The sequence below is a fragment of the Sphingomonas pokkalii genome, assembly GCF_003096275.1.
In the GTDB taxonomy this organism is placed as follows: Bacteria; Pseudomonadota; Alphaproteobacteria; order Sphingomonadales; family Sphingomonadaceae; genus Sphingomonas; species Sphingomonas pokkalii.
In genome coordinates this window covers 1419855-1477525 of the sequence record NZ_QENQ01000001.1, presented here as the reverse complement: position 1 = coordinate 1477525, position 57671 = coordinate 1419855, and the positions used below count along the sequence as shown (strand labels likewise).

At 68.1% G+C, this 57671-nt stretch carries 42 protein-coding genes, 1 tRNA gene, 2 pseudogenes and 1 riboswitch; of the genes and pseudogenes, 22 read left to right on the top strand and 23 right to left on the bottom strand.

Annotated elements, in window-relative coordinates:
• Nucleotides 1-59 precede the first annotated feature (59 nt).
• Entirely contained in the window at nt 60-2300 is a 2241-nt protein-coding gene (parC, locus tag DD559_RS06680; protein ID WP_116468498.1) for a DNA topoisomerase IV subunit A, read from the bottom strand.
• Between the two features lie 72 nt (nt 2301-2372).
• A complete protein-coding gene (locus DD559_RS06675) occupies nt 2373-3377 on the bottom strand; it encodes a phytanoyl-CoA dioxygenase family protein (RefSeq protein ID WP_116468497.1) in 1005 nt (334 codons plus the stop codon).
• 189 nt (nt 3378-3566) lie between these two features.
• On the opposite strand from DD559_RS06675, the gene DD559_RS06670 reads away from it, so the two are divergent.
• The 4 genes from DD559_RS06670 to purQ all read left to right on the top strand — a co-directional run bounded on the left by DD559_RS06670 (nt 3567) and on the right by purQ (nt 6436).
• Nucleotides 3567-4406: a DUF4349 domain-containing protein gene (locus tag DD559_RS06670; RefSeq protein WP_116470756.1), complete on the top strand. Its 840-nt coding sequence runs from the start codon at nt 3567-3569 to the stop codon at nt 4404-4406.
• 142 nt (nt 4407-4548) lie between these two features.
• Nucleotides 4549-5328, top strand: coding sequence for a phosphoribosylaminoimidazolesuccinocarboxamide synthase (gene purC / locus DD559_RS06665; protein ID WP_116468496.1), 780 nt, complete (start codon nt 4549-4551; stop codon nt 5326-5328).
• 215 nt (nt 5329-5543) lie between these two features.
• Entirely contained in the window at nt 5544-5774 is a 231-nt protein-coding gene (gene purS, locus DD559_RS06660) for a phosphoribosylformylglycinamidine synthase subunit PurS (RefSeq protein WP_116468495.1), read from the top strand.
• On the top strand, nt 5771-6436 hold the full coding sequence (gene purQ / locus DD559_RS06655; RefSeq protein WP_116468494.1) for a phosphoribosylformylglycinamidine synthase subunit PurQ: 666 nt from the start codon (nt 5771-5773) through the stop codon (nt 6434-6436). Before purS ends, purQ begins: the two co-directional genes overlap by 4 nt.
• A 56-nt stretch (nt 6437-6492) precedes the next feature.
• Here the strand turns inward: purQ and DD559_RS06650 are convergent, their stop codons facing one another.
• Together DD559_RS06650 and DD559_RS06645 are read right to left on the bottom strand one after the other, a co-directional pair.
• A complete protein-coding gene (locus tag DD559_RS06650; RefSeq protein ID WP_116468493.1) occupies nt 6493-7305 on the bottom strand; it encodes a sulfite exporter TauE/SafE family protein in 813 nt (270 codons plus the stop codon).
• 77 nt (nt 7306-7382) lie between these two features.
• On the bottom strand, nt 7383-8126 hold the full coding sequence (locus DD559_RS06645) for a queuosine precursor transporter (RefSeq protein ID WP_116468492.1): 744 nt from the start codon (nt 8124-8126) through the stop codon (nt 7383-7385).
• 63 nt (nt 8127-8189) lie between these two features.
• On the opposite strand from DD559_RS06645, the gene DD559_RS06640 reads away from it, so the two are divergent.
• A tRNA-Arg gene (locus DD559_RS06640) sits at nt 8190-8266 on the top strand.
• A 2-nt stretch (nt 8267-8268) separates the two neighbouring features.
• Here DD559_RS06640 and DD559_RS19605 read toward each other — a convergent pair.
• A complete protein-coding gene (locus DD559_RS19605; protein WP_133243789.1) occupies nt 8269-8979 on the bottom strand; it encodes a hypothetical protein in 711 nt (236 codons plus the stop codon).
• 282 nt (nt 8980-9261) lie between these two features.
• On the opposite strand from DD559_RS19605, the pseudogene DD559_RS20365 reads away from it, so the two are divergent.
• Nucleotides 9262-9549, top strand: a pseudogene (locus tag DD559_RS20365) (DUF3800 domain-containing protein); the annotation flags it as partial.
• Nucleotides 9550-9649: 100 nt separating this feature from the next.
• On the opposite strand, the gene DD559_RS20110 reads toward DD559_RS20365, so the two are convergent.
• From DD559_RS20110 to ubiA, 4 genes are all read right to left on the bottom strand, one after another.
• Nucleotides 9650-10102 (bottom strand): hypothetical protein, encoded by a 453-nt coding sequence (locus tag DD559_RS20110; protein WP_240610148.1) that lies wholly within the window; start codon nt 10100-10102, stop codon nt 9650-9652.
• Nucleotides 10103-10409: 307 nt separating this feature from the next.
• Nucleotides 10410-11183 (bottom strand): 3'(2'),5'-bisphosphate nucleotidase CysQ, encoded by a 774-nt coding sequence (locus DD559_RS06625; RefSeq protein WP_116468491.1) that lies wholly within the window; start codon nt 11181-11183, stop codon nt 10410-10412.
• Nucleotides 11176-12522 carry a TldD/PmbA family protein gene (locus DD559_RS06620; RefSeq protein WP_116468490.1) on the bottom strand — a complete coding sequence of 449 codons (1347 nt, stop codon included), beginning with the start codon at nt 12520-12522 and terminating at the stop codon, nt 11176-11178. Before DD559_RS06620 ends, DD559_RS06625 begins: the two co-directional genes overlap by 8 nt.
• A gap of 31 nt (nt 12523-12553) precedes the next feature.
• Complete coding sequence (gene ubiA / locus DD559_RS06615) at nt 12554-13486, bottom strand: 4-hydroxybenzoate octaprenyltransferase (protein WP_116468489.1); 933 nt, start codon at nt 13484-13486, stop codon at nt 12554-12556.
• 112 nt (nt 13487-13598) lie between these two features.
• Here ubiA and DD559_RS06610 point away from each other — a divergent pair, with 112 nt between their 5' ends.
• From DD559_RS06610 to DD559_RS06600, 3 genes are read left to right on the top strand one after another with little or no spacing between them, the layout of a single operon-like run.
• Nucleotides 13599-14207: an EF-hand domain-containing protein gene (locus DD559_RS06610; protein WP_165831024.1), complete on the top strand. Its 609-nt coding sequence runs from the start codon at nt 13599-13601 to the stop codon at nt 14205-14207.
• A gap of 48 nt (nt 14208-14255) precedes the next feature.
• Nucleotides 14256-14996, top strand: a complete 741-nt coding sequence (locus DD559_RS06605; RefSeq protein WP_116468487.1) for a 16S rRNA (uracil(1498)-N(3))-methyltransferase — start codon at nt 14256-14258, stop codon at nt 14994-14996.
• A 58-nt stretch (nt 14997-15054) separates the two neighbouring features.
• Nucleotides 15055-16431, top strand: coding sequence for a glutamate--cysteine ligase (locus tag DD559_RS06600; protein ID WP_116468486.1), 1377 nt, complete (start codon nt 15055-15057; stop codon nt 16429-16431).
• Between the two features lie 141 nt (nt 16432-16572).
• On the opposite strand, the gene DD559_RS19600 is transcribed toward DD559_RS06600, so the two are convergent.
• Together DD559_RS19600 and DD559_RS06595 are read right to left on the bottom strand one after the other, a co-directional pair.
• Complete coding sequence (locus tag DD559_RS19600) at nt 16573-17133, bottom strand: hypothetical protein (RefSeq protein WP_133243788.1); 561 nt, start codon at nt 17131-17133, stop codon at nt 16573-16575.
• Between the two features lie 296 nt (nt 17134-17429).
• Entirely contained in the window at nt 17430-18998 is a 1569-nt protein-coding gene (locus tag DD559_RS06595) for an aldehyde dehydrogenase (NADP(+)) (protein WP_116468485.1), read from the bottom strand.
• Nucleotides 18999-19252: 254 nt separating this feature from the next.
• Here DD559_RS06595 and DD559_RS06590 point away from each other — a divergent pair, with 254 nt between their 5' ends.
• Both DD559_RS06590 and DD559_RS06585 read left to right on the top strand, forming a co-directional pair.
• The gene (locus DD559_RS06590) at nt 19253-20521 is read left to right on the top strand and encodes an MFS transporter (RefSeq protein ID WP_116468484.1); all 1269 of its coding nucleotides are present in this window, start codon (nt 19253-19255) and stop codon (nt 20519-20521) included.
• 116 nt (nt 20522-20637) lie between these two features.
• Nucleotides 20638-21942, top strand: a complete 1305-nt coding sequence (locus DD559_RS06585) for an O-acetylhomoserine aminocarboxypropyltransferase/cysteine synthase family protein (RefSeq protein WP_116468483.1) — start codon at nt 20638-20640, stop codon at nt 21940-21942.
• 24 nt (nt 21943-21966) lie between these two features.
• On the opposite strand, the gene DD559_RS06580 is transcribed toward DD559_RS06585, so the two are convergent.
• Together DD559_RS06580 and DD559_RS06575 are read right to left on the bottom strand one after the other, a co-directional pair.
• Nucleotides 21967-23484 carry a PepSY domain-containing protein gene (locus DD559_RS06580; RefSeq protein ID WP_116468482.1) on the bottom strand — a complete coding sequence of 506 codons (1518 nt, stop codon included), beginning with the start codon at nt 23482-23484 and terminating at the stop codon, nt 21967-21969.
• 2 nt (nt 23485-23486) lie between these two features.
• Entirely contained in the window at nt 23487-25472 is a 1986-nt protein-coding gene (locus tag DD559_RS06575) for a TonB-dependent receptor plug domain-containing protein (RefSeq protein ID WP_116468481.1), read from the bottom strand.
• 178 nt (nt 25473-25650) lie between these two features.
• Nucleotides 25651-25870, bottom strand: a riboswitch (cobalamin riboswitch).
• 1113 nt (nt 25871-26983) lie between these two features.
• Here DD559_RS06575 and DD559_RS06570 point away from each other — a divergent pair.
• From DD559_RS06570 to DD559_RS06555, 4 genes are read left to right on the top strand one after another with little or no spacing between them, the layout of a single operon-like run.
• Nucleotides 26984-29113, top strand: a complete 2130-nt coding sequence (locus DD559_RS06570; protein WP_165831022.1) for a heavy metal translocating P-type ATPase — start codon at nt 26984-26986, stop codon at nt 29111-29113.
• Nucleotides 29114-29126: 13 nt separating this feature from the next.
• Complete coding sequence (asnB, locus tag DD559_RS06565; RefSeq protein WP_165831021.1) at nt 29127-30962, top strand: asparagine synthase (glutamine-hydrolyzing); 1836 nt, start codon at nt 29127-29129, stop codon at nt 30960-30962.
• A 10-nt stretch (nt 30963-30972) separates the two neighbouring features.
• Nucleotides 30973-32346 (top strand): cytochrome P450, encoded by a 1374-nt coding sequence (locus DD559_RS06560; protein ID WP_116468478.1) that lies wholly within the window; start codon nt 30973-30975, stop codon nt 32344-32346.
• Nucleotides 32334-33350: a diiron oxygenase gene (locus tag DD559_RS06555; RefSeq protein ID WP_116468477.1), complete on the top strand. Its 1017-nt coding sequence runs from the start codon at nt 32334-32336 to the stop codon at nt 33348-33350. Before DD559_RS06560 ends, DD559_RS06555 begins: the two co-directional genes overlap by 13 nt.
• Here DD559_RS06555 and DD559_RS06550 read toward each other — a convergent pair.
• Nucleotides 33242-34060: a 4'-phosphopantetheinyl transferase family protein gene (locus DD559_RS06550; RefSeq protein ID WP_116468476.1), complete on the bottom strand. Its 819-nt coding sequence runs from the start codon at nt 34058-34060 to the stop codon at nt 33242-33244. The genes DD559_RS06555 and DD559_RS06550 overlap by 109 nt on opposite strands.
• Between DD559_RS06550 and DD559_RS06545 the strand changes: the two genes are divergently transcribed.
• Nucleotides 34023-34964, top strand: a complete 942-nt coding sequence (locus tag DD559_RS06545; protein ID WP_133243786.1) for an acyltransferase domain-containing protein — start codon at nt 34023-34025, stop codon at nt 34962-34964. The genes DD559_RS06550 and DD559_RS06545 overlap by 38 nt on opposite strands.
• A gap of 37 nt (nt 34965-35001) precedes the next feature.
• Here DD559_RS06545 and DD559_RS06540 read toward each other — a convergent pair whose 3' ends face one another.
• The 4 genes from DD559_RS06540 to DD559_RS06525 are packed head-to-tail and all read right to left on the bottom strand — an operon-like array spanning nt 35002 to nt 48650.
• A complete protein-coding gene (locus DD559_RS06540) occupies nt 35002-35205 on the bottom strand; it encodes an MbtH family NRPS accessory protein (protein WP_206364464.1) in 204 nt (67 codons plus the stop codon).
• On the bottom strand, nt 35198-39037 hold the full coding sequence (locus tag DD559_RS06535) for a non-ribosomal peptide synthetase (RefSeq protein ID WP_116468474.1): 3840 nt from the start codon (nt 39035-39037) through the stop codon (nt 35198-35200). Before DD559_RS06535 ends, DD559_RS06540 begins: the two co-directional genes overlap by 8 nt.
• Nucleotides 39034-46608 carry a non-ribosomal peptide synthetase gene (locus DD559_RS06530; RefSeq protein WP_116468473.1) on the bottom strand — a complete coding sequence of 2525 codons (7575 nt, stop codon included), beginning with the start codon at nt 46606-46608 and terminating at the stop codon, nt 39034-39036. Before DD559_RS06530 ends, DD559_RS06535 begins: the two co-directional genes overlap by 4 nt.
• Complete coding sequence (locus DD559_RS06525; RefSeq protein WP_165831019.1) at nt 46605-48650, bottom strand: non-ribosomal peptide synthetase; 2046 nt, start codon at nt 48648-48650, stop codon at nt 46605-46607. The genes DD559_RS06530 and DD559_RS06525 overlap by 4 nt, the downstream gene beginning before the upstream one ends.
• 273 nt (nt 48651-48923) lie before the next feature.
• Here DD559_RS06525 and DD559_RS06520 point away from each other — a divergent pair, with 273 nt between their 5' ends.
• The 6 genes from DD559_RS06520 to DD559_RS06505 are packed head-to-tail and all read left to right on the top strand — an operon-like array spanning nt 48924 to nt 52910.
• Nucleotides 48924-49433 (top strand): DUF697 domain-containing protein, encoded by a 510-nt coding sequence (locus DD559_RS06520; protein WP_165831017.1) that lies wholly within the window; start codon nt 48924-48926, stop codon nt 49431-49433.
• Between the two features lie 10 nt (nt 49434-49443).
• Nucleotides 49444-49608, top strand: a complete 165-nt coding sequence (locus DD559_RS19765) for a hypothetical protein (protein WP_165831016.1) — start codon at nt 49444-49446, stop codon at nt 49606-49608.
• A 35-nt stretch (nt 49609-49643) separates the two neighbouring features.
• Nucleotides 49644-50228, top strand: a complete 585-nt coding sequence (locus tag DD559_RS06515) for a hypothetical protein (protein WP_116468470.1) — start codon at nt 49644-49646, stop codon at nt 50226-50228.
• Nucleotides 50225-50395 carry a hypothetical protein gene (locus DD559_RS19760; protein ID WP_165831015.1) on the top strand — a complete coding sequence of 57 codons (171 nt, stop codon included), beginning with the start codon at nt 50225-50227 and terminating at the stop codon, nt 50393-50395. The genes DD559_RS06515 and DD559_RS19760 overlap by 4 nt, the downstream gene beginning before the upstream one ends.
• Nucleotides 50392-51942 carry an ATP-binding cassette domain-containing protein gene (locus DD559_RS06510; RefSeq protein ID WP_116468469.1) on the top strand — a complete coding sequence of 517 codons (1551 nt, stop codon included), beginning with the start codon at nt 50392-50394 and terminating at the stop codon, nt 51940-51942. The genes DD559_RS19760 and DD559_RS06510 overlap by 4 nt, the downstream gene beginning before the upstream one ends.
• The gene (locus DD559_RS06505) at nt 51939-52910 is read left to right on the top strand and encodes a prohibitin family protein (RefSeq protein ID WP_116468468.1); all 972 of its coding nucleotides are present in this window, start codon (nt 51939-51941) and stop codon (nt 52908-52910) included. The genes DD559_RS06510 and DD559_RS06505 overlap by 4 nt, the downstream gene beginning before the upstream one ends.
• Before the next feature lie 42 nt (nt 52911-52952).
• On the opposite strand, the gene DD559_RS06500 is transcribed toward DD559_RS06505, so the two are convergent.
• The 5 genes and pseudogenes from DD559_RS06500 to DD559_RS06480 all read right to left on the bottom strand — a co-directional run.
• The gene (locus DD559_RS06500; RefSeq protein WP_116468467.1) at nt 52953-53270 is read right to left on the bottom strand and encodes a DUF3325 family protein; all 318 of its coding nucleotides are present in this window, start codon (nt 53268-53270) and stop codon (nt 52953-52955) included.
• Complete coding sequence (locus DD559_RS06495) at nt 53267-54751, bottom strand: PepSY-associated TM helix domain-containing protein (RefSeq protein ID WP_116468466.1); 1485 nt, start codon at nt 54749-54751, stop codon at nt 53267-53269. The genes DD559_RS06500 and DD559_RS06495 overlap by 4 nt, the downstream gene beginning before the upstream one ends.
• A complete protein-coding gene (locus DD559_RS06490; protein ID WP_116468465.1) occupies nt 54748-55044 on the bottom strand; it encodes a ketohydroxyglutarate aldolase in 297 nt (98 codons plus the stop codon). The genes DD559_RS06495 and DD559_RS06490 overlap by 4 nt, the downstream gene beginning before the upstream one ends.
• Nucleotides 55045-55051: 7 nt before the next feature.
• Nucleotides 55052-57142: a TonB-dependent siderophore receptor gene (locus DD559_RS06485; RefSeq protein ID WP_116468464.1), complete on the bottom strand. Its 2091-nt coding sequence runs from the start codon at nt 57140-57142 to the stop codon at nt 55052-55054.
• Nucleotides 57143-57372: 230 nt separating this feature from the next.
• Nucleotides 57373-57588, bottom strand: a pseudogene (locus tag DD559_RS06480) (integrase core domain-containing protein); the annotation flags it as partial.
• Nucleotides 57589-57671: the final 83 nt, after the last annotated feature.

The following is a 57671-nucleotide window of genomic DNA, read 5'->3' as shown; positions in this document are numbered from 1 at the left end:
ACGTGCAAACAGTTAAAGCGCTCTGAAACGCAGCCGGGATTTATCGCCAAAAGAGAGAATTAGAATCGGTTGTCGCGAGGAAATCCCGTCGGCGGCATTCGGCCCGCCGCACCGCGCGCCGCACGCCACGGCATCACATCGGGTTCGGAGCGGTACCGTTCCTGCTCCCCGCCCATCCGCCAGCGCAGCCCGTCGGCGAACTTGAACGTGATCACGTCGGAGAGGCCGCCGTCGCGGTAGCGCTGGAGCTGCACCCCCTGCCCGCGCGTCATCTCCGCCACCTCGGAAAGCGGGAAGACGAGCATCTTGCGATTGTCGCCGATTGCCGCGACGAAATCGTCCTCCGCGCCGATCGGGCGGACCAGCTTGAGGTGTGCGCCCGGCCGCGGGGTGACCACCTGCTTGCCCTTGCGGGTTTCGGCGATCACTTCCTGGCTGCTCACGATGAAGCCGCGCCCGTCGCTCGCCGCGACGAGCAGCTTGGCCGCCGCGCTGGCCGGCAGCAGATTGACGATGTGGCGTTCCGCCTCCAGATCGATCAGCAGCCGCACCGGCTCGCCGAAACCGCGGCCACCAGGCAGCTTGTCCGCGCCCAGCGTGTAGAAGCGGCCATTGTCGGCGGCGAGCAGCAGCTTGTCCGTCGTCTGGGCGTGGAAGGCGAGGAAGGGGCCGTCGCCTTCCTTGAATTTCAGCGCGTCGCCGCTGACGTCCTCGACATGCCCCTTCATCGCGCGGATCCAGCCGCGCTGCGAGAGGATGACGGTAATCGGCTCGCGCTCGATCATCGCCTCGAGCGGGATCTCGCGCGCCGGCGCCATCTCGACGATCGCGGTACGACGGGCGCCCAGCGGGGTATCGAGACCGTAGCGCGTGATCATCTTGCCCAGCGCGCGCTTCATCCAGGTGCGCTGGCGCGCCTCGGAGCCGAGCAGCGTCTCCAGCTCGGCCTGTTCCTTCTCCAGCTTTTCCTGCTCGCGGCGGAGTTCCATCTCCTCCAGCTTGCGCAGGGAGCGCAGGCGCATGTTGAGGATCGCCTCGGCCTGACGATCGGTCAGGTCGAACTCGGCCATCATGATCGGCTTGGGCTCGTCCTCGGTGCGGATGATCTCGATCACCCGGTCGAGGTTGAGATAGGCGGTGATATAGCCGCGCAGCAGCTCCAGCCGATCGGCGATCTTCTCCAGCCGGTGCTGGGACTTGCGCTGGAGCACCACGAACTGGTGCTCCAGCCACCCGGCCAGCGCCTCGGCCAGGCTCATCACCCGCGGCGTGCGGTTCTTGTCGAGCACATTGAGGTTGAGCGGCACGCGCACTTCGAGGTCGGACAGGCGGTAGAGGCTGTCCATCAGCGTGTCGGCATCGACCGTGCGGCTGCGCGGTTCGAGGACGATGCGGATGTCCTCGGCCGATTCGTCGCGCACGTCGCCGAGGATCGGCAGCTTCTTGTCGTTGACCAGTGCGGCGATGTTCTCGATCAGCTTGCCCTTCTGCACGCCATACGGAATCTCGCTGACGACGAGATGCCAGCCGCCGCCCTTCTCGGTCACCTTCTCGATCTTGGCGCGCACGCGGAAGCTGCCGCGGCCGGTGGCATAGGCCTCGGCGATCGCGGCGGGGCTGTCGACCGCGATGCCGCCGGTCGGGAAGTCCGGACCCTTCACATAGTCGAGAACGTTGGCCTGCGGATTGTCGATCAGCGCGACGGCCGCTTGCATCAGCTCGGCGGCATTGTGCGGCGGGATGCTGGTCGCCATGCCCACCGCGATGCCCGCCGCGCCATTGGCGAGCAGGTTCGGGAACAGGCCCGGAAACAGCTCCGGCTCCTCGTCTTCGCCATTATAGGTCGGGCGGAAATCGACGGCATTCTCGTCGAGCCCGTCCATCAGGTCGATCGCGACCTGGGTCAGCCGCGCCTCGGTGTAGCGGTAAGCGGCGGCGTTATCGCCGTCGATATTGCCGAAATTGCCCTGCCCGTCGACCAGCGGATAGCGCAGCGCGAAGGTCTGGGCGAGGCGGACCATCGCGTCATAGACCGAGGCGTCGCCATGCGGATGGTATTTACCGATCACGTCGCCAACGACGCGGGCGCACTTCTTGTACCCGCTCGCCGGATCCAGCTTGAGCAGCCGCATCGCCCAGAGCAGACGGCGATGCACCGGCTTCAGCCCGTCGCGCACATCCGGCAGCGAGCGCGCGGTGATCGTCGACAGCGCATAGACGAGATAGCGCTCGGACAGCGCGCTGTCGAAGGGGACGTCGGAGGCGCCGGAGGGTTCGGAAACGTCGGTGTCGAGGGTCATCGCCGCACGGGATAGCAGGCAGGAGGGGCAAACGCCAAGGGCGTTCCCCTTATGATCCCGATTGTTTCGGGATCAGTGTACCAGATGCCGGAAGAAGCTGCGGTTGCGGGCAATCAGGGGCCGCAGATGTTCGGGCACTTCACGCAGTTTCAGCTTGCGGATCGACGGCGTGCGATGCGACGGACCGATAGAGACGAGCAGCGACAGCATCCCTCGCCGCCGCGCCGGCGGGGTGCCCCGATGCAGCGCGAAGGTGTTCGCGAAATAGACATCGCCCTTCTCCGCCAGAACCACGCCGGCACCCATCGCCTGCTTGAGCGGTTCGAGTTCGTCGTCGCTGAACCGGCGTACATCATAGAATTCGCGCAAGCCCGACGTTTTCGGGATCAACTCCAGCGGCCCATCCTCGCGCGTCTCGATCGGCGAAAGCGGCACGAACACGCGGATGAAGTTGAGCGGCTCAGCGCAATCGCGATGCCAATTCTGGTTCTGATAGGCGAAGCCGGTCGGCTGCGAAATCCACGCCCAGGCCCAGCTGAATGCTGCGCGCGGGCCAAGCACCTCGCGGCAGAAGGCGATCAGTTCCGGGTTGGAGCAGATTTCCAGAAAGGCCGGGTCCTCGAACAGCCGCTGCGCGTCCATATAGAGGAAGGGATGATCGGCCGCCTCCGGCGCGCCGACATGCTCGAAGCCCGGCAGATAGGGATCGGTGAAGGTCTGCGGCGCGAACATCGATGCCGCCATGCGATCGACCAATAGGGGATCGAGCATCTTTTCGGCGAAATGGAAATCGATGTCATGGAATTCCGCGGCGCGGGGAGTGCGGCCAATGCGTGCGAACGGCGCGCGTATCAGTCGTTCGATGCGCCCGAGCTTACGCAGGCGAAAAGGATCGTTCGACTTGGTCCGCAGCCAGAAGATGTAGTTATAGGCATAGTTGTAGAAGGCCATGTGCCGCAGCCGCCCCAGCCGCGTGTCGCGGCGGATGCCGGCGGCAACTTGTGCGGTATACGGCTTGATGCCGGCTTCCGGGGTGTGGTCAAGGCCCACCAGCATCGCCTTTCCGAAGCGCGTCATCCTATCAATTCATCCCTGTTCATGCTCCCTCGCATTTTAGGACGATTGCGGGGGCACGGCGCTTGCCGGGCAAATTTGCAAAATATGGCGCAGAACGCCTCTTTCTTGCCTTAATTGCGGCGAAATTGTGTCTTGACTTTGTCCTAGTGGAGTGATGGGATTTGGGCTCCATCAGGAAGGGGAATGTCGATGCGCAAAGTTCTGGCTCTGGGATGCGCGGCGCTGCTCGCAGGATGTTCGAGCAATGAGGAGGGGTCGCCAGCCGCGCCGCGCGAGGATGTGGCGGCGGGCGAACCGTCGGCCAAGCAGGGTGCCGAGCCACTGAAGGTCGCCCTGCCCCAGCTCGCCTATCGCTACACGCTCAGCTTCCTGTTGCCGGACGGCCGCCTGGCCGAGACGCAGGAAGCCCATCGCGCGCTGTGCGATCGCCTTGGGCCTGCGCGCTGCCAGCTGGCGGCACTAACGCGCGACGATGCCGAGGGCCGCGCCGGCAGCGCCGTGCTGAAACTCCGCGTTGCCGCCGCCGATGCGCCTTATTTCACCGGCGAGGCGGGCCGGCAGGTCACCGCCGCGGGCGGCCGCGCGCTCAATACCAACGTGGTGGGGGACGATGTATCGAAAGAGCTGATCGACACTAGTGCGCGCATCCGCCAGCGGGAACTGCTCGTCGCCCGCCTGACCGAAATGCTCCGGACCCGCAAGGGATCGGTCGGCGAGCTGGTCGAAGCCGAACGCAACGTGACCGCAGCACAGGAAGAGCTCGACAAGGCCCGCGCCTGGCAGCGCGAGCTGCAGGGCCGCGTGACGATGGCCGAGGTGGAGATCCACTATCAGCCGCTTGCTGCCCCTGCCTCGGGCACCAGCGTCGGCGCGGCACTCGGCGAGGCGGTGCAGGGCTCGGCTTCTACCTTCGTCTGGGGCATGCAGCTGCTGCTCTCGCTGGCGATCTATCTGCTGCCCTGGGGGATGGTGTTCGGTGCCGGCATCGCCGTGGCAACGCTGCTCCGCCGCCACAATCGACCAGTGTGAACCGGCGCGCCGCTTCGGGATCGACGCCGCATTGCACCCTCGTCCCCCTTGCGGTATAGCGCGAGGCCTTCCAGAGCCCCGGCGGTCACGCGGAGAAATCCCGTGGAGCCGGGGCAACGCATTTCCAAGGGACTAGGCCGACATGGCACGCCGCCGGCAAATCTACGAAGGCAAGGCTAAGATTCTCTACGAGGGTCCGGAACCGGGCACGCTGATCCAGTATTTCAAGGACGACGCAACCGCCTTCAATGCCCAGAAAAAGGGCACGATCAACGGCAAGGGCGTGCTGAACAACCGGATCAGCGAGCATGTGTTCACCCTGCTCGCCGGCATCGGCATCCCCACCCATTTCATCCGCCGCCTCAACATGCGCGAGCAGCTGATCCGCCAGGTCGAGATCGTTCCGATCGAGGTGGTGGTGCGCAACGTCGTCGCCGGTTCGCTCGCCAAGAAGCTGGGGATCGAGGAAGGCACGCCGCTGCCGCGCACGATCGTCGAATATTATTACAAGGACGATGCGCTGGGTGACCCGATGGTCACCGACGAGCATATCCTGGCATTCGGTTGGGCGAGCCAGGAAGAACTGCACGACATGGCCGACATGGCCATCCGCGTGAACGACTTCCTCTCGGGCCTGTTCGCGGGCATCGGCATCCGCCTGGTCGATTTCAAGCTCGAATTCGGCCGGATCTGGGAGAACGAGTACGGCCGAATCATCCTGGCCGACGAGATCAGCCCCGATGGCTGCCGCCTGTGGGACATCGCCACCGGCGAGAAGCTCGACAAGGATCGCTTCCGCCGCGACCTGGGCGGCGAAGTCGAGGCCTATCAGGAAGTCGCGCGCCGTCTCGGCCTGTTCCCGGAAGGGGATGGCTCCGACGTGCTCGACCTCGAGACGCACCGCAAGAAGCGGGGCAAGTAAGCCATAGTGTATCCTCCCCCGGCGTGCCGGGGGAGGGGGACCATTCGCGCAGCGAATGGTGGAGGGGGCCTCGCCGCAGGCGGGCCCCTTTGTCGTTTCCCCCCTCCACCACCGTCTGCGGCGGCGGTCCCCCTCCCCCGTTTCGCGGTGGAGGAAACGACTGTTTCCACGTTTTACCGTTGCGACTTCGGCCCTCTCGCGCCATAGGCCCGGCCATGAAACTCCGCATCATCGTCACCTTGAAGAATGGCGTGCTCGATCCGCAGGGCAAGGCCATTCAGAACGCGCTTGGCGGCCTCGGATTCGAGGGCGTCGAGGATGTCCGCGCCGGCAAGATCTTCGAGCTGGACGTCGCCGATTCGACCAGCGACGCCGCCATCGACGAGATGTGCCGCAAGCTGCTCGCCAACACGGTGATCGAGAACTACCGAGTCGAAAAGCTGTGAAGACCGCGGTCATCGTCTTCCCCGGCTCCAACTGCGATCGCGACATCGCGGTCGCGCTGGAGAGCGTGACCGGCACCAAGCCGCACATGGTGTGGCACGGCGACAGCGAGCTGCCCGAGGGCCTGGGGCTGATCGCGCTGCCCGGCGGCTTTTCCTATGGCGACTATCTGCGCTGCGGCGCCATCGCCGCGCGCTCGCCGGTGGTGCAGGCGGTGATCGAGGCGGCCAATCGCGGCACGCCGGTGATCGGCATCTGCAACGGCTTCCAGATCCTCACCGAAACCGGGCTGCTGCCGGGCGCGCTGATGCGCAACGCCGGGCTCGACTTCGTGTGCCGCGACGTGCCGCTGGTGGTGGACAACAGCCAATCGATCTTCACCAGCGCCTACCAGGCAGGCGAGCAGCTCTCGATCCCCGTCGCGCACCATGACGGCAACTACTTCGCCGATGCCGAGACGCTCGACCGCCTCGAAGGCGAAGGCCGCGTCGCCTTCCGTTACGGCCAGAACATCAACGGGTCGGCGCGGAACATCGCGGGCGTGATGAACGCCGCCGGCAACGTGCTCGGCATGATGCCGCACCCGGAGCGCAAGATCGAAGCCGCGCATGGCGGCGACGACGGCCGCCGGCTGTTCGAAGGGCTGCTCGCCGCGGTCGCCTGACCGTCGCGACGACCGGATACGGGGCCGCGGTCCTAGAACCGCGGCCCTTTTCGTTGTCAAAAGAGCATCTTCAGTCCGACCACGGCGAGCGTCGCGGCGAGGATCGGCACCAGCACCTTGTCCGAGGTGCGCGTCGCCAGCAGGCTGCCGACGATGATACCGGGGATCGAACCGGCGAGCAGCGACACGAGCAGCGAACCGTTCACCGATCCCAGCATCCAGTGGCCGAGCCCCGCGAGCAGGGTCAACGGCACGGCATGCGCGATGTCCGACCCAACCAGCTTGTTCACCGCCTGATGCGGATAGAGCATCAGCAGCGCGGTCATTCCTAGCGCCCCCGCCCCCACCGAGGTCAGCGACACCAGCAGGCCCAGCACCGCGCCCAGGGCGATGGTGACATAGCCGATCCGCGCATCGCCCAGCCGCTCGAACCGGGGCGCCATGAACAGCACCAGCCGGCTGCGGAAGAAGGTTGCGATCGCCGTCACCACCAATGCGATGCCGAGCGTGACCGTAATCACCCCGCCGCTGTTCCTGGCATGCTCCTGCGCGCTGGACAGCAACAGCAGCGTCAGGATGGTCGCGGGCACGCTGCCATAAGCGAGCCGCCGCACGACCTTCCAATCGATCGTGCCGTGCAAGCCATGCACCCCGGCACCGACGGTCTTCGTGGCAGAGGCGTAGAGCAGGTCAGTGCCCACTGCGGTGGCCGGATGGAAGCCGAAGGCGAGGACGAGCAGCGGCGTCATCAGCGAGCCGCCGCCGACCCCGGTCATGCCGACCAGCAGCCCGACGAGCACCCCGGCGATGGAATAAAGCGGATTGAACGCGAGCACGGGAATCCTTGGCAACCGATTTCCCACCAGCATGCGGGGATTTTCCCCGAACGCCAGAAAGAATTGGTTTCAGGCCTTCGCGCCGGTTACGGCTTGCGGCCGGCTGCTGCTCAGACGCGCGTCGCGAAGGGCGTGAAATCGGTCCCTTCGTCGAACACGTCGACCCCTTCTGCACGCTTGAGGAAGCCGACGACCAGATAGGTGAGCGGCGTCAGCAGCACTTCCCAGCCGACCTTCAGCGCCCATTGGGTGAACAGCACCTTCACGACCAGCGCGTTGGTCCAGCCCTCGGCGCCCCAGAAAGCGAGCGGGTAGAAGATGAGGCTGTCGATCGCCTGCCCAGCCACGGTGGAGCCGACCGTGCGCGTCCACAGCATCCGCCCGCCGGTCCACAGCTTCATCCGGGCCAGCACATAGGAATTGACGAACTCGCCCGCCCAGAAGGCGCAGACCGAGGCAAGCACGATCCGCGGCACCTGCCCGAAGATCACTGCATAGGCCGCCTGGTTTTTCCAGTCCGGCGCCGGCGGCAGTTCGACGACCACCCACGACATGAACGCCATGAACAGCACTGCCGCGGTGCCTGCCCAGATCACCCGGCGGGCACGGGCATAGCCATAGACCTCGGTCAGTACGTCGCCGATCACGTAGGAAATCGGGAAGAACAGGATGCCGGCCCCGAACGGCCAATAGCCGACGCCCGGCAGCCACACCTGCGCCACCTTCCCCGCGCCGATCACGTTCGACAGCAGCAGGATGGCCACAAAGGCAGCCATCACAAAATCGAAATAGCGGAAATGCCCACCCGCCAGGCTGCGGGCGGCGACGTGCGAAGGGCGCTGCGGATCGTTCATCGCCCGCCACTATGCGAGGCGTTTGCCCCTCGCGCAATCTGCGCTTAAAGGCATCCGTAACGCGCGCCCGTAGCTCAGTTGGATAGAGCACGAGCCTTCTAAGCTTGGGGCCGCTGGTTCGAATCCAGCCGGGCGCGCCATTTTATATCAATAGTTTAGCGCACGTTCTCGACGCTCTCCGGCGAGCCAAAATGCGCGTGCGTAATCGCCACGTAATCCGGCGCACGAAGCTTTGCGTTCTCCGACTCGGCCATTGGCTGGCGCAAAGGGGAATAGACCCGCACGCCCCAAGCGTTAACAAGAGTGCTCGGCAGCCGAGGCAAGCGAGGTTTAAGCTTCCCGCCTCCTGCAAGCGTTGGCGGGGGGATAGAATATGGAAGCGAAGATGCTGCTGTGGACGAAGGTCGCAGCAATCGGACAACGTTTCGGCATATCGGTCACGCTCCTTGTCGGTCATGTATCGACCGCGATCGACGTAATCCGCCGCTAGACCGATTGTCGTAGAGAACGGATCGAGGCGACCATAGGCAACGTAGCGGTTGCCGACTTTCACGCTATACGGCTGCCATCTGTTGGCAATCAGGAGGTTCTTTGCCTTCTCGTTGCTGGGGCCACCCCCGGTTATCAGGCCCTTCTGCGCAGCCTCTACGGCCATCATGGTTGCGGCGCTGCCCACCATCCAACGCGCGATTGCGAGGTCGCGCTTTGCTCCGCCTGCCTTGAAGTCGCGGCTCCAGGCCCACAGCGCAGGAGCAGCCGGCGACCGCTCAGCGGCGAACTTCACGAGATTGGTGGGCGTCCTGACGAACGGAATGAACAGCTTGAGCGGCCATGCCTTTTGCAGGAAGGCCACCCCAGCGTTGCCCGCTTCACCGAGCGGTCGTTGGAAGGTGAGGAGCTACTCGCCGACATAGCTGGCCTCCTTAACAAGGCTTAACCGGCGCGGGGGTTTTGGCCCCCGCGCCGACGGCTTGTAAGGGCCACGTGGCAATGCCGCGCGGCCCTTTTTCCTGGCAAATCGTTTGCGGCCTTCGCCAGAATTGCTGGCTGGCCCAGCCCCTGATTCCAAGAGATGAATGGACGCGACTCTACTTAGGCTCTTGCGCTTGCTCTGCGCGCCTATCAAGACCAAACGATGCTGGTATTCATAGACGAGAGCGGGGACGCTGGCTTCAAGCTCGACAAAGGTTCAACGCAAGTCTTCGCAGTCGCCATGGTTATCTTTGACGATAACGACCAAGCGAAGCTCGTTACGGATGCCCTTGAGACCCTTCGCAGAGATTGGCCGGCCGTCAAGGAATACAAGTTCAGCAAAGCCAGCGCCGATTTAAGAGACGCGTTCTTCGAAACAGCTGTGAAATTTAGATTCCGCGTCCGCGCGCTGGTTGTGCAGAAGGACCTGATTAGATCTGGACACCTGCGGTCCAACACGGAGGCATTTTATCAATTCTTCGTTAAGACCATGATGAAGTTTGATAATCAGCGCTTGCAGATGAGCTGCCCCCTTCTGAGTGGTCCATCGACTATGACAGTTTGGACCAAGGAAGGGACGAAGAATGCCTGCGAAGACCAGCACCCAAGGCCGCCTGAACGATGCGGCCCGGGGCCACACCCGAAATTACACCACGTTGACGGACACGACCCGTCTGCACCGAGTTCGCCATCATTAAAGCACCGCACTGCAGATCACGCGGCCCTATCGTCGAAAGATCCGCCTGCGGGATCCCCATCGCGGCAAGCTCTTCGCGCGTGCGCGCCACGCCGTCCTCGTAACACCGCCGCATCCATGCTTCGATCGTCGCATAGGTTTGCACGTCCGCCGGTCTGGCATCCGGGAAGCGACCGCGCATCCAGCCGAAATCGCCGGGATCGAACCTGCCTTCGCGGAAATATGGCGCTAAAGCGGGCGGCGGATCGGATGCCGCCGGGAGCAGAATGGCGGCAGCACACAGGGTGAGAACCCATTTGATCCGCATACCAATATCCCCTCCGTTATGCCGAAAGCCTGCCCTGAAATTGCATGCAGGGCCATTGCGTTTGACTGCCGCGCGCCCTCCCTTGCATCGGCGTAGATCGCATAGAAACCGAAGCGACGGGTGCCCGCATACCACCGCCATTACCGTACAGGCGAGCATGTATTCGCCAAAGTGCTGGAACAAGCACCGCAGATTCAGCGCCAATGGATCCCCGCCTGCGCGGGGATGACGGTTTGGTTTTGCGCCTTTTGAAAGCCCGCGGCCCGAGTGGATCGCAGCAGCAGAAACGAGCCGATCGGCGAATTCCCTACCCCCGCCCCGGCTCCACCCGATCCGCCAGCCGCGCCATTGCGGCTGCATGGATTCCTCGCGTCGTCGCCAGCACGCCATATGCCTCGCCCGCGGGGGTGTTGAACGCCAGAGGCTGCCCCAGCGCATCGGTCACCGCCGCCCCCGCCTCGCGCGCGAGCAGCACCGCGGCGGCGATGTCCCATTCATGGCCCCAGCGCAGCGTGGCGACGAGGTCGGCCTCGCCTGCGGCGACCATCGCGATGCGCAGCGCGATCGAATTGGGCTTGGGGACCATCACCAGATCGCGATCGACCTTGGGGAGCTGATCCGCGGGCACCCGCGCGCCGGGCAGTTCCGTCCGCTCCGCCGCGCGGAGGGCGACGCCGTTGCGCCACGCCCCCTCGCCGGCCAGCGCGGTCCACACTTCGCCGCGGGCCGGCGCATCGAGCACGCCGATCACCGGCTGGCCGCGCTCGACCAGCGCGATCGAGACCGCCCAGCCGGGCCGCCCGCGCAGATAGTCGCGGGTGCCGTCGATCGGATCGACCACCCATAGCCGCGCCGCCGCCAGGCGATCGGCATTGTCGACCGTTTCTTCGGAGAGCCAGCCGGCTTCCGGCACCAGCCGCCCGAGCCGTTCGCGCAGCAGCGCGTCGACTTCGAGGTCGACGGCGCAGACCGGGTTGCCCGGCGCCTTTTCCCAGCGCGCGAAATCGCTTTGCCAGCGCAGCATCGCGTGCTGCCCGGCCTGGGCGGCGATCGCGGCGACCTGGGCGGCGAGCTCACGCACCGGCGATCGTCATCCCGTCGATGCGCAGCGTCGGCGCGTTGATGCCATAGCGGAATTCGAGGTCGTTCGCGGGAGTGAGCGCGCGGAACATGTCCTTCAAATTGCTGGCAATGGTGATTTCGGACACGGGGACGGTGATCTCGCCCTTCTCGATCAGGAAGCCCGCCGCGCCGCGGCTGTAATCGCCGGTGACGCCGTTCACGCCCTGGCCGATCAGTTCCACCACCAACAGGCCATAGTCGATGTCGCCGATCAGCGTTTCGGGCGGGATCGTGCCGGCTTCCATATAGAGGTTGCTGGGCGAAACGCCCGGCGCCCCGCCGCCGCCGCGCGTGGCATGGCCGGTGGGCTCCAGCCCCAGCTGGCGCGCGGCGGCGCTTTCGAGCAGCCAGGTCTCCAGCATCCCGTCGCGGACGATCTGCAGGGGCTGCACCGGCAGCCCCTCGCCATCGAAGGGGCGCGAGCGGATGCCGCGCGGGCGGTGGGGATCGTCCCAGATCGTCACGCCGGGGGCGAACACCTGCGCGCCCAGCGCATCGAGCAGGAAGCTCGTCCGCCGCGTGATCGATGCGCCGGAGATCGCCCCCATCAGATGGCCGAGCAGCCCCGAGGAGACGCGGCGATCGAACACCACCGGCATGGCGCCGCTGGGGATCTTGCGCGGGTTGAGCCGGGCGACGACGCGCTCGCCGGCGAGTCGGCCGATCGCCTGCGGCGAATCGAGCAACGCGGCGTGGCGGGCGGAATGATGGGCATGATCCCGCTCCATCGCGCCGCCGCTGCCGGCGAGCACGCTGGCGGAGATGCCATGGCTCGACTGGGCATAGGCGCCGGCGAAACCATGGCTGGTCGCGAGGGCGAGCTGCACGCGGCTGGCCCCCGCGCCGGCGCCTTCACTGTTGGTGACGCCGGGAACGGCGCGGGCGGCTTCCTCGGCAGCGAGGGCGCGGGCCTTGAGCGCGGCGGGCTCCACCTCGGCACCGTCATCGAGATCGAGATGCGGAGGGCGCCCGTGCAGCAGCCGGTCTTCGGGGGCGAGGCCGGCCCAGCGGTCCTCGGGGGCTTCGCGCGCCATGGCGACGGCGCGGTCGACCAGGGTGGCGATGGCGTCGCTGCTCAGGTCGCTGGTCGAGACGCTGGCCGAGCGCCGGCCGACGAACACCCGCAGATCCAGTTCCTGCGCCTCGGAACGCTCGACATCCTCCAGCGCGCCCAGCCGGACGGAGACGGAGAGCGAGCGATCGGCGGAGAAGACGGCGTCGGCGGCGTCGGCCCCGGCGCGGCGGGCACGCGCCACCGCATCGGCGGCGCGCTCCAGGGCCTGTTCGTTGTTCAGCATCCCCGCGATCTAGGGGCGCGGGGAGACAAAATCAAAGTCCGGACATTCCGACGACGGCGCAGGCGGCGACCATCAGCAAGCCGGTGTCGCGATTGGCGCGGAAGCGATGCAGCGCGTTGGCGCCGTCTACAGGCTTGAGCGTCGCGATCTGCCAGGCAAGATGCAGCGCCGCTGGCAGCAGCACGACCAGCGCCAGCGGATCGGGGCGCACGGCCCAGAACGCCGCGCCCCACAGCGCCAGCGCGCCCGCATAGAGCAGCCCCACCCCGCCGCGGACATGGCGGCCCATCCGCCGGGCCGAAGAGCGCACACCCACGATCGCATCGTCTTCGACGTCCTGCAGCGCGTAGATCGTGTCATAGCCGATCACCCACAGGATCGTGCCGGCATAGAGCCACCACTCTGCCCCCTGCCGGCTGGCGAACGCCGCCGCCGGATCGCCGGCGACAAACCCCACCACCGCGCCCGATCCGAACACGATGCCCAGGAACGCCTGCGGCCACCAGGTGATGCGCTTCATGAACGGATAGGCGGCGACCACCGGCAATGTCACCAGCGACCAGAGCTTGGCCGGCCAGGGCATCGCCAGCCACGCGCCGAGCCCGATCGCGAGCAGCACCAGCAACCAGGTCCAGGCCGCGCGGACCGAGACCGCGCCGCTGGGCAGCGGGCGGCTGCGGGTGCGCTCGACCTGCGCGTCGAGGTCGCGATCGACGATGTCGTTATAGACACAGCCCGCGCCGCGCATCGCGATCGCGCCCGCCAGCATCGCGCCGATCCGCCACCAGTCGCCATTGGGCAGGCCAGAGAGCAGCGCCCCCCAGGCACAGGGCAGGAACAGCAGCCACCAACCGATCGGCCGATCGAACCGGGCGAGCAGCGCATAGGGCCGCCAGGCACGCGGCAGCAGGCCGAGCAGGCCGCGATGCTCGGTATCGGGAACGATGGGAGTGGCGCTGGTCATAACGTGCCTGCTGCCATAGATGCACGCGCGCACCCAAGCCGAAATTTTTCGGGCATATTTTGGCGCCAATCGGGGCATAGCGGAGCGCGTGGGTTTGACCGGGAGGGAAATGATGCGGAGTTTGCTGGTCGCAGGATGCTTGCTGGCGCTGACGGGAGTGGCGCACGCGCAGGACAGGCCGGAGCCGCCGCGTCCGCGGGGCCTGTTCATCAGCCCGATGGGCGAGCCCTTTCGCGGGCAACCGGACGGCAAGGCGCCGCAGGATGCCTGGTTCGACGGCGCCGACGCCAATCACGACGGCGCGCTGACTCTCGACGAGTTCCGCGACGACGCGGCGCGCTGGTTCAAGGTGCTCGATCGCAAGGGCGACGGCGAAATCGACCCCGGCGACATCGAAGTGTATGAAACCGTGCTCGCCCCCGAGGCACGCGGCGGCGGATACGAAACCGGCGGCCCGACCATGGGCAGCGACGGCCAGGTCAAGGCAGCGGATGTCGGCTCTACCCGCGTGCTGAGCGGCCTTGCCCGCTTCAACTATCTCGGCAGCCCCGAGCCGGTGACGGCCGCCGATTCGAGCCTGAACGGCGGCGTTTCGATGATCGAGTTCATGGCCGCGGCCAAGCGCCGGTTCGACCTGCTCGATACCGATCATGACGGCCGGATCACCAGGCAGGAGCTCCCCGAACTGCGTGCGGGCGGAAAGCGGCGCGGTCGCCGCTGAGGGGGGGCGATGGACGCGGAGGGCTTCACCCGGCTAAAGCCCCATCCCATGCCCGCAACCCCCGCCTGGCCGCCACAATCCGCCCCCCGCCTGTTCGTCGACGGCCCGCTCGAACCTGGACTTCGCCGGATCGACGGCCCGCAGGCGCATTATCTGGGATCGGTGATGCGGCTGAAGCCGGGCGAGGCGGTGAAGTTGTTCGACAACGCGAACGGCGAATGGCTCGGCATCGCCCGCGATATCGGCAAGCGCGACCTGACGCTGGAGATCACCGAGCAGCTGCGCTCGCACGAGGCGGTGCCGGACCTGTGGCTCTGCGCCGCGCCGATCAAGAAGGGCCGCATCGACTGGGTCGCGGAGAAAGCGTGCGAACTGGGCGTCGCGCGGCTGGTGCCGGTGCTCACCCGCCGCACGGTGATCGACCGGCTCAACCTCGATCGCCTGCGCAGCCACATGATCGAAGCCGCCGAGCAATGCGGCCGCACTGCGCTGCCCGAACTGGTAGAGCCGGTGAAGCTCCCCGCGCTGCTCCGCACTTGGCCGGAGACCCGTGCGCTGTTCTTCGCCGACGAGACCGGCGGCGTGCCCGCGCTGGAGGCAATGCGCGGCCATCCCGGTCCCGCCGCGATCCTGGTCGGCCCCGAGGGCGGATTCGACGCCGAGGAACGCGAATCGATTCGCGCCGTTCCGCAAGCCATCGGCATCGCGCTCGGCCCCCGCATCCTGCGCGCCGAGACCGCGGCGGCGGCGGCGGTGAGCCTGTGGATGGGCGCCGCCGGCGACTGGTAAACCGACCGGTACAAAAATCCGCTGGCGTCGTTTCGTCGGCATCGTTAAGGGCGCGAAAATGAGCACCAAGACCGTTTCGACCAAGACCGCGGCGGTCATCGAGGATCGCGCCCAGCTGGTGGAATATTTCGCCAAGGGCGAGAAGCCGGCGGAGCGCTGGCGCATCGGCACCGAGCATGAGAAGTTCGTCTACTGGATGGACGGCAGCCACCGCGCGCCCAGCTATGAAGAGCGCGGCGGCATCCATGCGCTGCTGATCGGCCTCACCGAATTCGGCTGGAAGCCGATCTACGAGGGCGAGCACGTCATCGCCCTGTCCGGCCCCGACGGCGCGATCAGCCTGGAGCCGGCCGGCCAGTTCGAGCTCTCCGGCGCACCGCTGGAAAACCTGCACGACACCTGCGCCGAAACCGGCCGCCACCTCAAGCAGGTCAAGGCGGTGGGCGACCGGCTCGGCATCGGCTTCCTCGGCATGGGCATGTGGCCGGACAAGACCCGCGCCGAGCTGCCGATCATGCCCAAGGGCCGCTACGAGATCATGCTGCGCCACATGCCGCGCGTGGGGAGCCTCGGGCTCGACATGATGCTGCGTACCTGCACGATCCAGGTGAACCTGGACTATGCCAGCGAAGCCGACATGGCGAAGAAGTTCCGCGTCGGCCTGGCGCTCCAGCCGCTGGCGACCGCGCTGTTCGCCAACTCGCCCTTCACCGAGGGCAAGCCTAACGGCTATCTCTCCTATCGCAGCCATATCTGGTCGGACACCGATCCGGCCCGCACCGGCATGTTGCCCTTCGTGTTCGAGGACGGCTTCGGCTATGAGCGCTATGCCGACTATGCGCTCGATGTGCCGATGTACTTCGTCTACCGCGACGGCAAGTATATCGACGCGGCGGGCCTGAGCTTCCGCGACTTCCTGAAGGGCGAGCTTTCGGTCCTGCCCGGCGAGCTGCCGACGATGGACGACTGGGCCGACCATCTCTCCACCGCCTTCCCCGAAGTGCGGATGAAGCAGTTCCTCGAGATGCGCGGCGCAGACGGCGGCCGCTGGGGCCGCATCTGCGCGCTGCCGGCGCTGTGGGTGGGCCTGCTTTACGATTCGGGCGCGCTCGATGCCGCCTGGGATCTGGTGAAGGGCTGGTCGATGGAAGGCCGCGAGGCGCTGCGCAGCGCGGTGCCCAAGCTGGCGCTGGATGCGCCGCTGCCGGGCGGCGGCAAGCTGGCGGACATTGCCGGCGAAGTACTGGACATCGCCGGCGCGGGCCTCAAGGCGCGCGGCCGGTTGAACGGCTCGGGGGACAACGAGTCCGGCTTCCTCGATCCGCTGCGCGAGATCGTGCGGACCGGCAAGGTGCCGGCGCAGGTGCTGCTCGATCGCTACCATGGCGACTGGCAGGGGGACATCACCCGGGTCTATGGCGAGGCGAAATTCTGATCCTGCGATCCTCCCCCGCCAGGGGGAGGTGTCAGGCGCAGCCTGACGGAGGGGGAGGAAGCACGACGGCTGGTCGGTCGCTTACCTCCCCCTCCGTCGCCTACGGCGCCACCTCCCCCTGGCGGGGGAGGATAAGAGACTTTAGCGTTCCCAGCTTTCAAGCTTGCTCACGGCGTCCGCATACGACGCTTCCAGCGCCGACATCCGGCTGTCCCGCAGATGGATCGACAAAATCAGATCCTTGTACGGGAGCCGGGCGGTGCACAGGCCATCGCCCGAATTGTCTGCAAGCGCAAAGCAACTCACCGGCGCGGCAGCGACGTTACCGCTGGCGCTTGGCAGTTCATACCGCCAGAGTACCCCATCCCTATTTTTCCGCATTGCTACACCACGCCACGGCGGCATTGTTGGAGCGCAGACCGTATGATTTACGAGCGCCTCCGATCCGGCTGCGCGCGAGCAAATCTGCTTCTTGCTCTCAACGCCTATCAAAATCTGCGCGCGCAAATCTGCTTCGGGATTGAGACAGAAGGAGAATCCATCGCCCGGTCCGGGAAGTGGAAGAAAAAAGGGCGTTGAACTATCCGGAATATCGTTCGCTGCCGGAACGGCGAAGACATGACCGTTCAGCTTGCGTGTCCCGCTGGAGAAGAAGACAAGACTTCCAACGACGCCTAGAGCTGCAAGTGCGAGCCACTTCATGCTCGGCATCTACGCCCAAACGCTCGCGGGCTCAACGGCGTCCACGTTATGGGCAACGGCAGGAACGGCCTTTTGATATCGAGGCGCATTGAGGCAGACTCGTCCCACCACACGCCGTCGTCCCCGCGAAAGCCGGGATCCATTCGCCTATCGCTCGCGGCAAGAGCCGATGGCGAGACCCCAATGGACCCCGGCTTTCGCCGGGGTGACGAAATGGGAGCAGCGATGGGTTCTTATACGTGCAACTTGGTATGGCTCCCCTCCCGAACCGGGAGGGGAGTTCCAGGAAGGTCGACTCAAACCGTCGGCTTGCCGTCCACGCGCGCCGGCACACCCGCACCGTCCCGCAGGTCCGCCGGGAGCAGTGCTTCCGGCAGGTCCTGGTACGACACCGGGCGCAGATAGCGGCCGATCGCCAGCGTGCCCACCGAGGTGCTGCGGCCGTCCGAGGTCGACGGGAACGGACCGCCATGGACCATCGCGTCGGTCACTTCCACGCCAGTCGGCCAGCCATTGGCGAGGATGCGGCCGGCGAGGCGCTCCAGCGACGGCAGCAACTCCTGCGCGATGGCAACGTCGGCGTCGTCCATGTGCAGCGTGGTGGTCAGCTGGCCTTCGAGCAGCGAGATGACCTTCTTCAGCTCGTCGACGCTGGCGCAGCGCACCAGCAGCGAGGTCGCGCCGAAGATTTCCTCGGCATGGCTCGGATCGGCGATGAAATCCGCGCCCTTCATCGTGAACAGCGCGCCGCGCGCGCAGGTCGGGCCCTGCGGCTCGACGCCCTGGGCGATCTGTTCGACGGTCGGCACGCCCGCGAGCTTCGAGACGCCGCTCTCATAGGCCTTGTGGATGTTCGGGGTGAGCATCACCTGCGCCGGCGCGCCGAGCATCGCTTCGCTGGCGGCCGCCAGGAAGCGCTCCAGCGCCGGGCCTTCCAGCGCCAGCACGAGACCCGGATTGGTGCAGAACTGGCCCGCGCCCATCGTCACCGAGGCGACATAGCCCTTGCCCAGCGCCTCGGCGCGGGCTTCCAGCGCCGCCGGCAGCAGGAAGACGGGGTTGATGCTGCTCATCTCGGCATAGACGGGAATCGGCACCGGGCGGCTCTGCGCGATGCGGACCAGCGCCAGGCCACCGCCACGCGAGCCGGTGAAGCCCACCGCGGTGATGCGCGGATCGCGGACCAGCGCCTCGCCCAGCTCGTTCGCCGTGCCGGCGACCATCGAGAACACGCCCGCGGGCATGCCGGTCTTTTCCACGGCACGCTGAATCGCGCTCGCGACCAGCTCGGCCGTACCCGGATGCGCCGGGTGGCCCTTCACCACCACCGGACAACCGGCGGCGAGCGCCGAGGCGGTGTCGCCGCCGGCGGTCGAGAAGGCGAGCGGGAAGTTCGACGCGCCGAACACCGCGACCGGGCCCAGCGGCACCATCCGCAGGCGCAGGTCGGGCTTCGGCAGCGGCGCGCGATCGGGGATTGCATGGTCGATGCGGACGCGCAGATAATCGCCCAGGCGCAGTTCCTTGGCGAACAGGCGCAGCTGGCCGGCGGTGCGGCCGCGCTCGCCCTGCAGGCGGGCCTGGGGCAGGCCGCTTTCCTGCATCGCGCGCTCGATCAGTTCGTCGCCCAGCGCTTCGATCTCCTCGGCGATCGCTTCGAGGAACTTGGCACGTTCCTCGCGCGACAGGCTCGAATAGGGCAGGAACGCGGCTTCTGCAGCGGCGCAGGCGGCATCGACGTCTTCCAGCGTCGCGGTGCTGAAGCTGGGCTCGATCTCGCTGCCGGTGGCGGCGGCAACGGCGCGGAAGCCGGCGTCGCGGGCGACGCGCTTCGATGCGATGAACAATTCTCCGGTCAGCGCCATGGCGAGATCTCTCCGATTGGATAATGAAGTTAGCGGTAACAGTATGGGCGGCAGGTAGGCGCTGGACGTTCGCGGCGCAACCGCCCCGACGTCCAATGCCGACAGCCCGGGCAGGGAATCCAGCGAATGCCCTGCCCGTTCGAGGGCGCTAATACTCCGGGCAGATGCGATGCGCTAACCCAAATTAGCCGGTGCCGGGATATTTCAAACCTTTGCACAGTTAGGCCCCGCACGATCTTCGAAAGGCAGTGCGGATGGCGACGGCGACGGCAACAGGCCCCACTGCCACGGGCGGCGGCGACCGCAGGCGCGCCACCCGTGCGCTGCAGGCGCTGAACTTCTTCATGGCGGACATGCAGGCGGGTATCGGCCCGTTCCTCGGCGTGTTCCTGCAACAGCGCGGCTGGACCGCGGGGCCGATCGGCACGGTGATGACCGCGGGCGGGATTGCCGGCATGGTGATGACCGCCCCCGCTGGCGCGTTCATCGACCATACCGAGAAGAAGCGGCTGGTGGTAATCGTCACCGGCATCTGCACGCTGCTCGCCTCGTTCCTGATCCTGTTGTCGCAGGCCGGCTGGGTGGTGACGGTGAGCCAGATCGCCACGGCGATCGCCGGCGCGATGATCGGCCCGGCGGTGGCGGGCATGACGCTGGGGATCGTCCGCCAGCGTGGCTTCAACGCCCAGAACGGCAGGAACCAGGCGTGGAACCATGCCGGCAACATGGTCGGCGCCGGCCTGTCCGGCTGGCTGGGCTGGAGATATGGGATGTCGGCGATCTTCCTCCTCGCCGCCTTGTTCGGCGCACTCGCGATCAGCTGCGTGCTGCTGATCCCCGAACGCGCGATCGACCATGCCGCCGCACGCGGGCTGGAGGCTCAGGCGGGCGAAGACCAAGGCAGCAAGGCGGAAGGATTCGCCGCCCTGTTCCGTACCAAGCCGCTGCTGATCCTGGCGGCGGCGCTGGCGTGTTTCCACCTCGGCAACGGCGCGATGCTCCCGCTCTATGGGCTGGCGGTGGTTGGCGCGGGCAAGGGCGATGCGGCGCTGTTCACCGCGACGACGGTCGTCGTGGCGCAGGCGGTGATGATCGTCGCGTCGCTGGTGGCGATGCGGATCGCGGCGGGGCGCGGCTATTGGCTGGTGCTGCTGATCTCGTTCGCGGCGTTGCCGCTGCGCGGCGCGCTGGCGGGCAGCTTCATCGAGCATTGGGGCGTGTGGCCGGTGCAGGCGCTGGACGGCATCGGCGCAGGGTTGCAGAGCGTGGCCGTGCCGGGGCTGGTCGCCTGTATGCTCGACGGCACCGGGCGGGTGAATGTCGGGCAAGGCGCGGTGATGACGGTGCAGGGCGTCGGCGCCTCGCTAAGCCCGGCGATCGGCGGCTGGCTGGCGGAAACGATCGGCTTTCACGCCGCCTTCTACCTATTGGGCAGCTTCGCATTGGTGAGCCTTGCGCTGTGGATCGGCTTTGCGGCTACGCTGCGGCCCGCCTGCGCCGGGGTTCCGCCCCGGCACGCATGAGCAGCGCGTCGAGATTGGGTACGCACCGCCCCAAGCAAAACTATCTCCCCTTGTCGCGCCGGCCCGCTAGCATTGCCCCAACAGGATAGATGCGCCTTTTGAGAGGAACGACAATCATGCCCGATCGCCCGCTGCACCCCGAAACCCTGGCGCTGCACGCCGGCTGGCGCGCCGACCCGAGTACCGGCGCGGTGGTGCCACCGATCTACCAGACAACCTCGTACCAGTTTCGCGACACCGACCACGCGGCCAACCTGTTCGCGCTGCGCGAGCTCGGCAACATCTATACCCGGCTGGGCAACCCGACGACGGACGTGCTGGAGCAGCGCATCGCTGCGCTCGAAGGCGGTGCGGCGGCGCTGGCGGTCGCCTCGGGCCAGGCCGCGTCGGCCTATGCGGTGCAGAACCTCGCCCGCGCCGGCGACAATATCGTCAGCGGCACCGACCTGTATGGCGGCACCTGGAACCTGTTCGCCAATACGCTGAAGGACATGGGCATCGAGGTCCGCTTCGTCGATCCCGCCGATCCGGAGGCGTTCGTGCGCGCCAGCGACGAGCGCACCCGCGCCTGGTATGTCGAGACGCTGCCCAACCCCAAGCTGATCGTGGCGCCGATCGGCGAGATCGCGGCGCTGGGCCGGCCGCTGGGCATCCCGCTGATCGTCGACAATACCGCGGCACCGCTGATCGCGCGGCCGTTCGACCATGGTGCCGCCATCGTGGTCTATTCGACGACGAAGTATATCGGCGGCCACGGCACCTCGATCGGCGGGATGATCGTCGATGGCGGCAATTTCGACTGGGAAGCGTTTCCGGAACGCCAGCCGCTGCTCAACACGCCCGATCCCAGCTATCACGGCGCGGTTTGGAGCCAGGCGGCCAAGCCGCTGGGGCCGATCGCCTATATCCTGCGCGCCCGCACCGTGCTGCTGCGCGATCTGGGCGCGGCGCTGTCGCCCACCAACGCCTTCCAGATCCTTCAAGGGCTGGAAACACTGCCGCTGCGGATGCCGCGCCACTGCGAGAATGCCGCCAAGGTTGTCGCCTATCTGCAATCGCGGCCCGAGGTGACAAGGGTGATCCATCCCTCGGTGCAGACCGGCGTGCAGGCCGAACGCGCCGCACGCGTGCTGACCGGCGGCCAGGGCGGGCTGGTCGGTTTCGAGCTGGCGGACGGCAGCGCGGCAGGCCGGGCGTTCATCAACGCGCTGCAGCTCTTTTACCATGTCGCCAATATCGGGGACGCGCGCAGCCTCGCCATCCATCCAGCATCGACCACCCATTCCCAGCTTTCGGCCGAGGAGCAGGCCGTGACCGGCGTGTCGGACGGCTATGTCCGCCTGTCGATCGGGCTGGAGCATAGCGACGACATCCTCGCCGATCTGGGCCAGGCGCTGGACAAGGCGGCGGGCGCGCGCTGATCCGGCCGCGCGCGGCCGCGTACCCTACCGCAGGTCCCGGATCGAACGCGATGGCGGGCGGGCTTCGGCGCGCACCCGCCATCGCCGACGCATGCGGCGCAAGTCCCGTTTCGCCTTGCGCAGCCCCATCCAGCTGCCGGTGGCGCAGACCAGCGTGACCATGGCAAGCAACGGCAGCACCACGAGATCCCAGACCGGGCGCGACCGAAGGCCCGGCAGATCGAGCCGGTGCAGACCGTCCTGCAGCCAGCGATAGGCCCGCGCATTGCCGTCCACCGCGCACAGCAGCTTCCCGCTCTTCGCGTCGATATAGAGCCGGGTGGCCTCGCGATCGGCGCGCACCGCCCGCCATACCGGCAGGGTCACCGGGGCCTTGTGGCCGTAATAATAGGCATCCTCGGTCGTCAGCAGGTGGAGGCTGGCGAGCGGCGGGCCGGTGCGAAGTGCCGCTGCCAGCGCCTCGCGTCGCAACGGCGCGGGTTCGCCCCGGTCGTCGAAGCGCATCGCGGTGCCGGACCCGCCGATCGCCGCCAGGAACAGCCGTCCGCCCATGGCGACGCTCTCCACCCGGCGGGTATCGGCAGGGATGCGATCGAGCCGGGCAAGCGCGGCGCGCACCCCGCCCCAGGTCATCGTTCCGGCGAGTTGCCGGCGTTCGGCGGCATCGGCGCGGCTGTCGAGGAACCCCCAGGGATTCATCGAGAGCAGCCCGCTCGCGACCCAGCTCAGCGTCAGCATCCCGAAGACCAGCCCGAAGACATGGTGCCACCACCACAGCCCCGTATAGGGCGAACCGAAGCTGCCGTCCTTCCGCCGTCGCAACCGGGCGATGCCGACCCAGATGCCGGTGACCGTCAGGAAGCAGCCGATCAGGGAGGTCCAGATCACCACCTGGCTCCAGGCAGCGCCGTTCTGGCGGAGGAGCGTGGGATAGAGCCAGTGCGGCACCGCGCCGAGCCAGCCCCAGAAGCGCTCGAAGCGCGTCGTCTGCTGGACGATCTCGCCGCTTCTGCCGGCAACGTACACGCTCGTGCCGGCCGGATCGGCATAGTCGACGCGGGTGAGCGGCCGATTGGCGCGGTAGGTCTGCACCGTCCACTGGTCGATGCCGGTCTCTGCCATGCGAATCGTCGCGCCCGAAATGCCGGTCTGCGCGGCATAGTCGGAGGCGATCCGGCGGATGTCGGACGGCGCCAGTTCGGCCAAGCGCGCACCAGTGGCGAGATCGTAGCTGCCCGGCGTCGCGCGCGCCTGCTCGATCCGCCGCGCCGGTGCGGCGGCGGGGACGATGCGCAGAACGGTGCGGCCGGCCATGGCCTCCAGCCGCGCCGAGGCCAGGGGCAGATCGTCCGGCAGGTCGATCCGCGCCAACGCTGCCGCTGCCGGCAGCCGCAGCGGCGGCAATCCCCGCACCTGCTCCGCCGGGGTGAGCCGCGGATAATCGACATACATCATCACGAAGCCCGACAGGCACCAGAGCGTCATCACCAGCCCGATGACGACGCCCAGCCAGCGGTGCAGGACGAGGACCGCCTTGGGCATCGTCAGAACCCCAGGCCGTAGCTGACGCGCAGCGTCCGCGGCACGCCGCGGGTGAAGTAGAGGAACCGCCCCACCCCGCTGTCCGGCACCGCGGACTGGAAGCCGCGCGTCGCATAGTCGCGGTCGAAAAGATTCTCGACGTTGATGGCGAAACGGTGCCGCCGCGCGGCATCGGGAAAGAGCTGCACGCCAACATCGACGATCGCGTACTTGCCATAGTTGCGCCGGCCGAAGCCGCTCGCCGTGGCATAGGCATCGCCCACCCAGTTGACCGAGGCGCTGGCCCCGACCGGAAGCGTGCGCGGCCGCCAGGCGAGCGTGCCGCGGGCCAGCTGCTCGGGCGTGCGGTCGCGCTGGAGCGACGATCCCGCATTGCGCGCGCGGGCATAGGTGTAGCTCGCGTCGAGATGCCAGGCATCCGCGATCACCGCACCCAGCACCAGTTCCGCGCCGCGCACGTTCACGCGCGACGCCGAATTGCGGTAGATGCCATCCGGATAGGCGGGGTTGGCGGTATCGATGTCGATCAGATGATCGATGCGCCGGGCGAACACCGTGGCCTGCCAGTGGAAACGCCCGCCCGCCAGCGTACCGCCGAGGCCTGCATTGACGCTGAGGCTCTCTTCCGGCTTGAGGTTGGGATTGCCGCGCTCGCAACAGGGATCGATCTGGTAGAGTTGCGAGGCGCTGGGCAGCAGGAACGAGGTGCCGCCATTGGCCTGGGCGAACAGATTGTCAGCCAGCTCCATCCGGCCGGTGACGTTCCACACCGTCTTCCGGGATCCGCTGCCGTCATTGTACCGCAGCCCGGCCGACAGCCGCGCGCGGCGCGAGAGATCGTCGTTGGTACGGATCTGGAAGGTGCCGGCGTGGACCCGTTCCTTGGTCGCGGCGATGCGCAGCACATCGTCGCGCCCGCTGAACTGCTGGAAATCATAGCCGATCAGGTAATCGAGCCCGCGATGCGGCCGCAGTTGGACCAGCGCGCTGCCGCCATAGTCCTTGAAGCCCCAAAAGGTGCCGGCGGGATAGACGACGATCGGTGCGCCGCCGCCTACCGGGTTGCGGATCTGGACATAGGCGGTCTTCCAGTCGTGGAAATAGCCCTTGAGGAACAGCTGCACCACATCGCTACCGACATAATCGAGCCGGACGCTGGCGATCTCTTCGTTGCGATCATTGCGGCTTTCGCGGGTGCGGGTGGGGCTGAGATTGTCGAGCTTCGCCTCGGTGTGGATATATTGCAGGTTGAACCGCCAGTCGGGGCCGAGATCGTAGCGATATTTGCCGCCGACCGACCACAGGTCGTAGCCGCGGGCACGATCGGTTGCGCTGGGCTCCATGCGGCTATAGGGCCGATAGCCTTCGGAGCGATTATACGCGCCCCAGGCGACGAACTGGTGCCTTCCCGATCCACCCCGCACATAGCCGCCGAGGTTGGTGCCGCCGAAGCTATCGACGCCGGCGTCCAGCTGGCCGCCAAAGCGATCGGCAAAGTCGCGCGTGACGACATTGATCACGCCCGCGGCGGCCTGGGTGCCGTAGAACAGGCTCTCGCCACCCTTCAGCACCTCGACCCGTTCGATCATGCTGGCGGGCAGCGTGTCGTTCGGCGAGGTGCCACCATAAAGCCGGTTGTTGATGCGGATGCCATCGACAGTCCACAGCACGTCCTGGGTCCGCGAGCCCTGTAGCGACACGTCGACATAGCTGAACGGCCCGCTGCCGGGCTGCACGTAGAGGCCGGGCACGGTGCGCAGCGCCGTCGCGACATCGACCGCGCCGCCTTCCCGGACCTGGGTTTCGGTGAGCAATGCGAGATCGCTGCCATAGCGGGCACGCTGGCGCGGCAGCGTTTCCTCCAGGCTGGTGCCGGTGACCACCAGCGTATCGGCTGCGTCCTCGGTCTGCGCATGGGCAGGCTGGAAGCAAGCGGTAGCCGCAACGGCGAAAGCGGCCGCACACCGCGAAAGGGAAAGGACGTTCATCAATGTTACCCCCGGCGTCGTCGACGTCGGGCAGGAGCGTGCCGTTCACGCGAACGGTCGGCGCACGGCGCCGGCCGGACGCCATGGGCGACCGACGCACGTGACCGATGCGGCTCCCGCCGCTCGTTCGTCGCTCAGACGGAGTACACCGTGCCGCGGCCATCCCCTGGACCAAGGCAAGAGCGACCAGACGCCGGCAGGTCTCCTGGCTCACGGGTCGTCGCTCGATGCACGCCTTCCCAGGCCCTGGGGCCCAGTGGCTGCTTCCGTGCTGGAAGCCCGTGCGTCTCGCTCACCGCTTACAGTTGCAGGGACAGCCTCGGATTCGGGCGGCATGCCGCCTTCACCGCGTTCCCTTTTAAGCCTCTCGTCGAGGCACCGGCGCGATCTTCGCTCGCGGCAAGGAATGCCGGAAGCATTGCTTTGGTAGATGCACGCGGCGGGTACCGCAAGGCATCGGATGGTTGTTCCCCAGCGTCGGTGCCGGCACGCCCCGCGCCCCGCCTTTTCCAGGCAAGCCGCCCGACAGGCAGATCCGAGCAACGCAGTGCTATCTTGAGAAAATTCTAACGATACAGCCCCGGCCTGGACCGCGAAGGCCGCCCTTTGCCGATGCGCGCGTTTCTGCGCCTCTCCCCAGTCCCGCCGGGTACCGGACGAACCTTGCGTGCCATGCTCTCCTCCTGTTTCTCGTTGCTTTCGAGGCGGACGCTATGTTCGGGAAGGCATGGCGGCAAAGGCCGCAACGGTTGGGTTACGGTGCGTTCGCGCCGGCGTAACCCCGCGCACGGGTTTCAACATCGCCATTGCGCTCCCTCGACCAGGGGCAGAACCGACCGGCGCCGCCCGATCGGGAGGGGGAGCGACAACAGAGCAAGGCAGCGTACTCCAACCCGCGGACCCGGTTTGCGGTGCGGGGGGCCAAGGCCTGCCCCCAGGGATGCGTCGGAGCCGATGCCCGGCGCATTGCGAGCGACCGACAATATCACGCCGCCGCCGCCCAACGCCCAAAGGGTATCGAAAAACGGGGCCCATTCCGTCGGAAGATGCATGGCTTTGCGAGAATGGCTGCGGCCATTTCCGTTGGGCGCGCACCGATGGGGCCTAAGCGTAACGGCAGCCTGAAGACGGCGGATACGCGATGGTCAGCAGCAACTATCGCCGAGAACGTACTATTCCGAAGAGCCGACGCCACCACCGTCACAAGAACGTCTTGCTTGCCGCACGCCGGTCGGACACGATCTTGGCCTGTCTATGCCACTTGGCCAACCCGGCACGGCGCATAGGCCTCGTCGCTCAAATCGCGGCCACAGCGACCTGCAGAATCGCAGTATCGGAACGACCGCAAGTATCACCGATTCTAACAATGGCAATATATTTAACGATCGAAACGGAGTCACATTTCGATTACACTTGCGTGCCAAGCAAAATCATCATTGGCATATTTCGACAAATACGTAATGATGATCACTCGCGATGACGTCACAGCATCGCGCGAGGGGGAGCGGGCCATGCTGATCATCTTGTGCATCGCTATCGGCGTGTTGTGGGCCCTGCGCGCGCAGTGGCGGGGGGCGGCGCTGGAACCGGTGCCAACAGCCGATTCGTCCACGCCGCGTACCGAAGCACCGGCGCCGGCCGCCAGCATCGATCTGGAGGAAGGCCGTAACTTCGGCGGGAACGGCGCTGCCGCTGATCCCGCCGTTCCCGCCGAGCCGCTGGTGCGGGCTCGCAGCCAGCTCACCGCCGCAACGCGGCTGGTGGTGCTGGGGGGCATCGGCAAGCTGCTGTTCGCGCCTCTGCTCTGGTGCGTCACCGGCGTGGTCCTCGCGCAGGCACGCTTCCTCTTCTATGAAGCTTGGCATTCGATCACGGTAGAACGCAAGCCGCGCATCGTCGTCGTCGACGCCATCACGATGGTGTGCAGCCTGGTTTCGGGCTGGTTTTTCATCAACGTCATATTGTACTGGTTTTACCGTCTTTTCAATTACATCGCACTCCGGACCGAAGATCATTCGCGGAGCAAGCTGATCGACGTCTATGCGCGCCAGCCACGGGTCGTGTGGGGCCTGGTCGGCGGGGTGGAGACGGAACTGGCGTTTGAATCCCTGCAAGCGGGCGACCTGATCGTCCTGCGCGCCGGCGATCTGGTGCCGGTGGATGGCGAGATCGTTGAAGGATCGGCCAGCGTCGACCAGCATATCCTGACGGGAGAGTCGCAGCTGGCGGAGAAGGCACCCGGCGATGCGATTTTCGCATCCACCATCGTGGTGTCGGGCCGGCTGGTGGTGCGATCGCGCGAAACCGGTGCCGCGACGATGGCGGCCCAGGTTGGCGCCGCGCTGAACGCCACCAACAGCTATGCGGCGACGGTAGAGGCCCGCGGCATGGCCCTGGCCGACAAGGCGACGATACCGTCGCTGCTGGTCGGCGCCGCCGCGCTCGCCGTGCAGGGGCCAGGCGCCGGTCTTGCCGCACTTGCCGCCGATTTCGGTTCCGGGATGCGCGTGCTCGGCCCGGTGGCGGTGCTGAAGCATCTGCAATCCGGCGCGCAGAGCGGACTGTACATCAAGGACGGACGCTCGCTGGAGTTGCTACGATCGGTGGACACGATCGTGTTCGACAAGACCGGCACGCTTACCCTGCCGCAGCCGCTGCTGATGCGCACCCATGGCTGGGGAGAAGATCCCGCGCGGGTGCTGGCGCTGGCCGCGGCCGCCGAGATGCGGCTGACGCACCCGATCGCGCGGGCGATCGTGGCAGCCGCCCAGGATGCCGGCCTCGCGATACCGGCGGCGGACCAGAACAGCTACGATATCGGGTTCGGCGTACGGGTCGACCTGCCCGACGGCGTCGTCCGCGTCGGCAGCCTGCGCTACCTGGAGGCGGAGCATATCACCGCCGATGCCGAAGCAAGGTCAGCCGAGGAGGCCGCCCATGCGATCGGCCACTCCTTCGTCTTCGTCGCCCTGGACGAGCGGCTGATCGGCGCGGTCGAGCTGCAGCCCCAGCTGAAACCCGGCGCGGAATCGACGATCCGGCAGCTGAAGGCGATGGGCCTGGGCGTCGTGATCCTTTCGGGTGACCATGCCGTGCCGACACGCGCGCTGGCGGAGCGGCTGGGCGTGGATCGCCACTTCGCGGGCGTGCTGCCGCAGGGCAAGGCGGAGATCGTACGTGGATTGCAGGCCGAAGGGCATTCGGTGTGCTTCGTGGGCGATGGCATCAACGATTCGATCGCCCTGAAGGCGGCGCAGGTATCGGTATCGTTCCACGGCGCATCGACGATCGCGACCGATGCCGCACAGGTTGTGATGATCGAGGAGAGCCTGGAGACGCTGCTCCTGCTGTTCGAACTGTCGCGCAGCCTGGATGCGAACATGCAGCTTAGCTACCGCATCTCCATGGTGAGCACCGGCGCGGTGATCGGCGCGACGATCCTGTTCGGTGCCGGGCTTGCCGGTGCCGTCGTCGTCGCCAATATCGCCCGCGTCACCGGGCTGATCAACGCAATGCGGATGCCGGACACCCACCGGGAGGGTGCGGCGAACCCGACACTGGATACCGCAGCCGAGCCTGCCCATGCGCCGTCGCCGCGCGCACTCGGCGCCCCCGCAGCCGCCGTTCCCGGTCTATCGTGAGGAACTTCCCCCTATGTGCGGCATAACCGCAATCTACAGTCCCCGTCGCCCGATCGATCCGCTGCTACTGGACCGCGGCCTGGCCGCACTCCACCACCGTGGGCCGGATTATCGCGGCCGCTGGTTCGCGCCGGGGGGCAGCGTGGCACTGGGCCACACGCTGCTCGCGGTGACCGACCTGGCCGGCGGCCACCAGCCCATCCCGGACGCCGACGGCAACCGCGCGATCACCGTCAACGGCGAATTCTATGGCTGGGAAGCGCTGCGCGACGCCTTGCGCCAACAAGGATATCGCTTCCGCACCGGGTCCGACAGCGAAGTCGCGCTGCACCTGCACCATCGCCTAGGCGCCTCGTGCCTTGCGGCGCTGCGCGGCGAATTCGCCTTCGTGCTGTGGGACGAGACACAGCGCACCTTGTTCGCCGCACGCGATCGCTATGGCATCGCACCCCTGCTCTTTGCCGAGCATGACGGGCAGACATTCTTCGCCTCCGAAGCGAAGGCACTGTTCGCGATGGGCGTGCCGGCGCGCTGGGACGAGGAAGCCGTGTTCCTGCAAAGCCACGGCCTGCTGGCGCCCGGCCGCACGCTGTTCGCCGGGGTACGGCAGCTGGAACCCGGCCATTTCCTGACGCTGGGCGATGGCGGACTTTCGATCCAGCGCTACTGGGATATTCCAATCCCGCTGGCACGCGACCTGCCCGATACCGACCTGCCCAATGCCGCGGAGCGCCTGCGCGACGACATCGTCGAAGCGGTGCGGCTGCGGGTGCCCGGATCGGCGGTGCGCTGGGGCATGTATCTGAGCGGGGGTGTCGATTCTTCGACGGTTGCAGGGATCGTCACCCGGGAATTCGGCCACAGCGTGCCCGCCTATACCATCCGTTTCGACGACCCGGACTATGACGAAAGCGCCACCGCCCAACGCACCGCACAGGCGCTGGGGTTGGCGCTGAACGAGGTGCACGCTCCCGCCGACGCACTGGCCGACGCGCTGGACAGCGCGATCGTGCACACCGAAACGCTGATCGGCAATCTCGGCCCCGCCGGCAAGCTGCTGCTCAGCCGCAGGGCGCGCGCCGATGGCCTGCGCGTGGTGCTGACCGGCGAAGGCGCGGACGAAACGTTCGCCGGCTATGACGAACTCTGGCCCGGCCCGCCCGCCTGGGCGGAGCATCCGCAGCTCGCCTTCGGCTATCGCCTGCTGGGCGGGATGCCGGAATGGCTGGGCGGCAGCGTGCTGCGCGGCCAGGCGGAAATGGCGCTGCTATCGCCCGACATGCGCGCGCGTTTCGGGGCCACCGATCCGCTACGCCTGTTCCTCGACAGGTTCGACCTTGCCGGCGCGGTGGCGGATCGCGACCCGCAGGACCGGTCGCTGTATCTATGGGCGCGGTCGGCGCTCGCCAATTTCCTGCTGCGGTCGCTGGGCGACGGCGTGGAACGCGCCAGCTCGATCGAAGCCCGCCTGCCGCTGCTCGACCACCGGATGATCGAAACGGCGTTCGCGGTGCGGGGCCGCCCGCCGGCCGAACGGCCTGCCATCACCAAAAGGCTGCTGCGCCACGCGGTGCGCCCGTTCCTGACCGATGAAGTGTTTGAAGGGCGCAAGCGGCCCTATCTGGCGCCGCCGGTTTCCCGGGCGCCGGACGGTCCGCTGCTGACCCGGCTGGGCGACTTGGTGCACTCGCGCGCGCTGGACGATCTTCCCTTTGCGGATGCACCGGCGCTGCGCCGCCGCTTTGCCGCGTTGGGCGAGGAGCAGGGGATGACCCTGCACGCCGCGGAGCGGACGCTCCAGCGCTTTGCCAGTGCGTGCATACTGCAACAGGCCTTCGGGCTCAGCTGAGGAACATGTGATGGACCCCTCTGCCCTCCCCCCCGGACCCCGTGGCCCGATGGCCGTACAGATTGCGCAGTGGCTGCGCGATCCGCTCGGCTATCTCGATCGCGCCTATGCGCAGTTCGGGCCGATCTTCACGATGCCCCAGCCGGGCACGCCGCTGGTCCTGATCAGCGGTGCAGGGCCGACGGAAACGCTGTTTACCGACCGCCGGCTGGCACTGCCCGGCGAAAGCGAACTTCGGCCGCTTCTGGGGGATCGCGCCGTGCTGCTGCTTTCGGGCCGCGAACATCGTGATCGGCGGCGGATCCTGATGCCCCCCTTCGCGGGTGGCACGATGCTGGCCTGGGGCAATGCGATCCAGGCGATGACGCGCGACTGCATGGCAGCGCGAGAACGCGCCGGTGGTGGCACCAATGTCCGCGACCTGATGCAGGAAATCACGCTGAACGTGATGCTGCAGATCGTGTTCGGCGACCATGAAGGCCCGCGCCGGCAGAAACTGCGCCGCGACGTGACCGACCGGATGCTGTTTTCCTCGACGGTGGGCGCCGTGCTCGCGCTGTGGCTGCCGATACTGCAGACGCGCCGCTGGCCGGCCTGGCGCCGCACGCTGGATGCGCAGACCGCCTGCGACCAAGCCTTCTTCGCCGAAATCGCGGCCGATCGTGCGGCGCCCGGCAACGCGCCGACCGTGCTGCGCATCCTGCTGGAGGCGACCGACGAAACCGGTGCGCCGTTGCCAGACAGCGACATCCGGGACGAGCTGATGACGATGATGGTGGCCGGGCATGAGAATACCGCCACGGCGCTTTCCTGGGCGATATATTGGGTCAACCGCTATCCGGCGGTGCTGGCGCGGCTGCGCGACGAGCTGGAAGCGCTGGGCGAAGATGCCGATCCGATAGCGGTCGCCAAACTTCCGTATCTGGAAGCGGTCTGCAACGAAACGCTGCGCATTTTCCCCCCGGTCATGATGACGCTGGGGCGCATTGCGGAGGAGGCGATGGAAATTGGCGGCCATCCCATCCCGGCCGGCACCTTCCTGCGCAGTTCGATCTACCTGACCCATCAGGATCCGGCGGTTTTCCCCGATCCCAAACGCTTCGATCCCGATCGCTTCCTGGGTGCCAGCTTTCACAAATTCGCATTGCAGCCCTTTGGCGGCGGCGGGCGCAAGTGCATCGGCGCAGGCTTTGCGCTGTTCGAGATGAAACTGATCCTGGCAGAGATGGTGCGACACTGGGATGTTCGCCTGTCGGACCGGCCGTTACGGGCCGTGCGGCGCACCGGATTGCTGGCACCCGATACCAGCTTCACGATCCATCCTACGCCGCGCCCAGCCCGCCCGCCCGCCCCGGTGCGCGAGACGCAGCCATGTGCGGCCTAGCCGGTTTCTTCACCGGATGCGCTGCCGAAGCCTTTTGCCAGGCGTCGCAGTTAACCGGATGCCCGCGCAACGGCACGGCGGCGGCGGATCGGGCGGGCGGCACGATCTTCGCGAACTGGAACGAACGCGCCTCCGTTCGCCGGGCGCCCCAACGCCGGATCGACCCGGAAGACCTGGCACTCGATCTTTTCCCGCGCGCGCTGGTGCCGGTCGTCGCCCACCCGATCGTGCTGGCACGCTATCCTGAGGCGATACCGGAACTGCTGACCCTGGCGCTGTATCGCTATCTGGATTTCACGATCAATCTGGAGATGTTCGTCGTTGCCGATACCACGCGGCTGCTGATCGCCGACCATGGCCCGGTTGCGCTCGACGCGCGGGAACGGGTGGATGCGCATCGCCTCGCATGCGACGAAAGCTACCACGCATTGTTCTGCGCCGATCTGACACAGCAGGTGATCGCGGCTTCGGGGCGCGCCCCGGCACCGGCGCAGGCCCCGCTGTTCCTGCGCCGCCTGCGCGCGCGGATGGCGCAGGAAGGGGGCGAACTGAACCGGTTCCTGTTCACGGCGCTTTCGGAAATGCTGATCACCGGCAATCTTTCCGATGCCCGGCGCAACGATGCGACGCCGGCGGCGGTACGCGGCGTGCTGAGCGATCATGCCGCCGATGAAGTGCGCCATGGCCTCTTCTATCGCGACCTGCTGGCGCGACTGCTCCACCAGAGCGGCAGCGAGTCGGCGGCACTGGCCGCCGTCATCCCCGAACTGCTGCTCGATTTCCTTTCGCCCGATCTCGTTAATATCGGGATCGACCTTGCCCATGCCGGGATCGCGCCCCACCATGCGGAGGAGATCCTGGCCGAGGTGTATGTGCCGGAACGCATCCAGCCCTATCAGCGCGCCGCATCGGCAGCGATCTTTGCACTGCTCGACGAATTCGAGCTGATCGAGCGTGCGGAAGTGGCCGATCGGTTCGCCGCTTCCGGGCTGATCGACGCATGATCGAAGCGCAGCTGGTGCCCCGCCCACGAGACACGCGCAAAACCGATTGGCGGCGGCGGCGAATGATCGGGATGGTGCAGCGCCAGCGACAGATACAGCCCCGGTTCGGGGCAATAGAGGCCGATCGTCCAGTCCGAATCATCGGGAACCGTGATGCGGCTAGCGGCCAGATCGAGCCGCGCATGGGTAAGGTCTGCCGAAAGCCCCAGCCCCAGCGCCTTTGCCCATGCCTCCTTCACCGTCCACGCCGCCAGGAACTGCGCGGCGCGGGCAGAAGGCATTGCATTGCGCAACGCGGCATGTTCGTCGGGCGCGAGCACGCCACGCGCCAGCGCCATTGCATCGACGGTGCGATCCACTGGTTCCAGATCTATGCCGACGCGCGCCGCACCGCCCAGCGCGACCGCCACCCAGCCGCCCGCGTGGGTGATGCTGAAATCGGGGCCGCCATCGGCGAAACAAGGCTTGCCGGTGTCGTCGATGCGCAGGGGAGAGCGACACCCCGCCGCCGCCGCCAGCGCATCGAGCAGCAGCCGTCCGGCCAGGAACGCCTGGCGATCGATCGGGCGGCGGAAGCGGGCCGCGCGATCGGCATCAGTCGCCGGAAGCTGCGCCGCGAAGCGGTCCAGCACCGGGTCCGCCAGATCGCGAAGCGCCAGCCAAGCGACCCGCGTGCCTGATTCGGACGCGCTACCGCCGCTGTTGTTCATGCTGCCGGGCTCGGGTGTGGAGGTGCCGGGCATGGGCCGGTCGCTGCTGGCCGACCGCAGCTTTGCCGACAGCATCGCCCAGTGCGACGAAGCCGCGCGACCCAGTTTCGCACAGCCGCTGCGCGCCTTTCTGGACGGTACGGCCGAGGACGGCGAGCCGGGATATCGATCGGCGGCGCTGGCGGCGTTCTGCATCGCCAGCGCGGCGGCGCTGAACGATCGCGGGGTGCGCGCGGACGGTTGGCTCGGCTGCAGCATCGGCGAGATTGCGGCGCTGGCGATCGCTGGCGCGATGTCGCTGGAGGATGCCTTCGCCTTCATCGCGGCGCAGGCAAGGGCGATTGCGCAGGTTGCGCCGCGCGGCACCCTGTTGTTCGCACTGGGCGAACCTGCGTTGGAGGATGCCGCCCGATACTGGACCGACGCCCATCTCGCCGGCGTCTATGCGCCGGGGCTGCTGCTGTTCGCGGCGACCGACGCCGATATCGACCGCGTGATGGCACGGGCGCAGGCGGAAGGCGCGGTTGCGCAGCGGGTACCGGTTCCGACACCGGTACACAGCCCGTTGATCGATCCGGCGCAGACGCTGGTGGCCGCCGCAGCCGAAGCGGTGCGCTGGCAGGGGCCGGGGGTGCTGCTCTCCGCAGCGGCCGGGGGCAAGATAGCGGCTGCCGATGCCGGCCATCTGTGGCGCGTGGTGCGCGCTGCGATCCGGTTCGATCGCGCGATCCAGGCAGCGGCACCGGGCACGATCGCCATCGATATAGGTCCTTCGGGCGCACTCACCTCCGCCGCTCGCCGGGCGACGAACGGCCGGGTGCGGGCGCTGGCGATCGGCGGCGCCCGGGGGCCGGATGCCGCCGGGCTCGATCGAATCGCGGGGCAGTGCCGCCACCCCGCCTGACGCCGTACGACGGACGCGGGGGGCACGGGCACCCGCCTCAGCCACCGCGCGATTGCATCGCCGTCCAATGCGCGTCGACATAACCGCTGCAGGAATCGGCGTCGCCCTCGTGGCCGGTGGCGCTCCAGCCCGCGGGCACCGGCTGGCCGGCGGGCCAGATCGCATAGGCTCCTTCCCCGTTGCGGACGACGGCGAACCAATCGCCGTCGATGGTCATATCGTCGATGGGCTTTTCAGGCATGAATGGCTTCCTCCTGGTCGAGCGGCATTGCCGATTCGAAATCGAGATAGGCGCGTAGCATCGCCCCCAGTTCGACGCCGGCGGTGCCGCGCAGCATCGAAATATGGTTGCCGCGCGCGATGGCGGTGGCGACGTGGCCGCCGGTGAGGCGGGACCAGCCCCAATCCGGGTCCGGGCTTGCGGGCGGCTCGAACGGGCGGGGCGGATCGGCCCGCTCGCCTGCCCGGACCAGCAGCATCGCCGGCAGCGGCAGCGGGGCGGCGACATGGCGCGCATTCTCTGCGCCATGCTCCTGCGACCGAGCGATCAGCACCATCGCCTCCTCGCGGTCGCGGGCAACCCCGGCGGTTACCAACGCCGCCGCAACCGCCTCGCGATCCGCGGCGGGCGGCGGCATACCGGTGATCTCCGCCGCCATGGCCGCCAGCGCGGCAAGCGCCTGCGCCGCATCCGGCGTCGCCTGTCGCGGGCGATCGGGCAGCGGCGCGGTGGCATCGAGCACGACCAGGCTCGGCGATGCCCCGCGCGCGCGCAGGCGGCGCACCGCCTCGGCGGCGACATAGGCACCGAAGGAATGGCCGATCACGGCCGCACAGGCATCGCCCACGGCGTCGGCAAGGTGATCGGCCAGCGCGGCAATGGTCGTCACGCCTTCCGGTGGCACGAACGCCAGCACGCGGCGCTCGCCCAGACCATCGGCGACGGCGAGCATGGCCTCCGGGCCGCCGCCGGCACCGCAGACCAGCACCACCGGCTGGCCCGGCCCGTCGCGCAGCGGCAGCAGAATGGGCAGCGCCGATGGGTCGCTCAGCTCGGCCGCCAACGCCCGCGGCGTGCGCATCGCCAGGATCGCACTGGGCGACACCGGCATCCCCTGTTGCCGCAACTGGCTCGCGGCCTGCAGGCTCACGATCGAATCGCCGCCCAGCGCCAGGAAATCATCGTCGGGCCCGACGGCCCGCAGCCCCAGCACCTTCGCGAAAACCTCCGCGATCCGGGCCTCTGCCCCGCTCGCCAGGATGGCGTCCCCCGCCGTGCCCTCGCTGCTGCGATAGCTCTGCGCCAGTGCCTTCAGTCGCACCCGATCGACCTTGCCCGTGGCCGTCAATGGCAGCTCGGGGAGCTGCATCACCCCCTGAGGCAGGAAGGCCAGCGGCACGTCCAGCCGCTCCAGCGCGATCGGCCGGGTCACACAGGCGATCAGCCGCCCACGCCCGTCCGGTCCCGGCACGAGCGTCGCCGCGATTTCGCCCTGCCCCAGCCCGGTGGCCGCCGACAGCGCCATCTCCACCTCACCCAGTTCGATCCGTATGCCGCGTATCTTCACCTGCCCGTCCCGCCGGCCGATGAACAGCAGATCGCCCCGCGGGACGATCCGGACGAGATCGCCCGTGCGATACATGCGGGTACCCGGCGGCCCGAACGGGTCGGGCAAGAAGCTGCGCGCCGTCGATGCCGGCAGGCCCAGATAGCCGCGCGCCAGCCCCGGCCCGGCGAGGTACAGCTCGCCCGGCTCCCCCGGCGCTACCGGCCGTAGCGCCGCATTCAGCACATAGGCCGCGACGTGCGGCAACGGCCGGCCGATCGTAATCGTGCCGCCGGGTGAAACCCGCGCCTGGGTTGCGTGCACAGTCGCCTCGGTCGGGCCATAGGAATTGAGCAGCACGGTGCGCCCGGCCCACAGCGCCGCCAGCGCGGGCGGCAGCACCTCTCCACCGACGACGACTTCGCGCAAGGTCGCCCCCTGCGCCGGCGCCAGCAGCGCGAGCAGGCTGGGCGTGGAGGCGATATGCGTCGCCCCCACCCGCTCGATCAGCTGCGTGTAATCCTCGTCCCCCACCGGCAGGGCGAGACAGCCGCCGCTCAGGATCGATGCCACGACCTCCAGAAAGCTCGCATCGAATTGCAGGTTGAGAGACTGGGCGACGATGCGCGTTGGCCCCTGCCCGTCCTGATAGGGCGCCGCGACATGGCCTATCGCACGATAGGATACCCCAACCGGCTTGGGCCGCCCGGTGGAGCCGGACGTCAGGATGACATAGGCGAGGTCGTCGGGCGCCGGCCGGGGCAGGACGACATCGTCCCCGGCCCCAGAGGGCACGCCCAGCACCACGCACCGATCCGGATCGAACAGGCCCGCCGCCGCCGGATCGACGAGCACAAGATCCGGAGACAGCGCCGCCACCGCTGCCTGCACCCGTGCCGGCGGCTGCTCCGGATCGAGCGCCGCGCTCGCCGCGCCGCACAGCCAGATGGCGAGCAGGGCGACGTAGCGCATCGGCCCGCGTTCCAGGGCGATGGCGACGATGGCACCGGGCCGGGCGCCGCGGGCGGCAAGCTGGTGGGCGACGGCCAGTGCCCGGCTGCGCAGCGCGGCATAGTCCATCGTCTGCGCACCGCAGTGGAGCGCCGGTGCCGCAGGATGGCGCGCCGCGGCCGCCAGGAACAGATCGGGCAGCAGCGGCACCGGCACACCGGCATCGATCCGCACCCTGGCCAGCGCCGCGCTCGCCGCCCGGTCCTCCGGCGTGCGATGGTCCAGCGCGCACAGCCGGGCCGTCGCGCCCTGCGCTGCCATCGCCGCCAGCAACTGCACGAACCGCGCCACCAGCCGCGCCGCATCGCCCTGCCCCAGCCGCGCCAGATCATGGTGCAGCCGGATCCTCAGCCCCTCGGCCTCCGGCTCCAGGATCAGCGCTGCGGGATAGTTCGTCTCCTCATGGCTGGTCGCCGCCGTCACTCCCAGCGCCGATCCCGCCGCCGCCTGCGCCGCCGGATAATTCTCATAGACCAGCAGCGTCTCGAACGCCGCCCGCCGCGCCCCGGCCCAGCCCTGGATCTTCGCCAGCGGCACATGGCCATGCTCGCGCGCCTGGATCAGCCCCTGCTGCACCGCCGCCAGATACGCGCCCAGCCGCGCCCCCGACGCCGCCCGCACCCGCAGCGGCACCGTGTTGATGAACAGCCCGATCATCACCTCCGATCCCGCAAGCCCTTCCGGGCGGCCGGACACGGTGGTGCCGAACACCACATCCTCCTCGCCCGTCGCCCGCGCCAGCACGATGCCCCAGGCCGCCGCCGCAATGCTCGCCGCCGTCACCCCCAGGCTCCGCCCCAGCGCCTGCACCTCGGCCCAGAGCGGCGCCGCCACCAGGCCCTCCGCTTCCGACATCCGGCGCGGACCCGCCTCGACCGCGCTTCCCAGCGGCACGCCCGTGGCCGGCGCATCCGCCAGCACCGCCCGCCAGTACCGCTCCGCCGCCGCCGGATCCTGCGCCGCCAGCCAGGCAAGAAAATCCCGATAGGGCCGCCGCTGCGGCAGCTCCGGCACCGTCCCGGACACCAGCCCACGATACCGCTCCGCCAGTTCGTCGAACAGCAGCGCCGCCGACCAGCCATCGAGCAGCAGATGGTGGTGGCTCAGCACCAGCCGCCACCCAACCTCCGTCTCCCGCACCAGCAGCGCCCGCATCAGCGGCGCCCGCGTCAGTTCAAAACCCCGCGACCGATCCGACGCAAGATACCCCGCAAGCCGATCCGCAAACGCAGCCGACGAAAGACCTCGCCAGTCCTCCTCCAACCACGGAAGCGATACCCCAGTCATCACCACCGCCACGGGCTGGCGCGCGGCTTCCCAGCTGAAGCCGGTGCGCAGTGCATCATGGGCCGTGACGATATCCTGCCAGGCCTGCTGCAACCGCGCGGGATCGATCCGTTCGAAGGCGAGCACGAATTGGACGAAATGCTCCCCCGCCCCGCCGCCAGCGGCGACATGATAGACCATGCCCTGTTGCAACGGCCCCAGCGCCTGGATCGATTCGACGCGCTTCATGCCGTCGCATCCGCTTCGAACAGCGCACGCAGCGCATCGCGTTCGGCCTCGACGAGATCGGGTTCGGCAGCGGCGACCGCCAGCGGCTGGGGCTGCGGCGCCTCCGGCGTAACCTCGCGCGCGATGGCGCGGACGGTCCGGTGCAGCAGCGGTGCCTTGGGATCGAGAATGAACCCTGCCCGCCGTGCGGCGGCCGATGCCTGCAGGCTCACGATCGAATCCCCCCCAAGCGCATAGAAATCCTCGTCCAGCCCCACCGTTTCCACTCCAAGGGCGGCAGCCAGCGCCGCGGCGATCCGCGCCTCCGCCTCGGTCATCGCCGTTGTCGTGCTTGCCCCGCCGTCGGTCTCACGAATCGGCAACAGCGCCTCTGCCGCCAGCACCGCCAGTTGCTTGCGATCGAGCTTGCCGCTGGCCGTGCGCGGAAAAGCCTCCACGCACAACATCGTCGCGGGCTGCAGCGGTGCAGGCAGCAGCGTCGCCAGGCCAACGCGGACATTGTCCAGCGCCACCGGCTGCCTTGCGAAGCCGACCAGGCGGACGCGACCGTCCGGGGCGTGCGCCGTCACTGCGGCGACATCGGCCAACGGGCAGCCGATCGCACGGGCGAGCGCCGTCTCGATCTCGCCCAGTTCGACACGGATGCCGTTCAACTTCACCTGTCCGTCGCGCCGGCCAAGATAGCGCAGCGTGCCCGCAGGCGTGAGCTGTGCAAGATCGCCGGTGCGGTACATGCGCGTGCCGGGTACACCGAACGGATCGGGCAAAAAGGCACGCGCGGTCGTCCCCGGCTGCCCCAGATAGCCGCGCGCCAGCGACGGACCGGCGATATAGAGTTCGCCGGTCTCACCGATCCCGACAGGGCGCAGCGCCGGATCGAGCAGATAGGCGGTGGCATGGCGCAATGGCCGCCCGATCGTCACCGGCTCGCCTGGACGTAGCTGCGTCTGCAGGCAGATCACGGTGGTCTCGGTAGGGCCATAGCCGTTGTGCAGACGAATGCCCGGGATCGCCGCCAGCCGATCGGCCAGCGCCTGGGGCACCGCTTCGCCGGCGAGCACGATATCGGAAACCCCGGCGGGCGGTTCGAGCGCCGCCATCGCAGAAGGAACACCGCCAAGCGTCGTCGGCACCGGCCCCTCTCCGGCGAGCAGCGCGGCGACGTCGGGAAGCAGCAGCACCGCCCCCCCGGCGTACAGCGTCGCAAACAGTTCCAGCACGGATACGTCGAACACCGTCGGCGATGCCGCCGCCACCAGCGCATCCGCGCCTGGCGCGCGCATCGCCGCCGCCGATTCGAGATATGCCGCAAGCGCACCATGCTCGATCCCGACCAGCTTGGGCGTACCCGTGCTGCCCGATGTCGCGATCACATAGGCGAGATCCTCGGCACCCCAAACCGCGCCGAGGTCGCCGCTGCCGGGCGGCAGGGGCTGGTCCAGCCGCAGTGTCGGGATCTCCTGCCCCTCCACCTCGTTCAGCCCGATCCGGAGCATCGGCCGCGCCGAAGCGAGCAGCGCCGCCCGCCGCGCCCCCGGTGCGGCCGGGTCGAGCGGAAGATAGGCAGCGCCCGCCAGCATCGTGCCGATCAGCGCGGCCACCAGATCCGGTCCGCGCGGCAGATCGATTGCGACGATGCCGCCCCGCGGGCAGCAAGAGGCCACCGCCGCTGCGATCTCCGCCGCTCGCCGGTGCAGCATATCGTAGGAGAGCACCTCCCCCCGCCAGCGGATCGCGGGCGAATCCGGTGCCCGCGCAACCGCCGCGAGGAAGGCCGCGGGAAAGGATTGCGGCGGCGCAAGCGGCGGCCGTGCCGAAAGCAACCCGCGCGCCGCGCGCACGTCTTCGGCCGTCTGGTGCGCGAGATCGACAAGCCGGCGATCACCCGGCGCATCGGCGAATGCGCGCAACAGCACATGATAGCGCTCCAGCAGCCGCTCCACCGTGTCGCGGTCGAAGCGGGCCTTCTGATAGCCGGCCTCCACCATGATCCCATCCTGCGCCATCGTCAGGTTGAAGCGCAGGGCGAAGGGTTCGGTGCTGGAATCGCGGAAGACCTGCCGGGCGGTACACCCGTCCGGCGCCGGGAGCGTGGCGGCATCCATATTGAACGTCAGATCGATGCCGCCGCCGCCCGGCATCTCGGCAAAGGGCAGATCCTGGTGGGCATAGGCGGCCAACAACGCTGCACGGGTCGCGGTAAGATGTTCGTCCAGCGTCGCATGGAGCGGCACCGGCACCGCGATCGGCAACAAATGGGTACAATATCCCACCAGCCCCGGCGCCGCGCGGCTGCGCCCGGCGATCGGCACGCCGATCGTCGGCGAAGCATCTTCCAGCGTGCGCCGCAGCAACAGGCGATGCGCTGCGAACAGCAGCATGAACGGCGTCATCCCCGCCGCGGCGGCGCGTACCCGCAGCGCATCGACGAGCGCGCCCCCGATCGATCGACGCACGGTGCCGCCCCGCCAGTCAACGGCCTGGGCGGCAGGCTCCGGAGCCGACGCCGTCTTCGCCCAGAAGGCGCGGCACCGTGCCGCCTCCGGACCGGCCAGCCAGGCCCGCTCGGTTTCGAGATGATCGGCAAAGCGCGGCGCATCCGGCAGTCCCTGGCCGGCATAGCGTTGCACCGTGCGTTCCCACAGCGTCGCCAGCGAAACGCCGTCGCCGACGATGTGGGGCAATGCCATCGCGACGCGGCACCGCCCGTCCCCCAGCCGCAGCAGCGCGGCGCGGAACAGCGGGCCACGGGCGAGATCGAACGGCGCATCGAAGAACGCGCGCTCCCATGCTTCGAGCGCACCGGCATCGCCCGCGGTGCCGGTGCGATCCACGATCGCACAGGCAGGGATCGGCGCGGCATCGAACACCATGCGCGGCGCATCCGTCCCCGCGAACACGGCGGTCAGGGCATCGTGGCTTGCCGCCTCTGCCGTCAGCGCAGCCGCCAGCCCGGCTTCGTCCACCGGCCCCTGCAGGTCCACGGCGAAGCCAAGCGTATAGGCCTGCGCGCCCGCCGGATCGAGCTGGGCCAGCGCATGGAGCTGCCGCTGCGCCCGCGAGGGTTCCGCACTGCGCCGCTTCTGGCCGATCAGCACCGCCCCGCCCGGCGCATCGCCCAGTCCGCCGGGTTCCAGCGCCTCCGCCAGCGGCAGGCCGGCGGCGCGGAATACCCGCTCCCACCCCTGCGCCGCGAGCAGCGGGGTCTCCGGCAGTCGTTCGGCGTCGCGATGGCTCCACCAGCCATCGGTCAGGCCGAACACCAGTTGCAGCCAGCGCGGCGCCGCGGTGAGTTCGTTCAGCAGCAACAGCCCACCCGGCCGCAACAGGCGGTGAATCTGGGCGAGCGTGAACGGCAGGTCGGCGGCGACGTGCAGTGCATTCGAAGCGATGATCAGATCATAGCCCGATGCCGCCATCCCCTGCGCCACCGCGTCACGATCCATGTCATAGGTGGCATAGCGCAGCCGGCTGTCGTGGCGATGCGGCCAGCGCGTCGCATCGAAGAACGCCAGCGACATATCCGTTGCGAGGTAGCGCGCCGAGCGCGTGCCCAGCGCCGCCAGCGCCTTGCCCGTGGCGCTGCCGGTGCCGGCGCCGATTTCCAATATGTCGAGCGTGGAACCGGGCGGCTGCGCTTCGACGAGCGCCGCAACGGCCCGCCCGAGCAGTTCGTTGGTCGCCGCCGCCAATGCCGGGCGCACATAAATGTCCTTCAGCAGCGTGAAATCGCCCTGCGGCGCGAGCGCATCGAGCGGATGGCGCTCGCCGCGCAGCACCGGCCCCAGCGCTTCGCCGGCGGCGCGCAGCAACGCCGCCTCCGCCCCGCCACCCAGGCGCGTCGCGGTATCGAGCAACCGGGGAATGTCTGCGGCGAGCGCGCCCTCGCCGACATCGCGCCAGCGGGCGAGCAAATCCGCCTGCGCGCGCGATCGCGGCGCGGGCGCACCCGGTTCGGCCAGGGCCGCCGCGGCATAGGCCGTGGCCGCCGCATCAAGGGCGCGGGTCCGCTCGCCATGCACGGTGCCGACATCGGGTAGCGGCGCAGCGCGCACGCGGGCGGCAAGCGACGAAGGCGCGGGCAGCAGCGCAGGCGCTTCGGCCTGCCACAAAGGCGGCGGGGTGCCTGCGTCCAGCATTCCGCCGGCACGCATTGCCGCCAGGCTGTCCAGCACGCTTTCCACGACGTGATCGATGGCCGCATCGTCGTGCGCGGTGGAAAGGAAGCAGTTGCGCCCTTCCCAGACATACACGCCGCGACAGGCCAGTTCGAGGTAGAAGGCATCGGCGTTGCGCGGAAACACGAAGCGGAACAGCGAACCGAACCGGGCGACTGCCACCGGATGGCCTGCTGTCGCGATGCCGGCTTCGATCCGCCCGACCATCGCATCGGTGCGCCTGTTCAGTTCGTCCTGCAACGCGCCGCCGGCATCGGCCAGCGTCTCCAGCACTGCCCGCGCCGCCGCCATCGACAGCGCATTCTTGTTGAAGGTGCCGCCAAAGAAGATGCGATCGGCCATTGGCGCACTGGCATCGCCATAGTTCCAGCAGCCGCCGTCGATGCCGTCCAGGAAGCGTGCCGCCCCGGCCACGGCGCCGATCGGCAGCCCGCCGCCCAGAATCTTGCCATAGGTCGCCAGATCCGGTTTCACGCCGAAAATGCCCTGGGCCCCGGCCGGATGCACCCGCAGCCCGGTCAACACCTCGTCGAAGATCAGGGCGATGCCGTGGCGATCGGCGAGCGCGCGCAGCCGCTGCAGGAATGCGGCCGGCTGCAGATCGGGCCGCCGGCTCTGCACCGGTTCGACCAGGATCGCCGCCAGCGACTCCGCCTGCGCGGCGATCGTCGCCAGCGTCGCTTCCGCGCCATAGTCCAGCACCGTCAGGTCGGCGACGAAGCCCGGCGTGACGCCGGCGGTGACCGGCACCGCCCGTTCCGCCCCGGCAGCGCCCAGCACGCCATCGAAATGGCCGTGATAGGAGCCCGAGAAGGTGACGATCCGGCTACGGCCGGTGGCGGCGCGGGCCAGGCGCAGCGCGGTCATCACCGCTTCGGTACCGGAATTGCAGAAGGCCGCGCGATCGAACCCGGTGAGGCGGCACAGCGCCTCGGCGACCGCGCCCGCGTCCGGCGATTGCGGCCCCACCACCAGCCGACGATCGCGCGCGGCACTGATCGCCGCTTCGACGGGCGCAAAGCCATGGCCGAACAGCGAGACGCCGAAACCCATCGCCAGATCGACGAAGCGATTGCCATCGACATCCCAGAGCCAGGGCCCCTCCCCCCGCACGCCGACGATCGGGAACAGCGCTTCCTTGATCGATGGACGGAAGCCGACGACGCGACGGCTGTCTGCCAGCGCGCCGCGACTGGCATCGGCAACGGCTTTGGATCCGCGATGGCGCGCGACAAAGCGATCGACCAGATCGGCGAAATAGCGCGACTGTTCGGCGGCATCCTGCTCCGCCGGCCGGGGCGCCGGAACGGGCGCGATCGGCGCGCTTGCATGTGCAACCGGCGCAGGGGCCGGGGCAGCCGGCGCATCGCCGCGCCCGGCATCGATATGCGCGGCAAGGGCAGCAATGGTCGACAGCCCTTCGAACAGCGCCCCCATTTCCACCACGATACCGAAACGCTGTTCGATCTGGCGAACCGCGTCGAGCAGCATCAGCGAATCGGCGCCGATCTCCACGAACGGTGTCTTCGGATCGATACGCCCGGGCGCGATTCCCAGCGCCGTGCCCACAATGGCGCGCAGCAGCGCGCTGGTATCGCCTTCGCCCGCCGAGGCCTGGGCAGACGATCCGGTCGCGGCAGGCAGCGGTGCCGGCGGCATTACCGATTCATCGGAGCGGACGGCCGTTGGCAGATCGATCCAGTGGCGTTCGCGCTCGAAGGGATAGGCGGGCAGGCTGATCGGCCGTCCCACCGCCTCGCCCTGCGGCAGCGGCGCATCGGCGGCCAGTGCAGCGCCCTCGTCCCCCGCGGCAAAGGCGCGCAGGGCGCCGATCAGGCTCGGCAGGTCGGGAAAGGCGAAGGCGGCGCGGTGCCGCAGGCCGGCGCGCGCGGCCAGGCTGCGTTCGACATCGGCAAGATCTTGCGTGGGCTGGCCCGCCAGATGATCGGCGATCTGCCGCGCCCGCGCCCGCAAGGCGGCGGGGCTGGCGGCGGAAAGTCGCGCCACGCCGGTGCGGGCGCGGGGCGGCGCGGGCGCGGCCGGCGGCGGCCCCACCACCAGATGCACGTTGGTACCGCTCATGCCGAAGGAACTGACGCCGGCAAGCGGACGTGCCGGGGAATAGGGTTGCGGGGTGGTCGCCAGCCGCAACGGGCTCCCCGCCCAGTCGATCCGGTGCGTCGGCGTGACCGTGCCGGGCTGCGGCGGCACGGTGCCGTGCCGCACCGCCAGGATCGCCCGCAGCAGCCCCAGCGCACCTGCCGCGGCCTCAAGATGCCCGAACCCGGCCTTGCCCGATCCCAGCGCGATCGATCCCGGGGCCGCGCCGGCGAACACGCGCGCCAGTGCCGCCGTCTCGATCGGATCGCCCAGCGCGGTGCCGGTACCGTGCGCCTCGATGAAGCCGATCGCATCCTCGAGGACGCCGGCATCCTCCAGCGCGGCGCGGATCACCGCCTCCTGCGCGCCGCCGTTGGGCGCGGTAAGGCCGTTGCTGGCGCCGTCATGGTTGCTGGCCGATCCATGGATCACAGCGTGGATCCGGTCCCCCGCCGCTTCCGCATCGGCCAGGCGGCGCAGTGCAAACAGCACCGCCCCCTCGCCGCGGCCATAGCCATCGGCCCGCGCGTCGAAACTATGGCACCGCCCGCTCGGACTCAGCGCCTTCAACTTCGAAAGCTCGATCATCGTCGCCGCGCCGATCAGCGCGTTGGCGCCACCGGCCAGGGCCAGGTCGCAATCGCCGATCCGAAGCGCCTGCACCGCCTGATGCACCGCCAGTGCCGAAGAGGAGCAGGCCGTATCGAGCTGCAACGAAGGGCCGTGCAGATCGAGAAAATAGGAAATCCGCCCCGCCGCAAGGCTGCGCGCGCCGCCCAGCGCAGACGCCTGATCGATCGCCGACGGCACGCCGCGCACGCGATCACCATAGGCATCGAACGAAAGGCCGACATACACGCCGGTGCGGCTGCCGCGCAACGTGAGGGGATCGATGCCGGCATCCTCGATCGCATTCCAGCTCGCTTCCAGCAGCATCCGGTGCTGGGGGTCCAGCGCAGCGGCGGGGGCGGGCAACAGGCGGAAAAAAGCCGCGTCGAACTGCTCGATATCGTCAAGATAGGCCGCATCCCGCACATAGGCGCGGCCGGGGGCAGAAGGATCCGGATCGTAGCAGCCGGCAATGTCCGCGCGGGTTTGCGGCGGCGGCCCGCACCGCACGGCACCCGCCAGGGTCTGCGCCCAGAAGGCGTCCGGCGTCTCCGCACCAGGCAAGCGGGTGCCGATCCCCACCACCGCGATCGGCGCGCGCTGCGCATCGAGCCGGGCCTGAAGCTGCTCGATCTGCTCGATCGCCGATTGCAGCAGCGAACGGTGCTCGGCGAGGTCGTTCATGGAAGGGTCCCCGAAAGTTCGGCACGCAACCGGGCAAGCAGATCCGATGTCGGCCGGGGTGCAGGCGCGTATGCCGGTGCGCGTGCCGCTGGCGCCGCTGCGGCCGGGTGGGCCAGCGCCGCGGCCAGCCCATCGATCGTCCGGCAATCCCAGATCATGGTTTCCGGGATGTCTCGCTCCAGCGCCTGTTCCAGTGCCACGACGAGTTCGACACTGCCGATCGAATCCAGCCCGACTTCCTCGAACGGAAGGTCGAGCGAAACCTCCGCTGCGGGCACGCGCAGGCGGCAGGCGATCCAGCCGGCGATCCAGCCCGCAAGCGCGTCGGCATCGGGCCGGGCCGGCAGCACCGCGTTCCACGCCGTGCCAGCGCTGCGCCGCCAGACGTGCAGCGTCTCCAACGTGCCGGCAGCAAAGGCTTCCGCACAGGTCCGGCGCTTCGGCTTGCCGCTGGACGTGCGCGGCAGCGTCGTCGGTCCCACCAGCGCCACCGCTTCCGGATCCGCCTGGGCCGCGCGCACACAGGCACGGCGGATCGCCAGCACCAGTTCGGCACCGCTCCACTGGCGCATCGCCCCGCGCCGTAGCGCGCAGACTACCGCATATCCCTCACCCGCCATCGCCTCCACGGGGAAGGCGATGGCATCGTCGGGCAGCAGGTCGGGATGGGCCTGGCTGGCCGCGCGCTCGATATCGTGCGGGTGCTGGGTGCGGCCCCGCAGGATCAGGCGATCCTTGATCCGCCCGGCGATGAACAATTCTCCACCGTCGAGGAAACCGATATCGCCGGTCCGCAGCCATAGGGCGCCTTCGGCATCGGACACGAAGGTCGCCGCGGTCGCCTCCGGCTTCTGCCAATAGCCGGCGCCGACGCTGGGGCCGGAGAGCAGGACCTCGCCAAGCACGCCCGGGGCAACGGGATCGCCCTTGTCGTCCCGGATCGCGATCCGGGCCTCCGGTGGCGGCATGCCGCACCCGGTCAGCGCGCGCGCCACCTCGCCGGCGGCGGGGGCGCGGGCGATGCCCTGGCGCAGGGCATCGCGGGCAAAGGCACGGACCGTGGCACCGCGCCCCGCCGTCGCCGCAGTCGCCATCAAGGTGGTCTCCGCCAGACCGTAGCAGGGCTGGAACGCCTCCGGCGCAAAGCCCGCAATCGCCGTTTCGTCGGCGAATCGCCGCAGCGTCTCCTCGAAAATCGGTTCGGCACCCAGAAAGGCCGAGCGCCAGCACGACAGGTCGAGGTGGTGCAGACGGGCCGGATCGGCGCGCTCGACGCAACTCGCCAACGCGAAGTTCGGACCGCCCGAATGGGTGATACGATGCGCGCTGATCGCCTCCAGCCACCGCAGCGGATCGCGCGAGACGCTCTGCGTCGGCAGGAACAGCGACGGCACGCCGCACAGCACCGGCACCAGGACGCCCGTCACCAGTCCCATGTCGTGAAACAGCGGCAACCAGGTCAGAAAGCGCGCGTCGGATGTCACCGCCAGCGCGCCGGCGATGGCAGCGGCGTTGGCGGCCAGGTTCCCGCGCGTCAGCATCACCCCTTTCGGCTGACCGGTCGATCCGGAGGTATATTGCAGCAAGGCAAGGTCGCCGGCAGCGAAACGCGCCGCAGGAAACGGCACCTCCCCCTCCGGGGCCACCATGGCGATCACGGCTACCCCCAATCCCTCGGCCCCCTCCGCCCCTTCGCCCGGGACCAGCATCGCGGATGCGCCGCAATCGGTTGCGATCGCCGCGATCGCCGAGCGTCGACGCCGGTGGACGGGATGGGGAACCGGCACGGCAACGACGCCCGCGGCAAGGCAGCCCAGGAGCGCGACGGCGAAGCAGAGGGCCGGGCCTTGCGGCACCAACACCCGCGCACCGGCGGGAAGCTGCGCTGTAAGGTGCGCCGCGGCCGCCGCGACATGGCGGCCCATATCGCGCCAACACAGCTGCCGACCCGGCACGCCCATGGTATCAATTGCAGCGAAAGCAGGCGAATCGGGCTGTACTGCGACGTTGGAAAACAGCGCTTCGGAAAGGTCGCACGACATCGGGAGGGTACAGGATGCCGACGGCATCAAGCCCTCACCAGAAGGTGTCGCCAAGTCATTGTGGACCGCATACGCCCTCCGAGTTGGGCCCCCACCAACGGCCCGCTGAACACAATACGAAGCACACGCGACACGGCCCGAATGTCAGTTTTTGTTCATTCTATATATTGCCATTTTATGCTATGCAACAATGGCCACCCTTGCTACAGTTGAATACAACGCATTGTAGTGTTTTGGCGTATTTCTATGAATTCAAGTCGATTCCGTTCGTCCATGAAGGATAAAGAGATGGCCACCGCAACAAAAGACCACGGGAGCAATGCCGAAGCAACCGTGCATTCTCCTACACCGAACAAAATCGAATCCGCTTCGAAGATCATCTCGAGCGCTACACGATGGAGCGCCGCTACCGGCCTGATCCCGCTACCCTTCGTGGATCTCGCCGCGCTGGCGGCAGTACAGGCCAAGATGGTGATCGATCTTTCGCATCTCTATGAACAGAAGACGAGCGAAGAGGCCGTACGCGGCACCATCTCCGTCCTGCTGGGCACGCTCCTGTCCGGCGGACTCGCCAGCTACACCACCAGCGCGGTGGCGCGTAGCGTGCCTGCGGTTGGGCTGGCCGTGGGTGTGGTGTCGTTCGGCGGATTTGCCGCAGCGGCGACCTTTGCCATCGGCAAGGTATTCGTCGCCCATTACGAAGGCGGCGGCACCTTCCATTCGTTCAGCCCGGAAGCGGTGAGCGAACGCCTGCGCCGCGACGTCGCGACCGCGAAAGCCTGATCGCCCGGTCATGCTCCCCCTGCTGATTTTTCTGCTGCTCTCCGTCGCGGTCGGCATCGTCGGCCGCGATCGGCCGCTTGGCTTTCTCGGAACGTTCGTGCTTGCTGTCATCCTGTCGCCGCTCATTGCTCTGACGGCGCTGCTGCTGGGGCAAAGCAGTCCGCCGAGGCACTAGGCAGGATGGCTAGGCAGGGGGAGGGCCGAACGTTCATGAAGATTCCGAAGCGGCGACCCTCGCCGGGAGATCCGCAACTGCGGACCTTGCTGTTCCTGCTGATCGGCGGGGCGATTCTATATGCCTCGTTCGACCATGGACGGAACCAGACCGACACCGAGCGAACCGTGAAGCGCGCGACGCAAGCGGACGAGGCAGCTGCGGCCAACAGAACGATCCTGCCCACCCAGCAGCACCGGATGGAACTGCTAACACACGCGCGGGCATCGATCGCCATCACCGCGACGACGGCCGTGATGGTGGAAAACCTGGCCAGCCCTGGCCAGTATACCTGCAATGTCGGCCTTTCCGTGTACAACAGCGCGGGTCAGGCGATCGAGGATCTGGAATTCGGCATCCAGTACACCGGCGGCGGCAGTACCGGCGGATCGGTGCACCGCGTCGAAGTGGCACCGCTTTCGGAACAGAGCATCACGCCGGTGCCCGCCACATCGGGCCAGTGCGCCGGGCTGGTGGGCGCGGTTCATGTATATCGGTGCAGCTTCCTCGACGGGTCGGATTGCACGTCCTTCGTCGTCGTCCGCCCGGAAGGGCCCCTCGCCTTGAAGCGTACGTCATGATCAGCCCGTTGGGGCTGTATATCGTCCTTGCGGCGATCGTAGCCGCATATGGCCGGAACCGGCCGCACGGCTTCTGGCGTTTGCTGGCTCTGGCGGTGGTGTTCACGCCGCTGCTGGGCTTCCTCTATTGCCGGTTCGTCGGACGCAGGATGACCGATCCAGCATGAACGGTATCCGCAGGCGCTCCGCCCTTATCGATCTGCTGCTGGGGCATCTAAGCCGGCACGCCGCACAACATCTTTTTCTGCTTGCGGCAACCGCCGGGCTGAGCGGCACGGCCCTGGCTGCCCTTGCCCTCGGCCTGCTGACCGGACAGGCCGAGGGGCTGGTCCCCGCCCTGCTGTTCGCGGTGCTCCTCATCCTGTTCGCGGTTGCCGCGCGCGCGCTGCATGTGCGTAGTGCCGCCGCGGCGGAAGACCTGCGCGCCAGTCTGCGTGGGCAGGCGACCGCCCAGCTTCTCGCGGCGGAAGCGCTGCCCGCCCAACCCTGCTTCGCGCGGCAAATGGCACGCATCCCGCCGCGGATCGCCGATGCCACGGTGATGGCGACGCTGGCGCTGCTCTGCCTGACGCAACTGGCCGGATGGATCGCCTATCTTTCCTGGGCAGTGCCGCAGGCCGCGCTGGCGATCGGCGCGGCGGTTGCGGTGACGGCGGGCTGGCAGGCGCATCACCCAGGCACGTCGCGCGAAGCCGACGATGCCATGGACGTGGTGCAGGCGCTGATCCGCGATCGCGACGCCGCCCGCCTGAACACCGATCGTGCCGGTGACCTGGCCGATAGCGCCGCCCTGCGCTTCGCGACCGCCGACACGGCACGAAGCGCCGCCACTGCCGATCGGTTCCGCGGTACGCTGCTCCTCCTGGCGATGCTCCAGCTGCTGCTCGGCGTTGCGCTGTTCGGCGGCCGCTATGCCGATGGCCTGTTGCAGGGACTGGACCCGTTGCCGGTCGCCCTGGCGCTGTTGCTGGCGGCGACGCCGCTGGCGCTATTGGCACAGCTTGCGCCTTCCCTGCTGGCGGCAGAACGCGCAGCTGCGCAATGGCACGCGTTGCAGCCGCCGATCGCCACCGCCACCGATCCGGCTGCAACCGTCCCGTTCGGCACGATCCGCCTGCGCGAAAGCGCGCCGCCGCTGGACCTGACGCTGCGATCGGGCGAAACCTTGTTGCTCTCCGGGGACAGCGAGGCGCGAAGCCGAATCCTGCGGGTGCTTGCCGGGCTCGACGCGCCGCGCACCGGCACGATTGAAGTCGATGGCGTTGCGCTCGATATCGCGGGCCGCACGCTGCAACGGATGCGCACCGCCGGCGTCCTGCCGGACACACGCCCGTTTCCCCGCCCTCTGCCGAGCCGCCCCGTCAGCGCGCAGGAGGTGGAAGCGATGCTGGTCGCGCTTGGACTGGATCCGCACGATCACTGGCGCGACGGGGCTTTCCAGGTCGATGGCGCAAGCCGCACCGAAGCCGCGCGCCTCGCCTTCGTGGGCGCGGTGCTGGAAGCGCGACCGCTGCTGGTGATCGACAACCCCGATCTGGAACGCGATTCCGATTTCCGCCGGATGCTGGCCAGCGACTGGATCGCGCGGCTGACCGCACGGGGCGTAACCGTCGCACTCGCCAGCGACGATCCTGCCTTCATACCCCTCGCCAACACCCACCTGATACTGGACGATACGACGCGAACCGGGCGCAACATGGGAATCGCACGATGAGTGAACAGCCGGGCACCGAAGCCGGAAATCCGCCGGCGGCGCCACCCTCGCCGCTGGAGCGCGTACCGCCGCGCCTGCGCGGTCTTGTGCGCTTCCTCGATCGGCTGGGCTATGAACTGATCATCGTACTGCTGGTCGCGCTGGTGTGCCTCATCGCCTTTTTCGGCAATATCGTACACAATATCCCGGCCGGCCATGTCGGGGTGCTATGGTCGCGCTTCGGCGGCGGGACGCGGGTGGACATGGTGATGGGCGAAGGCATCAACCTGACGCTCCCATGGGATCGCGTCTACATCTATGATCGCCGGCTGCAGCAGGAAAAGGCAAGCTTTGACGTGCTGATGCAGGACGGGCTTTCCGTGCATCTCGAAGTGGCATGGCGATATCGGGTCCTTGGCCGCGCCGCGCCGCTGCTCCACCAATATATCGGCGAGAATTATCGCGAGGTGCTGGTCGGCCCCGATATCCTGCAACGCACGCGCGACGTGCTGTCGGTACATGCCTCCAGCGACCTGTACAGCGCGGGGCGACTGCGCATCCAGTCGGAAATCCGCAACGCCGTCGCGTGGAACCTGCGCAACGAGTTCAACCCGCCCGAATATCCGGGAATTGACGCGGTCGTGCTGGAAGACGTGATGATCCGCGACGTTTCGCTACCGCCGGCGGTGAAGCAGGCGATCATCCAAAAGAACCAGGCGCTGCAGCGATCGCAGGAATATAACTACCGTATCGAGAGCGAGCGCAAGGAGGCCGAACGGCGCCGGATCGAGGCGCTGGGCATCCGGAACTTCCAGGAAATCGTCAACAGCAACCTGTCGGAAGGCTATCTGCGTTGGCGCGGCATCGAGGCAACGCTGGAACTGGCAAAGTCGCCCAACAGCAAGGTCATCGTGATCGGCAGCGGCCGCGACGGCATGCCGCTGATCCTCAATCCCGACGGCTCGCCCGGCGCACGGCCGGCGCGTTAGAGCGACGGCGGTGTCCGGAGATCCCGGCGCCGTCGCTTCGTTCTATCCCAAAAGCCCTGCAGCAATGGCCAGCGCGCCGATTGCCGCTGCGCCACGGGCCAGGCGCGCATCATAGGTCAGGCCCAGCAGGATCAGGGCGGCCGCGAACGGTAGCAGGCCGAACCAGGTGACCAGGGCGACGGGCCAGTCCGGGGCAGATAATGTCGCCACCAGCGCGGCCAAAAGGGCGCCCCATCCGGCGATCCGCAGCGACTGTGGCTGCGCGCGCAGATACCCGGCTCCAAGCAGGGTCGGCGCATGGCGGGGCATCGCGGCGGCGAGACCGAAGAAACCGAGCAGGGTCAGGCCGGCGGCGATCATGCGGTCTGCGCCCGAACGCGGCGGCGCGGCGCGGCGCGATGCCCCTGCCGCCAGGCAAGCCAGCCGATGGCAGCGGCGGCAGCCAGCAAGGTGGCGCTCATGCCGGTCTGCGCCGCATCCGCAAAGCCGCCGCCGGGCACCGCCGCGGCCAGGCAGCCCGTTGCCAGCAGCGACAGCAGCAGAGGCCAGCTTCGCTTCGGTGCCAGCACCACGCCCAGCAGCACCGCCCCACCCGCGCTCCACAAGGCGGCGGAGACCTCTGCCTCGGCGCGGGCCGGCATCCCCAGCGGGAGCAGGCGGTTGGCCAGCAGGAAGGCGATGCAGCCGATCGGCACACCGGCCAGCACGCCCGCGTTCAGCCGCTCGACGATACGATTGCCGAGGCTGCGCGGCGTCCGCTCGCGGCGCTTGACGACCCACAGCACCATCCCGCTCGCCACCGCCATCGTCAGCATCGCGCCGCACAGGAAATAGAGCCAGCGCGTCGCAAGCGGGGCGAAGCGGGCGAGGTGCAGGCCATAGGCAACGCCGTAGCTCTGGAGCGCGGGGCGGCTCTCGGTCCAGTCGGCCAGGACGCGGCCGGTTGCACCGTCGAAGCTGATCGCGCCGGCGGCATAGGCGATCTGGCGGGCATCGTCGCGGAACATGGTCACGGTCGACGCGGCATCGCCCGGATGGGCGATCGTCACCCGGCCGACGGGCTGGCCCAAGCGGCGCTCCGCCTCGCGCAGCATGGGGGCGAGCGGGGCCAGTGGGGCGGGCTTGCCGGCGGCGGGGCGGTCGATCTGGCCGGGCTGGAAGGCGAGGAACATCGCAGCCATGTCCTCCCCGTAATTGGCGCGGATCGCCCAGGGCATGGTGAGCGTGGCCAGCATCAGCAGCCCGGTGAAGCTGATCATGAGGTGGAAGGGCAGCGCGAGCACACCCAGCGCATTGTGCCCGTCGAGCCAGGAGCGCTGGCCCTTGGCCGGGCGGAAGGTGAAGAAATCCTTGAAGATGCGGCGATGCGCGAAGATGCCGGTGATGAGGCCGAGCAGCAGCACCATCGCCGCCAGCGAGGCGAGCAGGCGCCCCCAGGGAAAGGGCAGCTGCAGCTCGAAATGGAGGCGGTAGAAGAACTCGCCGCCCAGCGTCTCGCGCGGCACGGGCGTGCCGGAAACCGGATCGAGCGCGCGATAGACGAAGCCGGTGCCGGGATCATAGGTCGCCTCGACCGTGTTCATCCGGGCATTGGGCAGCGTAAGATACCAGCCGAACGAGCTTGGCGCCGCCTTGGAGAGAAAGCCGGCGGCGGCGGTGAGCGCGGCGGCGCGATCGGCGGTCGCGGTCGTTTCCGGGCGCATCCAGCGGCTGATTTCGGGCTTGAAGACGCTCAGCGTGCCGGCGAGGCACATCACGAACAACAGCCAGCCAAGCAGCAGCCCGGTCCAGCCATGCAGCCAGGCCATTACCTGCCGGGTACCGTCGCGCACCGCGCTCATGCCGGCGCCCCCGCCGCCCAGGCGATGCCGGCAAGCAGCGCCGCTGCGCCGAGGATGCCGCCGAGCGCACGCCACGGGCCGGGTGCGAGAAACGCCCAGAGCGTTGCGACCGGCGCGACCAGGAAGGCGAGCATGGTCGCCGATACGGTGGCATCCAGCCGATTCATTGGCAGGGTACGCGCCGCCGCCGCCGCGAACCAGGCGGCAACCAGATAGGCGCCGACGCTGCCGGCGACCGCGCGGACCGCGACGTTCGCCCGATAGCCCAAGCCGTGGCGGAAATGCACCCCCATGCCTGCCTCAGTAGCTGAAGGTGATGCTGCCGAGCACGCTGCGCGGCGCGGCATAGAAGGCCTGGCCCCACATGAGGCTGCCCAGATAGGTGCTGTCCGTCACGTTGCGGAGATTGATCGCGGCGCGGACGTGATCGACCAGGCGGATGCTGGCCATCAGGTCCAGTACGGCATACTCATCCTGCGTCACGCTGAAATCGGGGCTGCGGACCCTGTTCTGCCAGCGCAGCTGGGCACCCAGCTTCAGGTCGCGCAGATCGGGCACGGCATAGGTGGTGGCGAGCTTGAGGCTCTTGGTGGGGAGGAACACGCGGGCGGGGGCGCCGGCGGCATCCTCGATCTCCAGCCCGGTATAGCCGCCGCTGATCGACCAGTTGTCCGTCACGCGGCCGCCCAGTTCGAGCTCGAAGCCGCGGGCGGTAGTGTCGACGCCGACATAATAGTTGCTGCCCAGCTTGCCGGGATCGCCGGGGCCGAACTGGCCCGCGACGGTCGCGAGATTCTTCTGCCGGGCGCGAAACAGCGATGCTGTGGCATAGAGTCGACCGCCGAACCATTCGCTCTTCAGCCCGCCCTCGATGCTGGTGCCGGTGATCGGCGCGAGCCGGCGCCCGCGCACATCCGATTCATCCTGCGGATTGAAGATGCTGGTATAGCTTGCGTAGAAAGAGACATTCGACGTGAGGTCATAGGTGAAGCCGGCATAGGGGCTGACCCTGCCATTCTTGCGGTAAAGATCGGCGCCATAGGAGATGCCGCCGGCCTCGAGCCAGGTCGCGCCGGCGCCGACGACCGCCTTCAACTGGTCGGTGAGGTTCAGGTGCGCGGCACCATAGACACGGGTGACGTCGATGCGGCCGTTCGCCTCGAGCGTGACCGGGCCGGTTCCCGGATCGGCAATGCCGCCGGTGGCGAGGTTCGGGACCGCCGGATAGGCGATGAGGCTGTTGCCTGCCCCCTGCCATTGGCGGTTGTCCTGCCGGCCGCGCGACACGCCGAACGCCAGCTGATGCGCGCGGCCGAACAGGGTGAGCGGGCCGGAGGCGGTGACATCCCCCAGATACTCGTCCGTTTCGGACGGGTAGAAGCCAACCTGGCCCCGGATGCCGAGCCCGGTCGCCTTGTCCGGCGTGCCGAAGGCATAGAGCAGCTTCGCGGTCTGCTGGTTGTTGGCATAGGTAACCACGCCCTTGGCCTGCCAGCCGCTGCCCAGATCATAGGCGAGTTCGCCGAAGGCGCGCTGATCGGTGGTATCCCAGAAGGTCCAGGGCGCCGCGGGGGTTGCCGAGCGCGCATAGGGGATGCGGCTGCCGTCGCCATAGGTAAGCGGCAACGCGCCCCACAACACGCCCCTCGCGTCATTCTCCTGGCGGCTGTAGCCGGCAGTCGCAGTGAGCTGCGGCGTCACCTTCCAGCTGGCGATCAGGCCGGCCACGTTGCGGTTCACATGGTTGTAGGCGAGGTGGGAATCGCGATTCTCGTGCGCATAGATGGCGCGGACGGCGAAGCTGTCGGTCACCGGTACCGAGACATCGGCCTCGGCGCGCCAGCGGTTCCACGAACCGGCCTGCACGCTGCCCTTCGCCTGGAAGCTGTCGGTCGGGCGCTTGCGGACATAGTTGATCGTCGCGGAGGGGTTGCCGACGCCGGTCATCAGCGCGTTGGCGCCGCGGATCGCCTCCACCCGGTCGAACAGCGCAGTATCGAGGTCGCCATATTGGATGCCATAGGCAACCGGCAGGCCGATCCCGTCGACCTGGAAGCTGGCGATGTCGAAGCCCCGCGAATTATAATAGGTACGGTCCGTCTCCACGCGTTCGACATTGATGCCGACGGTCTGGTCGAGCAGGTCGTTGATGTTGGTGAGCTGAAAATCCTGGATGCGCGCCTGGTCGATGATCGTGATCGACTGCGGCGTCTCGCGCGGGGAGAGCGCCAGGCCCGTGGCGCTTTGCGACGATTGGACGATGCCGGTGACGACGATTTGGCTCTGCTGATCGGCCGCCTTGTCACCATCGTCGTCCGGGCCGGCGAATGCCGTGCCGGGCAGCGCGAACAGCGCGGAGGTGAGCAAAGCGATACGCAATGACGACGGCATGATCCGGCTTTTCCTTCAAGGTCTCGTGCAACGCCCCGCCCTTAGGATCAACATCTATTGCGAGTCAAACGCATTATCATTCGAGACATGGAGAGCGATGCAGGTTCCGCCAGTGGACAGGATGGGAGCCGCATGGCTGCCCGAAAGGCACAAGCGGAGACCGGCAGGAGAAGTGGCTCGGTTTGTCTGGACAGGCTCGCGGCTTCGATAAGTGGATCGCCGTTGGTTGCTCATGCCGCAGCGAGAAGCGGCTGGTCGAAATATATCTGGTCTGGCGTGCAGCCGCCAAGCGCAGAATGCGGTCGGACGGCATTGTAGAAGCCGAGATAGCGGCCGATGCCGGCGCGCGCCTCGGGGACCGAAGCATAGGCGTTGAGATACACCTCCTCGTATTTCACCGAGCGCCATAGGCGCTCCACGAACACATTGTCGCGCCAGCAGCCTTTGAATTACGGTGACAGTTTACTAAACACACTCACTAATCGCCATTCGCTTTGGCTTGGGCCCGCGTTTCTGTACTGCCAGGGTT

Bases quoted from the DNA above. Each gene is read 5' to 3' on its own strand.
- parC (WP_116468498.1), bottom strand. From the start codon at position 2,300: ATGACCCTCGACACCGACGTTTCCGAACCCTCCGGCGCCTCCGACGTC.
- DD559_RS06675 (WP_116468497.1), bottom strand. From the start codon at position 3,377: ATGACGCGCTTCGGAAAGGCGATGCTGGTGGGCCTTGACCACACCCCG.
- DD559_RS06670 (WP_116470756.1), top strand. From the start codon at position 3,567: ATGCGCAAAGTTCTGGCTCTGGGATGCGCGGCGCTGCTCGCAGGATGT.
- purC (WP_116468496.1), top strand. From the start codon at position 4,549: ATGGCACGCCGCCGGCAAATCTACGAAGGCAAGGCTAAGATTCTCTAC.
- purS (WP_116468495.1), top strand. From the start codon at position 5,544: ATGAAACTCCGCATCATCGTCACCTTGAAGAATGGCGTGCTCGATCCG.
- DD559_RS06650 (WP_116468493.1), bottom strand. From the start codon at position 7,305: ATGCTGGTGGGAAATCGGTTGCCAAGGATTCCCGTGCTCGCGTTCAAT.
- DD559_RS06645 (WP_116468492.1), bottom strand. From the start codon at position 8,126: ATGAACGATCCGCAGCGCCCTTCGCACGTCGCCGCCCGCAGCCTGGCG.
- DD559_RS20110 (WP_240610148.1), bottom strand. From the start codon at position 10,102: ATGCGGATCAAATGGGTTCTCACCCTGTGTGCTGCCGCCATTCTGCTC.
- DD559_RS06620 (WP_116468490.1), bottom strand. From the start codon at position 12,522: ATGCTGAACAACGAACAGGCCCTGGAGCGCGCCGCCGATGCGGTGGCG.
- ubiA (WP_116468489.1), bottom strand. From the start codon at position 13,486: ATGACCAGCGCCACTCCCATCGTTCCCGATACCGAGCATCGCGGCCTG.
- DD559_RS06610 (WP_165831024.1), top strand. From the start codon at position 13,599: ATGCGGAGTTTGCTGGTCGCAGGATGCTTGCTGGCGCTGACGGGAGTG.
- DD559_RS06605 (WP_116468487.1), top strand. From the start codon at position 14,256: ATGCCCGCAACCCCCGCCTGGCCGCCACAATCCGCCCCCCGCCTGTTC.
- DD559_RS06600 (WP_116468486.1), top strand. From the start codon at position 15,055: ATGAGCACCAAGACCGTTTCGACCAAGACCGCGGCGGTCATCGAGGAT.
- DD559_RS19600 (WP_133243788.1), bottom strand. From the start codon at position 17,133: ATGAAGTGGCTCGCACTTGCAGCTCTAGGCGTCGTTGGAAGTCTTGTC.
- DD559_RS06595 (WP_116468485.1), bottom strand. From the start codon at position 18,998: ATGGCGCTGACCGGAGAATTGTTCATCGCATCGAAGCGCGTCGCCCGC.
- DD559_RS06590 (WP_116468484.1), top strand. From the start codon at position 19,253: ATGGCGACGGCGACGGCAACAGGCCCCACTGCCACGGGCGGCGGCGAC.
- DD559_RS06585 (WP_116468483.1), top strand. From the start codon at position 20,638: ATGCCCGATCGCCCGCTGCACCCCGAAACCCTGGCGCTGCACGCCGGC.
- DD559_RS06580 (WP_116468482.1), bottom strand. From the start codon at position 23,484: ATGCCCAAGGCGGTCCTCGTCCTGCACCGCTGGCTGGGCGTCGTCATC.
- DD559_RS06575 (WP_116468481.1), bottom strand. From the start codon at position 25,472: ATGAACGTCCTTTCCCTTTCGCGGTGTGCGGCCGCTTTCGCCGTTGCG.
- DD559_RS06570 (WP_165831022.1), top strand. From the start codon at position 26,984: ATGCTGATCATCTTGTGCATCGCTATCGGCGTGTTGTGGGCCCTGCGC.
- asnB (WP_165831021.1), top strand. From the start codon at position 29,127: ATGTGCGGCATAACCGCAATCTACAGTCCCCGTCGCCCGATCGATCCG.
- DD559_RS06560 (WP_116468478.1), top strand. From the start codon at position 30,973: ATGGACCCCTCTGCCCTCCCCCCCGGACCCCGTGGCCCGATGGCCGTA.
- DD559_RS06555 (WP_116468477.1), top strand. From the start codon at position 32,334: ATGTGCGGCCTAGCCGGTTTCTTCACCGGATGCGCTGCCGAAGCCTTT.
- DD559_RS06550 (WP_116468476.1), bottom strand. From the start codon at position 34,060: ATGAACAACAGCGGCGGTAGCGCGTCCGAATCAGGCACGCGGGTCGCT.
- DD559_RS06540 (WP_206364464.1), bottom strand. From the start codon at position 35,205: ATGCCTGAAAAGCCCATCGACGATATGACCATCGACGGCGATTGGTTC.
- DD559_RS06535 (WP_116468474.1), bottom strand. From the start codon at position 39,037: ATGAAGCGCGTCGAATCGATCCAGGCGCTGGGGCCGTTGCAACAGGGC.
- DD559_RS06530 (WP_116468473.1), bottom strand. From the start codon at position 46,608: ATGAACGACCTCGCCGAGCACCGTTCGCTGCTGCAATCGGCGATCGAG.
- DD559_RS06525 (WP_165831019.1), bottom strand. From the start codon at position 48,650: ATGTCGTGCGACCTTTCCGAAGCGCTGTTTTCCAACGTCGCAGTACAG.
- DD559_RS06520 (WP_165831017.1), top strand. From the start codon at position 48,924: ATGAAGGATAAAGAGATGGCCACCGCAACAAAAGACCACGGGAGCAAT.
- DD559_RS19765 (WP_165831016.1), top strand. From the start codon at position 49,444: ATGCTCCCCCTGCTGATTTTTCTGCTGCTCTCCGTCGCGGTCGGCATC.
- DD559_RS06515 (WP_116468470.1), top strand. From the start codon at position 49,644: ATGAAGATTCCGAAGCGGCGACCCTCGCCGGGAGATCCGCAACTGCGG.
- DD559_RS19760 (WP_165831015.1), top strand. From the start codon at position 50,225: ATGATCAGCCCGTTGGGGCTGTATATCGTCCTTGCGGCGATCGTAGCC.
- DD559_RS06510 (WP_116468469.1), top strand. From the start codon at position 50,392: ATGAACGGTATCCGCAGGCGCTCCGCCCTTATCGATCTGCTGCTGGGG.
- DD559_RS06505 (WP_116468468.1), top strand. From the start codon at position 51,939: ATGAGTGAACAGCCGGGCACCGAAGCCGGAAATCCGCCGGCGGCGCCA.
- DD559_RS06500 (WP_116468467.1), bottom strand. From the start codon at position 53,270: ATGATCGCCGCCGGCCTGACCCTGCTCGGTTTCTTCGGTCTCGCCGCC.
- DD559_RS06495 (WP_116468466.1), bottom strand. From the start codon at position 54,751: ATGAGCGCGGTGCGCGACGGTACCCGGCAGGTAATGGCCTGGCTGCAT.
- DD559_RS06490 (WP_116468465.1), bottom strand. From the start codon at position 55,044: ATGGGGGTGCATTTCCGCCACGGCTTGGGCTATCGGGCGAACGTCGCG.
- DD559_RS06485 (WP_116468464.1), bottom strand. From the start codon at position 57,142: ATGCCGTCGTCATTGCGTATCGCTTTGCTCACCTCCGCGCTGTTCGCG.